Annotated in this window: 51 protein-coding genes, 3 tRNA genes and 2 pseudogenes (1 of these 56 only partly in view); 22 read left to right on the top strand and 34 right to left on the bottom strand. The window is 69.1% G+C overall.

Annotated elements, in window-relative coordinates:
• From LOZ83_RS26015 to LOZ83_RS40855, 3 genes and pseudogenes are all read left to right on the top strand, one after another.
• Positions 1-373: the 3' portion of a nitroreductase/quinone reductase family protein gene (locus LOZ83_RS26015; protein ID WP_236794281.1), read on the top strand. It extends 104 nt beyond the left edge of the window; the window shows 373 of its 477 coding nt (coding positions 105-477); the start codon falls outside the window, past its left edge; the stop codon is at positions 371-373.
• 16 nt (positions 374-389) lie between these two features.
• Positions 390-743: a transposase gene (locus LOZ83_RS40850; RefSeq protein WP_374202712.1), complete on the top strand. Its 354-nt coding sequence runs from the start codon at positions 390-392 to the stop codon at positions 741-743.
• A 72-nt stretch (positions 744-815) separates the two neighbouring features.
• Positions 816-1,004: pseudogene (locus LOZ83_RS40855) on the top strand (transposase); the annotation flags it as partial.
• Positions 1,005-1,030: 26 nt separating this feature from the next.
• On the opposite strand, the gene LOZ83_RS26025 reads toward LOZ83_RS40855, so the two are convergent.
• The gene (locus LOZ83_RS26025; protein WP_236794282.1) at positions 1,031-1,540 is read right to left on the bottom strand and encodes a DUF2231 domain-containing protein; all 510 of its coding nucleotides are present in this window, start codon (positions 1,538-1,540) and stop codon (positions 1,031-1,033) included.
• A 116-nt stretch (positions 1,541-1,656) separates the two neighbouring features.
• Here LOZ83_RS26025 and LOZ83_RS26030 point away from each other — a divergent pair, with 116 nt between their 5' ends.
• From LOZ83_RS26030 to LOZ83_RS26065, 8 genes are all read left to right on the top strand, one after another.
• Positions 1,657-2,979: a ferric reductase-like transmembrane domain-containing protein gene (locus LOZ83_RS26030; protein WP_236794283.1), complete on the top strand. Its 1,323-nt coding sequence runs from the start codon at positions 1,657-1,659 to the stop codon at positions 2,977-2,979.
• Between the two features lie 12 nt (positions 2,980-2,991).
• Positions 2,992-3,420 carry an FMN-binding protein gene (locus tag LOZ83_RS26035; protein ID WP_236794284.1) on the top strand — a complete coding sequence of 143 codons (429 nt, stop codon included), beginning with the start codon at positions 2,992-2,994 and terminating at the stop codon, positions 3,418-3,420.
• Positions 3,420-4,145: an FAD:protein FMN transferase gene (locus LOZ83_RS26040; protein ID WP_236794285.1), complete on the top strand. Its 726-nt coding sequence runs from the start codon at positions 3,420-3,422 to the stop codon at positions 4,143-4,145. Before LOZ83_RS26035 ends, LOZ83_RS26040 begins: the two co-directional genes overlap by 1 nt.
• Entirely contained in the window at positions 4,145-4,807 is a 663-nt protein-coding gene (locus LOZ83_RS26045; protein ID WP_236794286.1) for a response regulator transcription factor, read from the top strand. The genes LOZ83_RS26040 and LOZ83_RS26045 overlap by 1 nt, the downstream gene beginning before the upstream one ends.
• Positions 4,804-6,003: a sensor histidine kinase KdpD gene (locus LOZ83_RS26050; RefSeq protein WP_236794287.1), complete on the top strand. Its 1,200-nt coding sequence runs from the start codon at positions 4,804-4,806 to the stop codon at positions 6,001-6,003. The genes LOZ83_RS26045 and LOZ83_RS26050 overlap by 4 nt, the downstream gene beginning before the upstream one ends.
• Positions 6,004-7,018: 1,015 nt before the next feature.
• Positions 7,019-7,090, top strand: a tRNA-Pro gene (locus tag LOZ83_RS26055).
• Between the two features lie 22 nt (positions 7,091-7,112).
• Positions 7,113-9,449, top strand: a complete 2,337-nt coding sequence (locus tag LOZ83_RS26060; protein ID WP_236794288.1) for a hypothetical protein — start codon at positions 7,113-7,115, stop codon at positions 9,447-9,449.
• Between the two features lie 31 nt (positions 9,450-9,480).
• The gene (locus LOZ83_RS26065; protein ID WP_236794289.1) at positions 9,481-9,753 is read left to right on the top strand and encodes a hypothetical protein; all 273 of its coding nucleotides are present in this window, start codon (positions 9,481-9,483) and stop codon (positions 9,751-9,753) included.
• A 425-nt stretch (positions 9,754-10,178) separates the two neighbouring features.
• On the opposite strand, the gene LOZ83_RS26070 is transcribed toward LOZ83_RS26065, so the two are convergent.
• The 4 genes from LOZ83_RS26070 to gltX all read right to left on the bottom strand — a co-directional run bounded on the left by LOZ83_RS26070 (position 10,179) and on the right by gltX (position 12,806).
• A tRNA-Glu gene (locus LOZ83_RS26070) sits at positions 10,179-10,251 on the bottom strand.
• A 51-nt stretch (positions 10,252-10,302) separates the two neighbouring features.
• Positions 10,303-10,374 (bottom strand) — tRNA-Gln (locus tag LOZ83_RS26075).
• Positions 10,375-10,467: 93 nt separating this feature from the next.
• Positions 10,468-11,211: an HAD family hydrolase gene (locus LOZ83_RS26080; protein ID WP_236794366.1), complete on the bottom strand. Its 744-nt coding sequence runs from the start codon at positions 11,209-11,211 to the stop codon at positions 10,468-10,470.
• Positions 11,212-11,327: 116 nt separating this feature from the next.
• The gene (gene gltX / locus LOZ83_RS26085) at positions 11,328-12,806 is read right to left on the bottom strand and encodes a glutamate--tRNA ligase (protein WP_236794290.1); all 1,479 of its coding nucleotides are present in this window, start codon (positions 12,804-12,806) and stop codon (positions 11,328-11,330) included.
• Positions 12,807-12,894: 88 nt separating this feature from the next.
• Here gltX and LOZ83_RS26090 point away from each other — a divergent pair, with 88 nt between their 5' ends.
• Positions 12,895-14,118, top strand: coding sequence for an FAD-dependent oxidoreductase (locus tag LOZ83_RS26090; RefSeq protein ID WP_236794291.1), 1,224 nt, complete (start codon positions 12,895-12,897; stop codon positions 14,116-14,118).
• Between the two features lie 114 nt (positions 14,119-14,232).
• Here the strand turns inward: LOZ83_RS26090 and LOZ83_RS26095 are convergent, their stop codons facing one another.
• The 6 genes from LOZ83_RS26095 to serA all read right to left on the bottom strand — a co-directional run bounded on the left by LOZ83_RS26095 (position 14,233) and on the right by serA (position 23,849).
• A complete protein-coding gene (locus LOZ83_RS26095) occupies positions 14,233-14,967 on the bottom strand; it encodes a class I SAM-dependent methyltransferase (RefSeq protein WP_236794292.1) in 735 nt (244 codons plus the stop codon).
• 67 nt (positions 14,968-15,034) lie between these two features.
• Entirely contained in the window at positions 15,035-15,793 is a 759-nt protein-coding gene (locus LOZ83_RS26100) for a fumarylacetoacetate hydrolase family protein (RefSeq protein WP_236794293.1), read from the bottom strand.
• 22 nt (positions 15,794-15,815) lie between these two features.
• Positions 15,816-17,420: a citramalate synthase gene (gene cimA / locus LOZ83_RS26105; RefSeq protein ID WP_236794294.1), complete on the bottom strand. Its 1,605-nt coding sequence runs from the start codon at positions 17,418-17,420 to the stop codon at positions 15,816-15,818.
• 185 nt (positions 17,421-17,605) lie between these two features.
• On the bottom strand, positions 17,606-18,649 hold the full coding sequence (locus LOZ83_RS26110; protein ID WP_236794295.1) for a 3-isopropylmalate dehydrogenase: 1,044 nt from the start codon (positions 18,647-18,649) through the stop codon (positions 17,606-17,608).
• A gap of 200 nt (positions 18,650-18,849) precedes the next feature.
• Positions 18,850-22,149, bottom strand: coding sequence for a S8 family serine peptidase (locus LOZ83_RS26115; protein ID WP_236794296.1), 3,300 nt, complete (start codon positions 22,147-22,149; stop codon positions 18,850-18,852).
• 101 nt (positions 22,150-22,250) lie between these two features.
• A complete protein-coding gene (serA, locus tag LOZ83_RS26120; protein ID WP_236794297.1) occupies positions 22,251-23,849 on the bottom strand; it encodes a phosphoglycerate dehydrogenase in 1,599 nt (532 codons plus the stop codon).
• Positions 23,850-23,942: 93 nt separating this feature from the next.
• Between serA and LOZ83_RS26125 the strand changes: the two genes are divergently transcribed.
• Positions 23,943-25,082: an ankyrin repeat domain-containing protein gene (locus tag LOZ83_RS26125; protein WP_236794298.1), complete on the top strand. Its 1,140-nt coding sequence runs from the start codon at positions 23,943-23,945 to the stop codon at positions 25,080-25,082.
• On the opposite strand, the gene LOZ83_RS26130 is transcribed toward LOZ83_RS26125, so the two are convergent.
• Positions 25,063-25,662 carry a TetR/AcrR family transcriptional regulator gene (locus LOZ83_RS26130; protein ID WP_236794299.1) on the bottom strand — a complete coding sequence of 200 codons (600 nt, stop codon included), beginning with the start codon at positions 25,660-25,662 and terminating at the stop codon, positions 25,063-25,065. The genes LOZ83_RS26125 and LOZ83_RS26130 overlap by 20 nt on opposite strands.
• Before the next feature lie 83 nt (positions 25,663-25,745).
• Between LOZ83_RS26130 and LOZ83_RS26135 the strand changes: the two genes are divergently transcribed.
• Positions 25,746-26,441, top strand: a complete 696-nt coding sequence (locus LOZ83_RS26135; RefSeq protein WP_236794300.1) for an SDR family NAD(P)-dependent oxidoreductase — start codon at positions 25,746-25,748, stop codon at positions 26,439-26,441.
• A gap of 131 nt (positions 26,442-26,572) precedes the next feature.
• Positions 26,573-27,712 (top strand): NAD(P)/FAD-dependent oxidoreductase, encoded by a 1,140-nt coding sequence (locus LOZ83_RS26140; protein WP_236794301.1) that lies wholly within the window; start codon positions 26,573-26,575, stop codon positions 27,710-27,712.
• Positions 27,713-27,724: 12 nt separating this feature from the next.
• On the opposite strand, the gene LOZ83_RS26145 is transcribed toward LOZ83_RS26140, so the two are convergent.
• Positions 27,725-28,201 (bottom strand): nuclear transport factor 2 family protein, encoded by a 477-nt coding sequence (locus LOZ83_RS26145; protein ID WP_236794302.1) that lies wholly within the window; start codon positions 28,199-28,201, stop codon positions 27,725-27,727.
• Positions 28,202-28,306: 105 nt separating this feature from the next.
• On the opposite strand from LOZ83_RS26145, the gene LOZ83_RS26150 reads away from it, so the two are divergent.
• Entirely contained in the window at positions 28,307-28,903 is a 597-nt protein-coding gene (locus LOZ83_RS26150) for a TetR/AcrR family transcriptional regulator (RefSeq protein ID WP_236794303.1), read from the top strand.
• 19 nt (positions 28,904-28,922) lie between these two features.
• Here LOZ83_RS26150 and LOZ83_RS26155 read toward each other — a convergent pair whose 3' ends face one another.
• The 4 genes from LOZ83_RS26155 to LOZ83_RS26170 form a co-directional block, all read right to left on the bottom strand.
• Complete coding sequence (locus tag LOZ83_RS26155; protein WP_236794304.1) at positions 28,923-29,198, bottom strand: DUF397 domain-containing protein; 276 nt, start codon at positions 29,196-29,198, stop codon at positions 28,923-28,925.
• Positions 29,199-29,275: 77 nt separating this feature from the next.
• Complete coding sequence (ilvC, locus tag LOZ83_RS26160) at positions 29,276-30,289, bottom strand: ketol-acid reductoisomerase (RefSeq protein WP_236794305.1); 1,014 nt, start codon at positions 30,287-30,289, stop codon at positions 29,276-29,278.
• A 31-nt stretch (positions 30,290-30,320) separates the two neighbouring features.
• Positions 30,321-30,827, bottom strand: coding sequence for an acetolactate synthase small subunit (gene ilvN, locus LOZ83_RS26165; RefSeq protein WP_236794306.1), 507 nt, complete (start codon positions 30,825-30,827; stop codon positions 30,321-30,323).
• Positions 30,824-32,677 carry an acetolactate synthase large subunit gene (locus LOZ83_RS26170; protein WP_236794307.1) on the bottom strand — a complete coding sequence of 618 codons (1,854 nt, stop codon included), beginning with the start codon at positions 32,675-32,677 and terminating at the stop codon, positions 30,824-30,826. Before LOZ83_RS26170 ends, ilvN begins: the two co-directional genes overlap by 4 nt.
• 298 nt (positions 32,678-32,975) lie before the next feature.
• Here LOZ83_RS26170 and LOZ83_RS26175 point away from each other — a divergent pair, with 298 nt between their 5' ends.
• Positions 32,976-33,428 (top strand): PH domain-containing protein, encoded by a 453-nt coding sequence (locus tag LOZ83_RS26175; protein WP_236794308.1) that lies wholly within the window; start codon positions 32,976-32,978, stop codon positions 33,426-33,428.
• On the opposite strand, the gene LOZ83_RS26180 is transcribed toward LOZ83_RS26175, so the two are convergent.
• The 5 genes from LOZ83_RS26180 to LOZ83_RS26200 all read right to left on the bottom strand — a co-directional run bounded on the left by LOZ83_RS26180 (position 33,397) and on the right by LOZ83_RS26200 (position 38,326).
• Positions 33,397-33,603 carry a hypothetical protein gene (locus tag LOZ83_RS26180; protein WP_236794309.1) on the bottom strand — a complete coding sequence of 69 codons (207 nt, stop codon included), beginning with the start codon at positions 33,601-33,603 and terminating at the stop codon, positions 33,397-33,399. The genes LOZ83_RS26175 and LOZ83_RS26180 overlap by 32 nt on opposite strands.
• A 157-nt stretch (positions 33,604-33,760) precedes the next feature.
• Positions 33,761-35,173: an amidase gene (locus LOZ83_RS26185; protein ID WP_236794310.1), complete on the bottom strand. Its 1,413-nt coding sequence runs from the start codon at positions 35,171-35,173 to the stop codon at positions 33,761-33,763.
• Positions 35,170-35,910, bottom strand: a complete 741-nt coding sequence (locus LOZ83_RS26190; RefSeq protein ID WP_236794311.1) for a GntR family transcriptional regulator — start codon at positions 35,908-35,910, stop codon at positions 35,170-35,172. The genes LOZ83_RS26185 and LOZ83_RS26190 overlap by 4 nt, the downstream gene beginning before the upstream one ends.
• 176 nt (positions 35,911-36,086) lie before the next feature.
• On the bottom strand, positions 36,087-36,680 hold the full coding sequence (locus LOZ83_RS26195) for a cysteine hydrolase family protein (protein ID WP_236794312.1): 594 nt from the start codon (positions 36,678-36,680) through the stop codon (positions 36,087-36,089).
• The gene (locus LOZ83_RS26200; RefSeq protein WP_236794313.1) at positions 36,677-38,326 is read right to left on the bottom strand and encodes a cytosine permease; all 1,650 of its coding nucleotides are present in this window, start codon (positions 38,324-38,326) and stop codon (positions 36,677-36,679) included. Before LOZ83_RS26200 ends, LOZ83_RS26195 begins: the two co-directional genes overlap by 4 nt.
• Before the next feature lie 213 nt (positions 38,327-38,539).
• Between LOZ83_RS26200 and ilvD the strand changes: the two genes are divergently transcribed.
• A complete protein-coding gene (gene ilvD / locus LOZ83_RS26205) occupies positions 38,540-40,384 on the top strand; it encodes a dihydroxy-acid dehydratase (protein ID WP_236794314.1) in 1,845 nt (614 codons plus the stop codon).
• Between the two features lie 34 nt (positions 40,385-40,418).
• On the opposite strand, the gene LOZ83_RS26210 is transcribed toward ilvD, so the two are convergent.
• The gene (locus LOZ83_RS26210) at positions 40,419-41,069 is read right to left on the bottom strand and encodes a DoxX family protein (protein ID WP_236794315.1); all 651 of its coding nucleotides are present in this window, start codon (positions 41,067-41,069) and stop codon (positions 40,419-40,421) included.
• 49 nt (positions 41,070-41,118) lie between these two features.
• Positions 41,119-42,033, bottom strand: a complete 915-nt coding sequence (locus LOZ83_RS26215) for a 2-hydroxyacid dehydrogenase (RefSeq protein ID WP_236794316.1) — start codon at positions 42,031-42,033, stop codon at positions 41,119-41,121.
• 62 nt (positions 42,034-42,095) lie between these two features.
• On the opposite strand from LOZ83_RS26215, the gene LOZ83_RS26220 reads away from it, so the two are divergent.
• Complete coding sequence (locus tag LOZ83_RS26220) at positions 42,096-43,289, top strand: sorbosone dehydrogenase family protein (protein ID WP_236794317.1); 1,194 nt, start codon at positions 42,096-42,098, stop codon at positions 43,287-43,289.
• A 645-nt stretch (positions 43,290-43,934) separates the two neighbouring features.
• Here LOZ83_RS26220 and LOZ83_RS26225 read toward each other — a convergent pair.
• Genes LOZ83_RS26225 through gatC form a run of 4 tightly spaced genes read right to left on the bottom strand, consistent with a single transcriptional unit; the run spans position 43,935 to position 47,755 of the window.
• Positions 43,935-44,450, bottom strand: coding sequence for a hypothetical protein (locus tag LOZ83_RS26225; RefSeq protein ID WP_236794318.1), 516 nt, complete (start codon positions 44,448-44,450; stop codon positions 43,935-43,937).
• A gap of 1 nt (position 44,451) precedes the next feature.
• Positions 44,452-45,957 (bottom strand): Asp-tRNA(Asn)/Glu-tRNA(Gln) amidotransferase subunit GatB, encoded by a 1,506-nt coding sequence (gatB, locus tag LOZ83_RS26230; protein WP_236794319.1) that lies wholly within the window; start codon positions 45,955-45,957, stop codon positions 44,452-44,454.
• The gene (gatA, locus tag LOZ83_RS26235; protein ID WP_236794320.1) at positions 45,954-47,459 is read right to left on the bottom strand and encodes an Asp-tRNA(Asn)/Glu-tRNA(Gln) amidotransferase subunit GatA; all 1,506 of its coding nucleotides are present in this window, start codon (positions 47,457-47,459) and stop codon (positions 45,954-45,956) included. The genes gatB and gatA overlap by 4 nt, the downstream gene beginning before the upstream one ends.
• Positions 47,456-47,755 (bottom strand): Asp-tRNA(Asn)/Glu-tRNA(Gln) amidotransferase subunit GatC, encoded by a 300-nt coding sequence (gatC, locus tag LOZ83_RS26240; RefSeq protein ID WP_236794321.1) that lies wholly within the window; start codon positions 47,753-47,755, stop codon positions 47,456-47,458. The genes gatA and gatC overlap by 4 nt, the downstream gene beginning before the upstream one ends.
• A gap of 218 nt (positions 47,756-47,973) precedes the next feature.
• Between gatC and LOZ83_RS26245 the strand changes: the two genes are divergently transcribed.
• Complete coding sequence (locus LOZ83_RS26245; protein WP_236794322.1) at positions 47,974-48,627, top strand: amino acid-binding protein; 654 nt, start codon at positions 47,974-47,976, stop codon at positions 48,625-48,627.
• 88 nt (positions 48,628-48,715) lie between these two features.
• On the opposite strand, the pseudogene LOZ83_RS40860 reads toward LOZ83_RS26245, so the two are convergent.
• From LOZ83_RS40860 to LOZ83_RS26260, 4 genes and pseudogenes are all read right to left on the bottom strand, one after another.
• Positions 48,716-48,796, bottom strand: a pseudogene (locus LOZ83_RS40860) (nucleotidyltransferase domain-containing protein); the annotation flags it as partial.
• 57 nt (positions 48,797-48,853) lie between these two features.
• Positions 48,854-51,025 carry a xanthine dehydrogenase family protein molybdopterin-binding subunit gene (locus tag LOZ83_RS26250; RefSeq protein WP_236794323.1) on the bottom strand — a complete coding sequence of 724 codons (2,172 nt, stop codon included), beginning with the start codon at positions 51,023-51,025 and terminating at the stop codon, positions 48,854-48,856.
• The gene (locus tag LOZ83_RS26255; RefSeq protein WP_236794324.1) at positions 51,025-51,984 is read right to left on the bottom strand and encodes a xanthine dehydrogenase family protein subunit M; all 960 of its coding nucleotides are present in this window, start codon (positions 51,982-51,984) and stop codon (positions 51,025-51,027) included. The genes LOZ83_RS26250 and LOZ83_RS26255 overlap by 1 nt, the downstream gene beginning before the upstream one ends.
• The gene (locus LOZ83_RS26260) at positions 51,971-52,423 is read right to left on the bottom strand and encodes a (2Fe-2S)-binding protein (RefSeq protein ID WP_236794325.1); all 453 of its coding nucleotides are present in this window, start codon (positions 52,421-52,423) and stop codon (positions 51,971-51,973) included. Before LOZ83_RS26260 ends, LOZ83_RS26255 begins: the two co-directional genes overlap by 14 nt.
• Positions 52,424-52,621: 198 nt before the next feature.
• On the opposite strand from LOZ83_RS26260, the gene LOZ83_RS26265 reads away from it, so the two are divergent.
• Positions 52,622-53,209, top strand: coding sequence for a TetR/AcrR family transcriptional regulator (locus LOZ83_RS26265; RefSeq protein WP_236794326.1), 588 nt, complete (start codon positions 52,622-52,624; stop codon positions 53,207-53,209).
• 631 nt (positions 53,210-53,840) lie between these two features.
• Positions 53,841-54,194 (top strand): hypothetical protein, encoded by a 354-nt coding sequence (locus LOZ83_RS26270; protein WP_236794327.1) that lies wholly within the window; start codon positions 53,841-53,843, stop codon positions 54,192-54,194.
• Between the two features lie 55 nt (positions 54,195-54,249).
• Here LOZ83_RS26270 and LOZ83_RS26275 read toward each other — a convergent pair whose 3' ends face one another.
• Positions 54,250-54,744, bottom strand: a complete 495-nt coding sequence (locus LOZ83_RS26275; protein ID WP_236794328.1) for a GNAT family N-acetyltransferase — start codon at positions 54,742-54,744, stop codon at positions 54,250-54,252.
• The gene (gene ligA / locus LOZ83_RS26280) at positions 54,737-56,866 is read right to left on the bottom strand and encodes an NAD-dependent DNA ligase LigA (protein ID WP_236794329.1); all 2,130 of its coding nucleotides are present in this window, start codon (positions 56,864-56,866) and stop codon (positions 54,737-54,739) included. The genes LOZ83_RS26275 and ligA overlap by 8 nt, the downstream gene beginning before the upstream one ends.
• Position 56,867: the final 1 nt, after the last annotated feature.

Below are 56,867 nucleotides of genomic sequence, written 5' to 3' on the forward strand. Positions count from 1 at the left end.
GGGCACCAGCGAACGGATCATCGACATCACGACACTGGGGCGCCGCACCGGCCGGCCACGCCGCATCGAGATCTTCTTCTACCGAGCTGCGGGCACCACCTACCTGTGTAGCGGCGCCGGCGGTGCCGCGACCGACTGGCATGCGAACCTGCTCGCCAATCCCAACTTCACCTTCCACCTCAAGAACGGGATCCGCGCAGACCTGCCTGCACACGCCACGCCCGTCACCGACCCAGCTGAACGTCAGGCCGTGCTGGCGGAGATCGTCGCGGATCTCAACCAGCCCCACGACCCCGGCACCATCCGGCCGACCCGGCTCGAAGACTGGGCTGACAGCCGACTGATGCGCATCAGCTTCCGCCATCAGCCGTGACCGCGGATCCCACCACGTGCCCGACGCCACCGTCTGCGACCGCTCGCACACGTTCGCCCACCCCGATCTGACAACCTTCTGCTTGCCCCGGCGCCTGGCCCACGAGCCGCTCGGCTGGCGGCCCACGACGCTGCTGGTCACGATCCGCCGCCACAACTGCACCGGCTGCGGACATGTGTGGCGCCACATCAGCCGTGGTGACAAGTACGTCACCGTGATCACCGACCTCACACCGGTCCGCGACGGCACCGGACCTGCGCGCCTGCTGGACATGGTCGAGGGTCGCTCCAAGCAGGCCTTCAAGACTTGGCTCATCGAACGCCCTGGTCCCTGGCGCGACGCGGTCGAGGTGGTCGCGATGGACGGCTGATCGACGACCTCGAGACCGGCGTACCCAAGGCGTTGGCCGAGGTCGCCAAGCTCGGCAGAACGTTGCAGAAGCGGGGCCGCCGACGCGCTCGCCTACTTCGACCGACCCGGCACCAGCAACGGCCCCACGGAGGCGATCAACGGCAGGCTCGAACACCTCCGCGGCAGCGCACTCGGGTTCAGGAACCTCACCAACTACATCGCCCGCAGCCTGCTCGAGACCGGCAGCTTCAGGCCCCAACTCCTACACCCTCAACTGTGAAGAGCCTGTTACCCGCGCCAGGAGTGTCAGCCCTCGTCGCCGTGGTGCTGCGGTGCGGTGTACTGCACGCCGCTCCACGCGGCGCGGGCGCCCGAGTCACCGATGCGCACCACCTGCACCGCCGAGACCGCGGCGAACCCGACGGTGAGCACCATGAGCACCGGCACCACCACTCGCATCGGGCGCCGGGCCGCGCCGGGTGCCTCGCGCGGCGCGCGCCGGGCGAACCACACCAGCGCGGTGAGCACCACCAGCAGCGCGGCCACGAAGATCAGCAGCTGGTCGCCCAGTTCCGCGTGCTGGCGGATCAGCGGGTTGGACGCCAGCCGGTCACGCAGGTCCTCCCCACTGCTGGTCGCGACGGGGATACACACCGTCGCCACGGCGGTGAGACCCACCGCGATCCAGCCGTAGCGGCGGCGCGCCGCGGGCCACAGCGCGACGGTCAGCGCGGCCACCACTGACAACGGCACGAGCACGACCACCGCATGCACGACCAGCACGTGCAGCGGCAGACCAGAGATGAAGACAGGCAAGGCGAACTCCCCATTGACGATCTCGACGCGCCCAGCCTTCCGGGCAAATCTGGGAGCTTTCTTGGAGCCGGGGCGCTCCAAGGTTTCACCCAGAAAACGCGCCGAGACTGGGCTTCGTGAACGCGAGATGGTGGTTGTTCGCCCTGGTGGGCCTCAACGCGGCGTGGGTCACCGACCTGTTCGTCCTCGGTCACGAACTCGACGCGCCCGGCGGGATGCTGACCGCGGTGGGCCGGCTGACCGGGCTCTACGGCGCTCTCGCGCTCGTGCTCCAACTGGTGCTGATCTCGCGGCTGCCGTGGCTGGAAAGCCGGCTGGGCCTGGACCGGCTGACCCTGTGGCACCGCTGGACCGGGTTCTGGGTGGTATGGCTGGTCGTCGCGCACGTCGTGTTCATCACGCTCGGGTACGCGGCGCAAGACGGCTCGTCCGTGCTCGGCGAGGTGGGCACGCTGGTGTTCCACACCGACGACGTGCTACTGGCGGCAATCGCGTTCGTCCTGCTCCTCGTCGTCGGCGTGACCTCGGCCCGCGCGGCACGGCGGCGGCTGCGCTACGAGTCGTGGCATCTCGTGCACCTACTCGCCTACCTGGCGGTCGTGCTCGGGTTCCTGCACCAGGTGAGCATCGGCCAGGACTTCATTGGGGCGCCGGTCGGCCGCCTGTACTGGTGGTCGCTCTACGGTCTGGCGCTGGGCGTGGTCGCGGTCTCGCGGATCGGGCTGCCGCTAGTGCGCAACCTGCGGCACCGGCTGCGGGTGGAGTCGGTCGTGGCGGAAAGCCCCGATGTCGTGTCGGTGGTGATCACCGGCCGCGCATTGGGCATGCTGCCGGCGCGGGCCGGGCAGTTCTTCCTCTGGCGGTTCCTCACCCGCGGCCACTGGTGGGAGGCCCATCCCTATTCGCTGTCCGCCATGCCGGACGGGCGGCGGCTGCGGATCACCGTCAAGGCGCTCGGCGACGGCAGCGCCTGGCTGCGGCATGTCCGGCCCGGTACGCGGGTGCTCGCGGAGGGCCCGTACGGCGCGTTCACCGCGCGGCGCCGGACCCGGCGCAAGGTCCTGCTGATCGCCGGCGGTGTCGGGGTGACCCCGGTACGCGCGCTGCTGGAGGAGTTCGTGGCCGGGCGGCGGGACGACATCGCGCTGATCTACCGGGCAAGCACCAGCCGCGACGCCGTGCTCGCCGACGAGCTGCGGTGGCTGGCCGCCCAGTGCGGCGCGCGCATTTTCGTGGTGCTCGGGCCGTCTACGGCGATCGGCCGCTTCGGTCCGATGATGGGACCCCAGCATCTGGCCGCGATGGTGCCCGACATCCGGCACCGCGACGTCTACCTGTGCGGCCCGCCCGGGATGGCCGACGCCGTCCGGAGCACGCTCGCCGAACTGGGCGTCCCCGACAGGCAGTGCCACACCGAACGTTTCGCTTTCGCGGCCTGAAAGGAGCTCCCGATGCGCAAGGCGCTCGTCATCGCGTTGCTGGGTATCGCGGCCGTGCTGCCGTTGGTGCGCTACCGGCCGGCGCCCGCCGGCGCACACCCCGTCGCGGCCCCGGCACCCGCGGCGTCTTCGTCCATCGCCTCGGCACCGCCGAACCCGCCCGGCAACCAGTCCGTTGTGGACGGTCCGGAAGTCGACAGCGACTTTGGTCCATACCAAGTGCGGGTGACCTTCAGCGGCACCCGGATCACCGATATCGCACTGATCACCGAACCCGGCGACCGGCACAGCCAGCGCATCGCCAATGCCGCCGCGCCGACCCTGCGGCAGGAAGCCTTACAGGCGCAGAGCGCGCACATCGACACCGTCTCCGGCGCCACCGCGACCAGTGAGGCCTATGCGCAGTCGCTGCAAGGCGCACTGGATGCGAAGGGACACTGATGCGGCTGGTACGGCAGATCATGGGCCTGCCGATCTCCCTCGACCTGCCCGACGATGAACAAGACGCGGCCGAGCGGGCCTTCGCCTGGCTGCGCGAGGTGGACCGGAGATTCAGCCCGTTCCGCGACGACAGTGAGGTCACGCAGTTCGATCCGGACGGGCCGCACAGCGCGGAAATGCGCGAGATCGTGGGCTTGTGTGAGACCTATGAAGGGCTCAGCGGCGGCGCTTTTCGCGCCCGGTTGCCGGGCCGGGGTTTCGATCCGTCCGGCATCGTCAAGGGCTGGGCGGCGCAGCGCGCGGGCGAGTTGTTGCGTGCGGCCGGGGTGACGCGGTTCTGCCTCAATGCCGGCGGTGATGTCATCGCCGCGGGCCGCACGTGGTCGGTCGGGATCCGCCACCCCGACCAGCCGATGGCGGTGTGCGCGGTGCTCGCCGTCCGCGACCGCGCGGTCGCGACCTCCGGCAGCTACGAACGCGGCGAGCACATCTTCGACGGCCGCACCGGACGGCCCGCACGAGAACTGGTCAGCCTCACCGTGGTCGCCGCCGACCTCACGACCGCCGACGCGGTCTCCACAGCCGCCTTCGCTCTCGGCCGCGACGGGATCAGCTGGGCCGCCGCCCAGCCTGGTTGTCTCGTACACGCCGTCGATGCCGAACGCCGGGTGCACCGCTCCGCCGCGCTGCGCGATCTGCTCGTCTCACCAGGCACAATGGCGTGATGAACCCCCGGGTGCTGGTGGTGGAGGACGACCCGCGGCTGCTGGCCATGCTCACCCGGCTGCTCGCGGAGGAGGGCTACGACGTCGATGAAGCCGCCGACGGCCAGCGCGGTCTGCACCTGGGGCTCACCCGCGGCTACGACGTGCTGCTGCTGGACCGCGGGCTGCCCGCGGTCGACGGGCTCGACCTGCTCGCCCGCCTGCGCGGGCGCGGCGTGGTGACTCCCACGCTGATCCTGTCCGCGCTCGCGAATCCCGCCGACCGGGTGGTCGGTCTGGACGCCGGGGCCGAGGACTATCTCGCGAAACCGTTCGACATCGACGAACTGCTGGCGCGGCTGCGCGCCCTGCGCCGGCGGCACCTCGACACCGCGCGCACCCTGCCCCTGCCCGGCGCGCGGCTCGACCTCGACACCCGCCTGGTCACCCGGGACGGGACCGAGCCGGTCCGGCTGTCTGAACGCGAATGCGCCCTGCTCGCGCTGCTGGCCACCCGGCCAGGGCACGTGTTCTCCCGGACCAGGCTGCTTTCCCTGGTCTTCGACGACGCCGAAAACGAGGCCGTGGTCGACACCTACATCCATTACCTGCGGCGCAAGCTCGGTCGCCGGATCGTCGACACCGTCCGCGGACGCGGCTACCAGCTCGGCCGGGCCGCGTGAGCCACGGCAACTCCGCACCCGAGGCCGGGATGATCCGCCGCACCGCGCTGGCCGCCGGCCTGCAGGCGGCGCTCGCGGTCGCGGTCACCGTCGGGGTGTTGTGCGGGGTCACGATCCTGGTGCTGCTGCGCAGCCAGCAAGCTGACCAGAACACGCTGCTGACCACCACCGTGCAGCGGACCGACGACGTCACCGACCCGCCGGCCGGGGTCTGGCTGGCCATCGAACGTGGTGGGCACCTCGACGTCGGCCCCGGTATGCCGCCCGAGGCCCTCGACCGTGGCGCGCTCGCCGCCACCCGGGCCGACGGCGCCACCCGCACGTCCGACATTTCCGTGCGGCACGGCCAGTACCGGACGCTCACCGAGCGGCGCGGTGACGAGGTCGTGCAGGCTGTGCTCGACCTGCACCCGGCTCATGTCGAGCGCGGGCGGCTGTTGAAGGCACTGCTGGTCACCGGCGCGGCGGGTCTCGTCCTGGCCGCCGCCGCGGGAACCTGGTCCGGCCGGCGCGCCATCGTGCCCCTCGCCCGCGCGCTGTCCCTGCAACGCCGGTTCGTCGCCGATGCCGGGCATGAGCTGCGCACCCCGCTCACCCTGATCAGCACGCGCGCCCAGTTGCTGCAACGCCATGCCGCGAAGACCCCGCTCAAGTCCGAAGTGGACGACCTCGTTACCGACGCCCGCCAGCTGACCGAAATCCTCGAAGATCTCTTGCTGGCTGCCGATCCCGGCCAGGACTCCCCGCGCAAGCGGATCGACCTGACGAGCGTCGTGCGTGATGCCGTGTCCGCCGCACAGCCCGCCGCCGACGAGGCAGGCGTCCGGCTCGACCTCGCTCTCGGCGATTCGGTTGTCGTCAACGGCACCGAAGTAGCCCTACGCCGCGCGGTGGCTGCCTTGCTCGACAACGGAATCCGCCACGCCGCCCACGCCCTGACAGTCGCCGTAGTCACCTCGGCCAAGCACGTCACAGTCACCGTGTCCGACGACGGTCCGGGCATCGACCCCGCGGTGATGCCCACCATGTTCGCCCGCTTCGCCTCAGGCCCACCCTCCCCCGGCGACCGCCGCCGCTACGGCCTGGGCCTAGCCCTGGTCAGTGAAATCGCCGCCCGCCACAACGGCACGGTCTCCGCCCACAACTCCCCCACCAGCGGCGCGATCCTGCGCCTCACCCTCCCCCGCGCGGCGTGACCCCTCGGCCGAATGTCCACTGAGGACGATCAGGGTTCTCGGCAGTCTGATGGCCCCACACAGTTCGTGCCATCGGAAAGGATTCCCGGATTGAATTCTTCGACCCCGGCGACTGGTCCGCAGTTGTGGACGAGGATGGGTGTGGAGCCTGCGAGCAGGTGTAGGTGTAGAGCTGGCTTGACGGTGAGGTCGCGCATCAGGTTCGCGGCAATGTGGTTGGCGATGTTCTCGACGGTGGCGGTAGTCCCGTCGGGGTTGGCGAGTGTGTACCGCGGTCGCGGGCCCTGGTTCGGTTCGACCGGTTTGGGGTCGGAGGACAGGACGACGTCACCGACGTGGATGTCGCCGACGGCTTTAGTGAGACCGCTGGCGAGCAGTGCGGGGGTGGCTGGGTCGAAGCGGTGGCAGCCCAGTGCGCGGACCGGGTCTTGCAGTGTTGGCGGCCGTCACCTCGACCGCGTCCGCGGTGACTGTGGTGCCGGCGCGAGCCGTGGTCCTGCGGCGGTGGAGACTTCTCGGTTGGCGACCGCGCCGATGGCCTCGACGGTGCTGCCGCGCTCCAGCCCCGAGCGAGGGCACCGAGGATTTTGCCGCCTGCCCAGCTGAGGGCCTTGCCGGTCGGGGCGTCGAGTGGGCCGGTTGATAGCGCCGATAAGGGTGCCTTTACGTAGTTCAGCCCAGGAGAATTCGCCGGATTGGGCCGCGCCGGCAACGGCACCGACACCCATGGTGGGAATGCCGATGACGGCTTCGCAGCCCGACGAACACCGCAGCGGACACAGCGAATCCGGTGATGGCCGATGCATGGTGTTCGACCCATTGGGTCCCAGCCGGGACGGTGTCGTGAGCCCGGGCGCGTTGTTCCCTCCAGCAGGCCAGCACGCAGCCGCACAGCGCGGCGGGGGCCCGTCCACCACGGCAGAGGGCAACAGCGTCAGCAGTGACCCCATCCGGGGTGTTGCACCGTAAATTCCCGAGCGTCGGATCTGTGGCTGTGGTTAGGATCGGCGCACCTCATGGAGTAGATCAGCGGTAGATCGCCCGGCTCGGGACCGGGAGGGCGCGGGTTCGAGTCCCGCCTCCATGTCTGCCCACGTGGGGAGTCCGCTGTGTCCGATGAGTTCCGCATCGCTTCGCCCGATTACGCGACCAATCGGCTCGCGCAGGCGTTGGCCGCGGCGAGCGCCGCTGGTCGCGGCGCGGATCGTGAGCGAGCCCTGCGCAAGGTGCGGCGCTGGGACGATGTCGTTCGGGGCATGGCTGACGGGACGCTGACGGTGGGTTCGCGTACCCCGGTCGCGGATACCCCGGCGTGGGTGACGCTGGAGGTCGCGCAGGGCGGTTTCGCGACCGGCCGCTATCTGGCTGAGGTGCCGCTGACGGAGGACGAGAACACGCGGGCGGCCGCACTCCCAGCGGAGGTGCCCGGGGTGAACGACCGGGAACGGCTGAATCTGTGGTACCTCAGCGATGCGGGACAGGCTGAACTGGTGGACGCTGTCCGTGCTGGGCGCTTTCGGGTTGAGGTGCCCGAGGACGCGGCTCTTCCGGTGGTGGCTTTGTTGCTTGATCGGGGTTTCGCCGAGCAGGCGCTGGATCTGGTTGCGGAGTTGCGGCCGCTGATGCACCGGCTGCGGCTCACACCGCGGTTCGAATCGGCCGCCCGGCCGGCGCCGTCGACTGTGCGGGTCATCTCGGTGCGGGATGCCGCTGGGTCGCTGCGGGCGATATGTGTACCGCCGCAGGTTGCGACGATGCGCGCCGCGCTGACCGTGTGGGATCCGCTATACGAGCGGCTGGTCGCGATGTGGTGTCGCACCGTTGAAGGCGAGTTGCCGAGTCTGGATGACAACGCGCAAGTCCGCGGTGGATGGCCTTGCCGACGCTGGCCCGCTGACTGGGTCCAGACCAGGGCCGACTGGCTCTTCGACTTCGCCGAAGCATGCCGCCAGCACAGGCCGGCGGGGAGGCAGAACAACCCGAGGAACAACTTCGCGAGGCTGCGTTTCGCGCTGGAAGCCTGCCCTGATGGCAGCGGCCTGCTTTCCGCACGGGAGGTCGGCTGGATTCGCCGCACAATTGCCAATACGGTCAGCCACCGCGGAGCTCCGAAGACACCGCAACGCGACTCATGGCGCGCGGCGCAAGCGGCGACGATCGCGGCACCTACCAACGCGGCGATCGCTGGTGTGCTGGCGGGTCGGTTGGATCGCTATCCGCCGGACGGAGGTCTGCCGTCGCCGGACATCGCGGCCGCGCAGGTGTCTGAAACAGAGGCCAACGCCGAGGTTCCTGACGGCACCAGGATCCCGGCGCCATTGGTGCGCAAGGCGATGCGTTCGCTGGAGGCACCGGCGGACGAGCTCATCCGCTTGGGTGTGATCACCTCGGGCGACACGCTGGCCACAGTGCTGCCGCAACTCACCGCCCGGCTCCTGAGCTCGGCGATCGATGACCCGATTGTTTCCGGCCTCTACGAGCAGGCTTACACGGCGTTCCGCCGCCGCCGCAGCCTGCTGCTGCTCAACCTCGAACACCAGGTTCAGTTCACCGAACTGCCCTGGGTGACCGCGCTCACACCTTTCCGCTCACAGCGGCCCAGCATCGCCTCGGCCGCGCTGCACACGCTGCGGCAGACCACAATGCTGGCGCTCACCTCGTTCCCGCACGCCCTGCTGCCGAACCCCCTGGTATCCGAGTTCAAGGCGCTCGCCAAGCAAGCTGAGCTGAACCTTCCTCTCGTAGAGGAAGTCGCCGCGGACATCTTCATGGGCACTTTCACGCCCAAATGGCGCGAAGCCGCGGTGGTCGCGAGCCGGCTGCTTGCCGGCACGGTCTACGCCCGCTACTACGACTTGCCCGCGAACTGGCCCGACAAGCAGCGCACCGTGCTGCGCTGGGGCAAGAAAACCACAGCAGACTTCGCAGAGCTGTGTCACCAGCGGGCGGCAACCTCGGGTTGGTCGGTCGCGGCCAACGGGATGGTGCTGGAGCAGAGCCAGATCCTCACCACCCACAACCTGGCCGTGCTGGTCGACGGCCTGGGCCTCACCGATGCCCTGCGCGATGTCGCACCGGAGCTGTCATGGTGCGCGTTCGACTGGGCGATCCGCAGGATGATCCAGCCCAACACACACCCGCACGCCGCGCTCATCCAGGTGAAACAGGCGGCCTACGCCTGGCGGCAGGCCGTGTTCCTGCTCAGTTTCTGCGAACCCGCAACACAATCCGCACACACGGAACGGCTTGCGCAGCAGACCCACGGCACCACCCTCGAGTCCGCTGCGGACGGGCTCGCACACGTCCTCCACGGCGGGCGCTTCACCACAACCGGAACGGCCTCGCACGGTGACGGCAAGCGCTTCGTCGGCTGGGCCCAGAACCAACACCCATTCCTGCGACTCCACGAGGATCGTTTGCCGCTGATCGGCGGTCTCGGGGACTGAGCCACCAATCGCCACGATCACTTTCCACCCAGTGGAGTCAATAGCATGGCGTGTCCGCAAGGAAAAGTACGAACGGTTCGACATCCCCATCGCCCAGGACGGCGGGATCGCAGACCTGCTGTCTGACGCCGCCCAGCGCGGGCGCGGCTCCACCGCACGGCTACAAGGCAAATATAATCCGCACCCCAACCAGGTTTTCAACCGCGGGGCGATGCGCTCGAAGCGAGGCAACGTCAACGACCCGGTCAAGTGGGTCTGGTCACCCAACCCCATCCACGAACCGCCGATTCCAAAGTGGATGTAAGCCCGCCGCGCAGCACGCCGACGCTTATCGCACGTACCTGTTGCGCGGCATGGTTTCCTGCGGACGCAGGATGGCCGGCAACGTGCAGCACCCCGAGACAGTGGCCCCGACGAGGCCGTCATCCAAGGCCTACGCGCCACCTACGACGAGCTGGAAGCCCAAAGGAGAATAGCCCTCGCCACCGGAGCAGAGCTCAACGCCTCCGCCGAGGCCAACCCCGGCAAGCCCAACGACGACTCTTCGAGATGCCCCAGCCCACCGCGCACCTGACAGGCGCCACCGATGGGACCAGGATCGAGATCCGGCTTCCAGCGGCCGACCTATCGACTATCGCCACCCAGCCAGAAAGGACCGGCCACATGACCGCCCGCAAAGCAAACGGCGCCTACCCGTAGAGTAGGCGCCGTTCGTGTGCATGCTGTACGTACCCCCGATGGGATTCGAACCCACGCTACCGGCGTGAGAGGCCGGCGTCCTAGGCCGCTAGACGACGGGGGCTAGGTTTTCTTGCGGAGAAGAACTTACCAGAGTAACTTCGCCTCTTCGCAGCTGGGGTACCAGGACTCGAACCTAGACTAACTGAACCAGAATCAGTCGTGCTGCCGATTACACCATACCCCAACGGTTTCGCTGTTCCGGTCGCGATCCGGACCAGCACCGCCGAGAAAAAATAGTAGCTCACACCCCTGCACAGCCCCGCACCGGGGCCGGGGATCACCGCTGCGCCGGTACGCCGATCCGGGCGAACTCGCTGACCAGCAGCTGCGGCAGCTCGTCCAGGCCGCTGATGACGTGCACCCCCTCGGGCGCGTCGGTGCCCGATTCGTGCCGGTCCAGCCAGACACCCTCCAGGCCGGCATCCCGCGCCCCGACGGCGTCCGTCCCCAGCTTGTCCCCCACGTGCGCCGCCTCACCGGGGTCGCAGCCGAGGCGCGCGCACACCGAGTGGAACATCACGGGATCAGGCTTGGCGACCCCGATCTCACCGGCGATGGCGACATAATCGAAGAACCGGGCGAGCCCCAGGTCGGCCAGCTTCACCCGCTGATGCGCGCCTGAGGCGTTGGTCACGGCCGCCAGCAGCACACCTGCGGCTCTCAGCCAGTCCAGGCAGGGCAGCACATCGTCGAACAACCGCCACGACCGGCGCACCAGGTCCTTGCGCCGCACCTCGAACCGTCTGACATCCTCCGCGTCCACCACCACACCCAGTTCCCCCAGAAAGCACTGGGTGCGTCTGAAGTGCATCGAGGCGTAGTCGAGCTCCCCCGCCACCACCAGCGCGACATGCCGGTCGGTGATGCTCTCCCACAGCGGCCACATATCGGAACGCCCGATCAGCACGGCGAGCGCGCGCCGGCAGGCCGCGCTGAAGTCGATCAGGGTGTCATCGATGTCAAGGCAGACGAGCCGCAGGCTCGGCGGACTCCAGGGGTCAGCCGGGGTGCCGAGAGTGATGAACGGGGCAGCGGAACGGGGGCGCGCGAAATCCACCCAGCGAGGCTAGGGGACAGAGCGTTTTCGCGATTCGACCGACAAGGTGATTGGGCCGGTCGATTCGCGATCGTAACCCTCTACGCTCGGTTGTCCGGCAGTGCGCGCATCAGCCGACCGAGTGATGTCGACCGGCCAAGCAGTTCCATCGACTCGTACAGCGGCGGCGATACGGTGCGCCCGGTGACAGCCACCCGGATCGGGGCAAAAGCCTTGCGGGGCTTGAGACCCAGCCCTTCGACGAGGGCGTTCTTGAGCGCCTGCTCGATCGCGGGCGCCTCCCACGACGACAGCCCTTCGAGTGCCTCGATGGAGGCGCGCAGCACCGGCTCCGAGTCGGGTCCGAGCGCCTTCGTGGCCGCGTCCTCTTCGGGCGCGAACTTTTCCTCATCGGCGAACAGGAAGCGCACCAGCCCGGCCGCGTCGCCGAGCACGGTCACGCGCTCCTGCACGAGCGGCGCGATCGTCCGCAGCGTGGCCAGTTGCTCGTCACTCGGCCGCGCCGGGAGCACACCGGCGCTGGTCAGGTAGGGAATCACCCGCTGCACGAAGTCCTCGGCCGGCAGCGCCCGCACGTGCGTGCCGTTGATCGCCTCGGCCTTCTTCACGTCGAACCGAGCCGGGTTGGCGCTGACCTTGCCGATGTCAAAGGCCTGGACCAGTTCGTCGACGCTGAAGACGTCCCGGTCGTCGGCGATGGACCAGCCGAGCAGCGCGAGGTAGTTGAGCAGGCCTTCGCGGATGAACCCACGGTCCCGGTAGTTGAAGAGATTCGACTGCGGGTCGCGTTTGGACAGTTTCTTGTTGCCCTCCCCCAGCACGTACGGCAGATGGCCGAACTCGGGGGTGAAGTCGGTGACACCGATCCGCCGCAACGCCTCGTACAGCGCGATCTGCCGCGGCGTCGAGGGCAGCAGGTCCTCGCCGCGCAGCACATGCGTGATCTTCATCAGCGCGTCGTCGACCGGATTGGTCAGCGTGTACAGCGGATCTCCGTTGGCACGCACCAGAACCGGGTCGGGCACGCTGCCGGCCGGGAAGCTGATCGGGCCGCGCACGAGGTCCGTCCAGCCCAGGTCCTTGTCCGGCATGCGTAGCCGCAGTACGGGCGCGCGGCCTTCTGCACGGAACGCGTCGCGCTGCTCGTCGGTGAGCTCGCGGTCGAAGTTGTCGTAGCCCAGCTTGGGGTCCTGGCCCGCGGCCTTGCGGCGCGCCTCGACCTCGTCGTTGGTCGAGTACGCCTCGTACAGCTCACCGGCCTCGAGCAGCCGGCGCGCGATGTCGGCGTAGGTCTCACGGCGCTCGCTCTGCCGGTACGGGCCGTACGGGCCGCCGGCGTCGGGGCCTTCGTCCCAGTCGATGCCGAGCCAGCGCAACGCGTCCAGCAGCTGCTCGTAGGACTCCTCACTGTCCCGCGCGGCGTCGGTGTCCTCGATCCGGAACACCAGCGTGCCGCCGTGGTGGCGGGCGAAGGCCCAGTTGAACAGCGCCGTGCGGATCAGCCCGACATGCGGGGTGCCGGTCGGCGAGGGCGAGAAGCGTGCGCGTACGTCAGTCATAGCCCATCCAGACTATCCGGCTTGACGACGGCATTTCCCTGGGCCATCCTGGAGTTATTCAACGGATGATGAAAATGGGGTGGGGGCGATGACGGAACGCACGACCTGCCTGATCGCCGGCGGCGGGCCGGCCGGGATGGTGCTGGGGCTGCTCCTGGCGAGGGCCGGGGTCGACGTGACGGTGCTGGAGAAGCACGGCGATTTCCTGCGGGACTTCCGCGGCGACACCGTGCACCCCTCAACCCTGACGCTGATGGACGAACTGGGGCTGGGCGAGAAGTTCGCGGCGCTGCCGCAGAGCCGGTTGAACGAGGTCTCGCTCCCCACCGAGGGCGGCGCCACGCTCACGGTGGCCGATTTCCGCCTGCTGGACGTGCCGCATCCGTACGTCGCGATGGTCCCGCAGTGGGATCTGCTCGACCTGCTCGCGGACGCCGGGCGCGACGAGCCGAACTTCCACCTGCGGATGAACACCGAGGTCATCGGCCTGCGGTACGACAAGCGCCGGGTCGCCGGGGTGCGCTACCGGACGGCGGGCGGCGAGCTCGGGGAGATCGCCGCGGAGCTGACAGTCGGCTGCGACGGGCGCTGGTCGATCGTGCGCACGCTCGCGGGCCTGCGGCCGCACGAGTTCCCGGTGCCGATGGACACCTGGTGGTTCCGGCTGCCACGCGAAGGAGACGAGCGCGCGGCGCTCGTGCCGGGCATGCGGCGCGGCCATTTCGCGATCGTCATCCCGCGCGAGGGCTACTTCCAAATCGCCTACCTCGCCCGCAAGGGCCTGGACGCGCAGTTGCGGGCCGAGGGGCTGGACGCATTCCGCGCCCGGGTCGCCGAGGTGCTGCCGGATCTGGCCCACCAGGTCGGCAAGCTCGAGTCGATGGACGACGTCCACGTGCTCGACGTGCGGCTCAACCTGCTGCGCCGCTGGCACGCCGACGGGCTGCTCTGCATGGGCGACGCCGCGCACGCGATGTCGCCGATCGGCGGGGTCGGCATCAACCTCGCGGTACAGGACGCGGTCGCCACGGCCCGGCTGCTCGCCGGCCCGCTGCGGGACGGCCGGGTGACCCGGCGCGACCTGGCGCGCGTGCACCGGCGCCGCTGGCTGCCGACGAAGCTGGTGCAGGCGATCCAGCGCCTCATGCACCGCGTCATCGTGCGGCCGGCGATCGAAGGCCGCCGCAGCGGTCCGCCGAAGATGCTCGCCCGAGTGCTGGGCCTCATCCCCGGTGCGAAGCGGATCCCGGCCTACCTGATCGGGGTCGGGCTCCTGCCGGAACACGCCCCCGAATTCGCGCGCCGACCGTAGAACTCGCCGTCCTGGGCGTCGAACTCAGGATCGCGAACGTCGGACTCGCCGTCGCGAGTGTCGGACTCGCCGTCCTGGGCGTCGGACTCGGGGTCGTGGGGGTCGGACTCGCGGTTACCAGGTGGAGGCGATCTTGCGGCGCAGGCGCGTCGGGAGCAGCGGCGGCGGGGTGCGGACCTTCTCCTCGCCCACCACCTGGAACAGGCCGCGGCGGTCGGTCATGTCACCGCGACCGCTGGGGTGGCGGCCGAACAGGCCGATCAGCGCGAGCCGGGTGCCGGTCTCGTCCGCCCATTCGGTCAGCGCGCGCATTTCGGCCGGGTCCTCGCCGAGCAGCTCGTCGAACAGCAGCAGGCTGCCCGGGCGCAGCAGCGGGGTCAGCCACTTCAGCGCGGTGACGGTGGAGCTGTACAGGTCGGCGTCGAGGTGCGCGAGGCTGACCGTGCCGACCTCCTTCGCCAGCTCCGGTGTGAGGGTGTCGTCGAAGTAGCCCTTGACGATCCGCACGCCGGTCAGCCGCGGCACGGCGGTCTTGAACGTGCCGGCCTTGAGGTGCTCGTAGTCCTCGGCGAGCCCTTCGAACGAGTCGCAGGCGAAGATCCGCTTGCGCCGTCCCGGATTCCACACCCGGGCGTTCCACAGCTCGTCACGGATGACCCGCGTCGAATGGCCCTGCCAGGTGCCGAACTCGACGATGTTCCCGGGAACATCGCGGGAGATCGCCACGGACATCTCGAGGACCTGGGCCCGGGTGGGATATGCGATGTGTCCCTTTCCGGTCGCCCAGTCACCGGGCTCGCCCACGACCAGGGAATTCAGGAAGTCCGACGTACGCTCGGGAATCGTCACGGGCGCGAGCTTAGAGGACAAGCCGATCGGGCGGGCGCCGGGTGCGTGTTCGGAATCCGACGATGCGTTATGCCTTCTGGGCCGGGTTCGTCAGCGTGCCGATGCCCTCGATCGTGATCGACACGGACTGGCCGTCGGTCATCGGGCCGACGCCCTCGGGGGTGCCGGTGAGGATCACGTCACCGGGCAGCAGCGTCATCACGCCGGACACGAACTCGACCAGCTCGGGGATCTTGTGGATCAGCAGCGAGGTGCGCGAGTTCTGCTTGACCTCACCGTTCAGCTCGGTCCGCAGCGCGAGGTCCGAGGCGTCGATCGAGGTCTCGATCCACGGGCCGAGCGGGCAGAACGTGTCGTAACCCTTGGCCCGGCCCCACTGCCCGTCGGCCTTCTGCAGATCGCGGGCGCTGACGTCGTTGGCGATCGTGTAACCGAGGATGACGCTCGCGGCACGCGCGGCCGGCACGTTCTTCACCGGCTGGCCGATCACGATCGCGAGCTCGCCCTCGAAGTCGACCCGCTCGGACTCGGCGGGCAGCTTGATGGCCGCGTTCGGGCCGATCACACTCGTCGACGGCTTGAGGAAGGTCATCGGCGAGGCGGGCACCTCGTTGCCGAACTCCGCCGCGTGCGCCGCGTAGTTCCGCCCGACCGCGATCACCTTCGACGGCAGGATCGGGGCGAGCAGCCGGACGTCGGCCAGTGGCCAGCGCTTACCGGTGAAGTTGGGGTTGCCGAAGGGATGTTCCGCGATCTCGAGGACCTCGTCCCCTTCGATCGACGCGAACGCGACACCACCGGCATGAGCAATCCGAGCTAACCGCACGAACCCACCCTAGCAACAAAGCTCAGCCGCGCAGGTTCTTGTGCACCAGGGCGTCGCACATCGCGAGCCAGCTGGCCTCCACGATGTTGGGGTGCACGCCGACCGTCGTCCACTCGCGATCGCCGTCGCTGGACTGCAGCAGCACGCGCGTGGTCGCGTCCGTGCCGGGGTGCCCGGCGAGAATGCGCACCTTGTAGTCGGCCAGCTCCACAGTGTCCAACCAGGACAGATACGGCAGCAAAGCCTTGCGCAGCGCGGCATCCAGCGCGTGCACCGGGCCGTTGCCCTCCGCGGTCTGGATCACCCGCTCGCCCTTGACGTGCACCTTGACGGTCGCCTCGGAGATCACCTCGCCGTCGCCGCGGTGGTCCAGGACCACCCGGTAGGACTCCAAAGTGAACGGTGTGTCGTCGAGGCTCTCCCCGGCTTCCTTGCGCAGCAACAACTCCAGCGAAGCGTCGGCGGCCTCGAAGGACCAGCCCTCGGCCTCCAGCCGCTTCACCTTGGCCACGGCGCTGGTGAGCGCCTCAGGCCGGCCGGCAAGGTCCACCCCGAGCTCACGTCCCTTGAGCTCCAGGCTGGCCCTGCCGGCCATCTCGGTGACCAGGACCCGCATGTCGTTGCCGACGGTCGATGGATCGATGTGGTTGTACAACAACGGATCCACCTTGATCGCGCTCGCGTGCAGCCCCGCCTTGTGGGCGAAGGCCGATGCCCCGACGTAGGCCTGGTGGGTGTCGGGGGCGATGTTCGCGATTTCGGCAAGGGCATGGGAGACGCGGGTCAGCTCGGCGGGTCCACCGGTCGGGAGGACCGCCATCCCGAGCTTGGCCACGAGGTTTCCCGTCACGGCGAACAGATCGGCGTTGCCGGCCCGCTCCCCGTAACCGTTCGCGGTGCACTGCACATGTGTCGCGCCGGCCTGTACCGCCGCGATGCTGTTGGCCACCGCGCAGGACGTGTCGTCCTGGCAGTGGATACCGAGCCGGAAACCGGTGCGCGCCTTGACTTCGCGCACCGTCTCGGCGAGATCGAGCGGCAGCTGGCCGCCGTTGGTGTCGCACAGCACGACCACGTCGGCACCGGCGTTCGCACCGGCGTCGAGGACGCGCAGCGCGGTGTCCGGGTCGTAGCCGTAACCGTCGAAGAAGTGTTCCGCGTCAAGGAAAACCCGCCGTCCCTCGCGGACGAGGAACGAGACGGTGTCGGAGACCATCGCACACGCCTCGTCGACGTCGACCCGGAGCGCGCGCTCGATGTGGCGGCGGTCGGACTTCGCGACAAGCGTCACGACCGGAGTCCGCGCGTCGAGCAGGGCCCGCACCTGTGCGTCGTTTTCCGCTGTGTTGCCGGCTTTCCGGGTGGCGCCGAACGCGACGAGTACCGCGTGCCGCAAGGAAAGTTCGCCGGCGGCGGCCCGCGCGAAGAATTCGGTGTCCTTGGGCAATGCGCCCGGCCAGCCACCTTCGATGAAGCCCACGCCCAATTCGTCGAGGAGCCGGGCGACCGCGAGCTTGTCGGTCACCGAGTACGAGATCCCCTCGCGCTGCGCGCCGTCGCGCAGGGTCGTGTCGTAGAGGTGGAACTCGTCGCCGAGTGGGGTACCGGCGGGCTCGGTGCGGATCACGATCGTCTCCTCGAACTGCTTGAAGGCAAAGAAAAAACCTCCCGCAGGGTGCGAGAGGTTTGCGCGCCGGTGTCCGATGCGGACACTACCCGGCGCGCCTGCCGATAATGATCACGGCGTACGAAGTCATGAATCCACTATGCCACACACACGCCGGGCGCGGAACCCGGCGGGTGCGCGGAAACTCAGGCGGCGGGGCGGGTGTTGGAAGAGACGAGCGCGGCGAGCCGGTCGCCGATCGCGTGCGTCGAACCGGGATTCGCCTGGTCACGGGTGGCCAGGTCGAAGGCGACCGACGCCTCGATCCGGCGGGCCGCCTCACGCTGGCCGACGTGGTCCAGCAGCAGCGAGACCGACAGCACAGCGGCGGTCGGGTCGGCCAGGCCCTGGCCCGCGATGTCCGGCGCGCTGCCGTGCACCGGCTCGAACATGCTCGGGTTGCGGCGGGTGATGTCGAGGTTTCCGCTGGCCGCGAGCCCGATGCCGCCGGTGACCGCGGCGGCCAGGTCGGTGATGATGTCGCCGAAGAGGTTGTCGGTGACGATCACGTCGAACCGTGACGGGTCGGTCACCAGGTGAATCGTCGCGGCGTCGATATGCGAGTACGCGACGGTGACGTCGGGGTGCTCGAGCGAGACCTCTTCGACGATCCGCGACCACAGCGAACCGGCGTGCAGCAGCACGTTCGTCTTGTGCACCAGCGTCAGGTGCTTGCGCGGGCGCTCCTCCGCGCGGTTGAACGCGTCGGCGACGACCCGGCGGATCCCGAACGCGGTGTTGACGCTGACCTCGGTCGCGATCTCGTGCTCGGTGTCCTTGCGCAGCAGGCCGCCGTTGCCCGCGTACAGCCCTTCGGTGCCTTCGCGGACGACGAGCATGTCGATCTCGGTGGAGCTGTCGGCGAGCGGGCCGCGCACCCCCGGGTACAGCCGCGCCGGCCGCAGGTTGACGTGGTGGTCGAGCTCGAACCGCAGGCGCAGCAGCAGGCCGCGCTCCAGGATGCCGCTCGGCACGCTCGGATCGCCGACTGCGCCGAGCAGGATCGCGTCCTGCTGGCGCAGCTCGCCGAGCACGGACTCGGGCAGCAGTTCCCCGGTCGAGTGCCAGCGGGCGGCACCCAGGTCGTAGGTAGTGGTTTCCACACCAGGCGCGACTTCGGCCAGTACCTTGAGCGCCTCGGAGATCACTTCAGGTCCGATCCCATCTCCTGGGATCACCGCGAGTCGCATCCAGACACCTCCGTCGACCAGTGCGGTGAGGTCCGTCGAGCCCCATTCGCACGAAAACTGCTGCGACGGGGAGGTTACCGGGCGTTGCCAATCAGTCGAAGCGGCACCACCCTTATGCCGTAACTTCCCACGGCACGAGACACTCGAACGGGTGGGTGAAGGGACGCCCCAACGGGCGTGCGGCGCCCCTCCACACCGACTCAGCGCAAATTGATCACCTGTGCGCGCGACCCCGTCCCGTTGTGGTGCTCGATCGCGAGCAGGCCGTCGCCGGTGTCCGCCGCCGCGGCCGCCGGGTTGCGGGTGACCAGCAGCTGGCCGCCCGGTTTCGCGGTGTACACCAGCGCCGGGCCGCCCGAGCCCTGGATGGTGTAACCGGGCGCGAGCGGATCGAACGACAACGGCGTGCTCACCGCGTCGATGATCGAGTTCGGGCTGCCCGGCGCCGGGTAGTAACCGGCCACGCCGACGGTGTAGCTGATCCGGTGGCTCGCGGCCGCCGGGTCGATACCGAGCGCGGTGAGGCTGACCGGCAGCACCACCACGTTCGTGTCGAACACGTTCGTGTCCACATCACCGAGCTGGCCGTTCACCGCCGCCAGGCCCACCGACGGTTCACCGGCGACGTTCAGGTTCACCGTGTTGACCAGCAGCACGTCCGTGCCGGTCGCCTTCGTGACGTAGCTTTCGAAGTCCGGCCGGCCGTCCCCCGTGGTGTCGATGTCGACGAACGGGATCGTGTTGCTGCCCAGGTTCGCCCAGTCGCTCCAGGTCGCGATGCCGAACGCGAGCAGCGCGTCCTGCGGCGAGCCCGCCTGCTTCGCCGCCGGAGCCGTCGAAGCGACGCCGACGTAGTGCAGGTCGCCACCCTTGGCGGTGCCGTTGATCGTGCAGCCCTCGGTGAGATCGCCGCGGCACGGCGGCAGCTTGGGCGAGGTCGCCTGCAGCTCCAGCACGCTGATCAGCGACTGGTACCGCTGGCTGCCGCTGCCCTGGTCCAGACCACGACCGGACAGCCCGAGCACGGCCTGGTCACCGCTGAAGCCCAGCGAGTTCGGCACGGTGATCGCGGAAACCGGCTTCGGCGCCGCGTAGACCGGCACCCGCAGCGGGACGGCCCCGGCGAGCGGGGTGAACACGACGCGGCCCGAGGCGTCGGCGAGGAACTGCCGGGCAAGGTCCGCCTGCGCGGTCTGCATCGTCGGGTCGATGATCTTGCGCAGCGCGGCCGGGTCGGTGATCTTCAGCGTGACCCGGACGAGCCCGGTCGCGTGCGGCACCAGCCGCACCGAGCTGGTGGACAGCGTGTACTGCACGCCGGGCAGCTGGTCGATCACCTGGTAGGCCACGTGGAAGTTGACCGCACGGTTGCCCTTGTTGACGACCTTGATCGTCTTGGTCAGCGACAGCGGCTTGCCCGCCTCGACCGTGCCGAAGCCGACGCTCACGGTGCCCGGGTCGTCGCTGACATAGGCCAGCACGGACGTGTCGAGCGCGGCCTTCGCGTCCAGCCGGCCGACGCCGACCCGTTGCGGCGCATACGTTTTCCCGCCCGCGGTGACGTCGTGGCCCGCCGTGTTCATCAGCGCGGCCTTGACCTCTTCCACCGTCCAGTCCCGATGCGCCTGGCGCACCAGGGCCGCGATGCCGGAGGTGTGCGGCGCGGCCATCGACGTGCCCGAGAGCACGGTCCGGTCGTTGCCGCTGCCGCGGAACGCCGACGAGATCGTGTCACCCGGCGCCGCCAGGTCCGGCTTCACCGCCGGGCCGCGCACACCGCGCGAGGTGAAGGAACTCGGCGAGTCCACAATGGACTGGTCGAAGGTCTGCAGGCTCGCCCGGCCGGCACCGTAGAGGCGGAGGGTCAGCGTGCCCGCGTCGAGCGCGGGCCGCACGGCCGTGGTCGCGGAGGCGGTGAACTGGAACATCGGGATGGCCGCGTTGCCCGCGATCCCGGCCGCGAAATGCTCCACACCGGACGAAAGCAGCACAGCCTTCGCCCCGGCCGCCTGCGCGTTGTTCGCCCGCGCGGCCGAACCGCAGGCGCGGGTCGCGTCGTTGTCGTCCCATTCGAGCCAGGCGTACTTGCCCGCCACGGCGGCCTTGTCGGCGGCGCTGTAGGCAGCACAGCCGTCGGCGTTCGCCGTGGACAGCTTCACCACGGAATTCGTCGCGTCGAGCGTGTCGTACCCGGTGTAGCTCTGGCTGTACTGACCGCCCTTGCGGCCCGCGAGGTTCGCGGGCGCCGTGACGTCGGCGGCGTCGCGCAGCACGGAGGCGTCGCGGGTGCTCGCCACGGTGAGCGCCTCGGGCGTGTTGCCCGGCGAACCGCCCACGTCGAACAGATCGCCACCGTTGCCGGCGGAGATCACCGACAGCACGCCATTTTTCGCGAGCTTGCGCACGAACAGCGAGTCCGGGTCGTCGGGCGCGCCGAAGTCACTGCCCAGCGACAGGTTCACGATGTCGAGGTGATCGGAGAAATCGCCGTCACCATTGGGATCCAGCGCCCAGTCCAGCGCCTGCGAGGTGACGTTCGTCGACCCCTCGCAGCCGAACACCTTGATCGCGTACAGCAGCGACTTCGGCGCCGTGCCGGGGCCGACCCGCATGGCGCCCAGCGAGTCGGCGGTCAGCTTCGCGTAGTCGCCGGTGAAGGTCTTCCCGTCCGCGCCGACGCCGAAGCCGCCGATGGTGCCGGCGACGTGCGTGCCGTGCTCGCCACAGGCCAGCGGGTTGGGGTCGGGCACCGGGTCGGGGGAACCCGACGTGCCCGCTGAGTCGTAGTCGTCGCCGACGAGGTCGGTGCCACCGGCGACCTTGGCCGACGGGAACAACGGGGTCGGCTTCGTCCGATCGACCGACTGGTACGCCTCTTTCGTGCCGGGGCCACCGAAGTCGGCGTGCGTGTAGTCGATGCCGTCGTCGATCACGCCGACCTTGACGCCGTCACCGAACCGGCCCGTCTGCTGCCACGCGGTGAGCGTGTTGGTCAGCTGCGCGGCGCTGGTGTTCTCGCGCTTCTTCGGCACGACCGTCCGGACGGCCACGACGTCCGGACGCTGCGCGATCTCCCGGATCTTCGCCGCGTCCGCCGTGACGACCACACCGGAAATCGCGTTCGAAGTCTGGAAAAGCTTCTTGGTGCCCGCGTCGAGCGAGCGCAATTGGCCGAGCACCGCGTTCACCGCTCCGGTGACGCCGGCCTTGGCGGAATTGGCCGCCTGCTTGGCTTTCTCGGTGCCACTCCCCTTCGCCTGCTCGGCGTTGAAGGCGTCGACCGCCGGCTGTGGTGCCAGTTCGATGAACGCCGTCGTCGTGCCGTGCGCGGCCGTGATGCGCTGGGACAGCTTGCCCACGAGGCCGGTCGCGTCCACCTTCGCGGTGGGAAGACCGGGCGCGAGCGCGTCCTCGGGTGCCGCACTGGCCGTGCCGACGACCGCGGCCGTCAAGGCGATGGCGAAAACGGCCGCGGAAGACCGCCGGGCCCAGGTTCTCATCCGAGTCCTCTCCTGATCATGGCGAGGCAGCGAACTTAACCCGGAACCCGGCGGCCTTCTAGGGCGAAATGGAGGAATCCGACTTTTGTTGGGGAACCGTGTTATTCGAAAGTAACCGCGCGAATGGTCCGGGCGCCCACGGTCGCGGCGATCGGCTCCAGCAGGTGCGCGTCGACCTCGCGGTCCACCCGCAGCAGCATCACGGCGTCGGTGCCGTCGGTGGTCTGGCTGATCTGCGCGGCCTCGATGTTGATCGAGGCCTCACCGAGCAGCGTGCCGACGCGGCCCATGATGCCCGGCCGGTCCGGGTACTCGAGCAGCAGCATGTTGCCCTCGGCGCGGATGTCGAAATGCCGGCCGTTGACCTCGACCAGCTTCTCGACCTCGCTCTTGCCGCTGACCGAGCCCGAGACCGACACCGAGCTGCCGTCGCTGTGCACCGCGCGCACGGTCACCAGGCTCCGCCAGTTCGGGCTCTCCGTTTCGGTGACCAGCTCGACGCCCACACCCAGCTCCTCGGCCAGCCGCGGCGCGTTCACGAACGTCACCTGGTCCTCGACCACGCCGGAGAACACCCCGCGCAGCGCGGCGAGCTGCAGCACCGACACGTCCTCACTGGACAGTTCGCCGCTCACCTTCACGGTGACCGACGAGGGCGCCTGCTGGCTCAGCGCCGACACCACAGTGCCGAGCTTCTGGGTCAGCGACAGGTACGGGCGCACCTCTTCGCCGACCGCGCCGCCGCCCGACACGTTCACCGCGTCCGGCACGAAGTCCCCGCGCAGCGCGAGGCGCACCGAGTGCGCGACGTCCGTGCCCGCGCGGTCCTGCGCCTCGGCCGTGGAGGCGCCCAGGTGCGGGGTGACCACGACGTTGGGCAGCTCGAACAGCGGGCTGGCCGTGGTGGGCTCGGTGACGAACACGTCGATCCCGGCGCCGCCGACATGGCCGCTGCGGATGGCGTCGGCCAGGGCCTCCTCGTCGATCAGCCCACCGCGCGCGGCGTTCACGATGATCACGCCCTGCTTGGTCTTCTTCAGCGCCTCGGCGTCGATGAGGCCCTTGGTCTCGGGCGTCTTCGGCAGGTGGATCGAGATCGCGTCGGCGCGGCTGAGCAGCTCGTCCAGGCTCAGCAGTTCGATACCCAGCTGCGCGGCGCGCGCGGCGGAGACGTACGGGTCGTAGGCGACGATCGTGGTGCCGAACGCGGCGAGGCGCTGCGAGACCAGCTGACCGATCTTGCCGAGGCCGATGACGCCGACGGTCTTGCCGTTGAGCTCGACCCCGGTGAAAGAGCTGCGCTTCCACTCGCCGCCGCGCAGGCTCTGGTCGGCGGCCGGCACGCGGCGGGCGACGGCGAGCAGCAGCGCGACGGCGTGCTCGGCGGCGGAGACGATGTTGGAAGTGGGCGCGTTGACGACGAGCACGCCGCGCGCGGTGGCCGCGGGCACATCGACGTTGTCCAGCCCGACACCGGCCCTGGCGACGACCTTGAGCTTGCTGGTCGCGCCGAACACCTCGGCGTTGACCTGGGTGGCGGATCGGACGAGCAGCGCGTCGGCGCTCTTCACCGCTTCCAGGAGCGCGGGGCGGTCGGTGCCGTCCACATGCCGGACCTCCACCTCATCGCCGAACACACTCAGCACGGAGGGCGCGAGCTTTTCGGCGAGCAGGACGACGGGCTTACTGGGGTTGGTCACAGTCAGACTCCCAAAGAAGACGCAGCTCGGCGGATACCCCGGAGTCTAGTCACGTTGTTCACAGGATCGTTACCGGGCGCTAAATTCAGCAGCGTGCAGCACGCCTTCAGGAGCGAAATCGATTACTACGCGGAGCGGGCCGCGGGTCTGCTCGCGTCCGCGCGGGACGGCAATCCGGCCGCGGTGGGGGCTTTCGACCGGTATGGGGCGGAACTGTCCGACGTGGACGCCCGGACGGTCGTCGCGCGCGAACACGGTTTCACAGTCTGGGACGAGCTGGCGGCACATGTCGCGAATCTCGACGACGAGCCGTTCGCGCGCGCCTACCGGACCATCGAAGCCCACGATCTCGACGGCCTCGCCGCGCTGCTCACCGAATTTCCCGCTCTGGTGGGGCAAACCGGTACGAACGGCAACGATCTCCTCGGGCTCGCCGCCGGCACCTGTGACGAGCGGCTGTGCCGGGTGCTGCTCGACCACGGCGCGGACCCGGCGCGCGGCAACGTGCACGGCTGGACGCCGCTGCACCAGGCCGCCTACAGCGGGCTCCCGTGGCTCGCCCGGATGCTGCTCGAAGCCGGTGCGCCACTGGACGTGTCCGGGCGCGGTGCGGGTGGCACCCCGCTGGTCGTCGCGTTGTTCTGGGGAAACCGCGAACTCGCGGAGCTGCTCGCCGGGCACAGCCTCGCGCCGGGCAACCTGCGGGTGGCCGCCGGGCTCGGCCGCGTCGACCTGCTCGACAGCCCGGGCGCGCCGCGCGCGTTCTACCGGCCGCACAGCGGTTTCCCGTTCTGGCGCCCCAGCGACGACCCGGCCGAGGTCCGGGACGAGGCGCTCAGCTGGGCCGCCCGCAACGGCCGGGTCGACACGGTGCGAGCGCTGGCCGACCGCGGCGCCGATCTCGACGCGGACGTCTATCGCGGCACCGCGCTGACTTGGGCCGCGTCGTGCGGGCAGGAGTCCACGGTCCGGGCGCTGCTGGAACTGGGCGCGGACGTCAACCGGCGCGGCACGTTCGGCGGGCCCGGTCACGGCCAGGGCATCACGGCACTGCACCTGGCCGCGCAGAACAACCGGCTCGACGTGATCACCGCGCTCCTGGAGGCGGGCGCGGACCCGTCGATCGAGGATGAGCTGTTCAGCAGCACCCCACTGGGCTGGGCGACGCATTTCGACCGGCACGAGGCGAAGGCACTGCTGGCGAGCGCGACAGTCAGCCGGCGCGAGGCTTGAGCAGGTCCGCGACGAGGGTGTCGACCAGACCGCGCGGGATGCTCGAGCCCGTCAGGGCGCAGTAGACGATCGGGCCGACTAGAGCGTCGAGCGTGGCGTCGGGGCCGAGTTCGGGTGAGATCTCGCCGGCGTCGATCGCGCCCGCGAGCAGTTGGCGTTCCTGGGCCCGGCGTGGACCGAGATAGCGCGTGTGCAGGCTTTTGGCCGTGCTGGGATCGTGCTGTGCCTCGGCGAGGAGCGCCAGCAGCACCTTGCCGGCCGGGTCGCGGGTGAGGAAGCGCGCGAAGCCACGCAAATAACCGCGGATGCTTTCCGCCGTGGGCGTTTCCGCCGGGACGGGAAGCTGTTTGTCGCTGTCTTCGATGAGCGTGTCGAGGAGGATTTCGACCTTCGAGGGCCACCAGCGGTAGATCGTCTGCTTGGCAACACCGGCGCGACGCGCGATGGCCTCGACGGTGAGCGCGCCGAAGCCGTTCTCCACGAGCAGATCGTCCGCGGCGTGCAGCACGGCCAGCCGCGCGGTCTCGTCGCGCCGGTTGCCGGAGCGCGGCCTGGGGGACTCGGTGTTCGCGGTGGGCATGCGAGAGACGATACCCGGGACGGTTTGTCTAGACGCGACGTCTAGTCTAGTCTGGAAATCACCGTTACCACGAAGGAGTAACCGTGTCCGCGACATCCGATCGCCACGCCCTGATCATCGGCGCCTCCCGAGGACTGGGGCTCGTCCTCGCCAACGAACTCGCCCGGCGTGGCTGGCAGGTCATCGCCACAACGCGCCAGGGCGGCGGCGAACTGCAGGCGAATGCCGATTCCTCGAATGGCCGGCTGAGGGTCGAATCACTGGAGATGACGAGCCCCGACGAGCTGGCCGCGCTGCGCGAGCGCCTGGCAGGCTCCCGGCTCGATCTGCTCTTCGTCAATGCCGCGATCGACCGCGGCAATCTGCCTGTCGACGAGGTCCCGACCGACATGTTCACCGAGGTGATGATCACCAACGCGCTGAGCCCGCTGCGCGCCATCGAGGCCCTGCGCGGACTCGTCACGCCCGGCGGAACCGTCGCGATCATGTCCTCGGACCAGGGCAGCATCTCGCTGAACACCGAGGACGGCTACGAGCTCTACAAGGCCAGCAAGGCCGCGCTCAACCAGCTGATGCGCAGTTACGCCACCCGCCATGCCGGCGACGGGCAGACCAAGCTGCTCATCGATCCCGGCCACAACCAGACCCGGCTCGGCGGGCCCGGCGCGCCCTTCCTCCCCGAGGAGAGCATCCCGGCCGTCGTCGATGTCCTCGAAGCGCAGGCGGGCGCCCCGGGCCTGCAGTTCCTGGATCGCCACGGCAAGACCGTCCCGTGGTAGGAATCCCGTTCCTGGCCCGCTGAGTATCAGGCGCGTGCCAGCGACGCGTCAGTGACGTGTGCGCTCCGTGCCAGCAGCGCGCGCCAACCTTCGGGTGCCGCAAGGAACACCTGAACCCGAAGGAGCACCCGTTGCACACCCCGGTCACGATCATCGGCGCCGGACTCGGCGGCCTCACCCTGGCCCGCGTCCTGCACGTCCACGGCATCCCGGCCACGGTCTACGAGGCGGAGTCCTCGCCGGCCGAGCGCGCCCAGGGCGGGATGCTCGACATCCACGACTACAACGGCCAGCTCGCCGTCAAAGCGGCCCGCCTGATGGACGAGTTCCGCGACCTCATCCTCGAAGGACGCCAGCAGATGCGGATCCTCGGCCGCGACGGCACCGTCCTGTTCGACAAGGCCGACGACGGCACGGGCGGGCGTCCCGAGGTGCAGCGCGGTGACCTGCGGCGGATCCTGCTCGAGTCACTCCCGGCCGGCACCGTCCGGTGGGGGCACAAGGTCAGCGACGTCCGTGCGCTCGGCGAGGGCCGGCACGAGGTGACGTTCGCCGACGGCAGCACCGTCGGCACGAACCTGCTGGTCGGCGCGGACGGTGCGTGGTCGAAGGTCCGGCCTCTGCTGTCCGGCGCGGTGCCCGAGTACGCCGGCGCGTCGTTCGTCGAGACCTACCTGCTCGACGCCGACACCCGGCACGCCGCCAGCGCGAAAGCGGTCGGCGGCGGATCGATGGGCGCGCCCGCGGCGGGCCGGGCGATCATGGCGCATCGGGAAAGCGGCGACACCCTGCACACCTACGTGCTGATCGACCGGCCGCTGGACTGGTTCACTGCGATCGATTTCACCGATCCCGCCGCGGCCGCCGCACGCGTCGCGCGGGAGTTCGACGGCTGGGCACCGGAACTCACCGCGCTGATCACCGACGGCGACACCGCGCCGGTGCTGCGCCCGCATTACACGCTGCCGTTCGAGCACCGGTGGGCCCGGGTGCCGGGCGTGACCCTGGTCGGCGACGCCGCGCACCTCACGGCCCCCAACGGCGAAGGCGCCAACCTGGCGATGCTCGACGCCGCCGAACTCGGCGAGGCGCTCACCGCGCACCCCGGCGACGCCGAGGCCGCGCTCACCGAGTACGAGCAAGCGATGTTCCCGCGCAGCGCCGAGATCGCCGCTCAGGGCGAAGCGTTCGACAAACGGCTCGCGGCCGGAAACGGCGAGAACATCGCCCAGATCCTGATCGAGGTGTTCGGCGAGGACGGGCAGAGGTAGCATCCCACCGCGTTACCTGTTGAGATCGTGTCCCATCGCGGTCGCGGCGGCCAGAATGTTGACGTAGTCGCGGAGATGGGCGATCCGCCCGTGGCGCACCGTGAGTACAACGATGTTGGGAAGCGCGAACTCGCCGGTGGAGGCGCTGGTCCCGAGAGCTTCCTGCTCGACGACGATCGTTTCCGGATCACCGGTGTCGTGGATGGCAAGAGTGCGGTAACGCTCGTACTTCAGCGGATTGGCCTGCCACCCCGCGGTTATCCAGTTTACGATTTCGTCCCGGCCCTCGAGCCGGGACGGCACGCCCGGGTAGGCGAACGGGAACTCATGGACCGCGTCGAGGGCGTAAACGCGCCTCATGTCGTCGGCGGACTGGTTGATCGCGGCTCGGCGGTAACGCTCCAGAACCTCACGAGGACCGAGTTCGTGGTTGCCGGGTGCCGCTCGCCGGGCAGTGCTGTCGATCCGGTCTTGTTCGGTCATCGCCATGGGGCGGCCCTCCAGGCTCCGGGTGAGCCACACCCGTAAAGTGAGACATGGTCCGGTTAGGTGGCAAGGTAGCGGACTGTGTCCCCGGTTAGCAAGGGTGTGGTGATGGTTCCGGCAGGCCACGATCCGCGGTCGCGCGCCGGGCGTCCGAGGCGCGCGGATGCCCGGCGCAACTACGAGCAGTTGGTCGAGCAGGCGCGAATCGCGTTCGCCGAGTTCGGCGTGGACGCGTCCTTGGACGAGATCGCTCGCCGTGCCGGGGTGGCCAGCGGGACGTTGTATCGGCATTTCCCCACTCGGCTCGATCTCATCGAGGCGGTGCTCGCCGAACAGATAGCCGAGCTGGTCGAACTCGGCCGCCGGCTGTTGACTGCCGAGGACGAATTCGACGCGTTGTCCACCTGGTTGCGTGCCGTGCTCGGGCACGGCCTGACCTATCGAGGCCTGTCGGCCGCCGTGATGAACTCGGCACTCGACCGCGAGAAGGGGCTGGTTTCGCGGTGGCATGCGGAAATGTTCGACGCGGGAGCCGCATTGCTGGCGAGGGCGCGACAATCAGGCGTGGTCGTCGCCGATGCGAACGACGCGGATGTGCTGAAGATGATCGGCGCTGTCGCCTGGGCCGCCCAGGACAGCCCGGACGGCTCCGCTCAAGCCGACCGCCTGCTCGCTCTTTTCATGAACGGCCTACTGGCACGGTAGCGTTTGCGGAAATCCGCGATCAGTTCGCCGGGAGGTCGAACTCCCCGTCCTTGGCGCCGGCGACGAAAGCGTCCCATTCGGACGGTGTGAACACGAGGACCGTCCCATCCGGTTCGGCCGAGGAACGCAGGGCGGTGTAGGTCTTACCGTCGGTGTGCGGGACGAACGCGAACTCGATCGCGTCCGGAATGGTCTGTCCGGCCGGCTCGGCGCGTTGCCACCGCGCACCGTCCAGATCGAGCACATCTCGCACGCCGGACTTGTCGTCGGCGGGAGTGTTGTGGTGATCGCTCATGGCGACACGGTAGCTCCTGCGCCGAAAACGCCACCTCAGCGGGGGTGACCCCGCCGAGGTGGCGAACGAGATGCCGGTCAGGCGGTTTCGGTGATGGGACGGTCCACCCAGGACATCAGGCCACGCAGCTTGCGGCCGGTCTCCTCGATGGGGTGCTCTTCACCGGCCTGCTGCAGCTTGGTGAAGTTCGGCCGGCCGGCCTCGTCCTCGCCGACCCATTCCCGGGCGAACCTGCCGTCCTGGATCTCGGCGAGGATCCGGCGCATGCTCTCCTTGACCTCGGGCGTGATGACGCGCGGGCCGCGGGTGAGGTCGCCGTACTCGGCGGTGTCCGAGATGGAGTAGCGCATCCGCGCGATGCCACCCTCGTACATGAGGTCGACGATGAGCTTCAGCTCGTGCAGCACCTCGAAGTAGGCGATCTCCGGGGCGTAGCCGGCTTCGGTCAGCACCTCGAAACCGGTCTGGACCAATGCGGTCGTCCCACCACAGAGGACGGACTGCTCACCGAACAGGTCGGTCTCGGTCTCCTCCTTGAAGGTGGTCTTGATGACGCCCGCGCGCGCCCCGCCGATCGCCGCCGCGTACGCCAGCGCCAGCGCCTGCGCGTTGCCCGACGGGTCCTGCTCGACCGCGATCAGGCACGGCACACCCTTGCCGTCCACGAACTGGCGGCGCACCAGGTGGCCGGGGCCCTTCGGGGCGACCATCGCGACGTCCACGTTGGCCGGCGGCTTGATCAGCTCGTAGCGGATGTTGAAACCGTGGCCGAAGAAGATCGCGTCGCCGTCCTTGAGGTTCGGCTCGATGTCCTCGGTGTAGATGAAGCGCTGCTTGGTGTCCGGCGCCAGGATCATGATCAGGTCGGCCTCCTTGGAGGCCTCCGCCGGGGTGAGCACCCGCAGGCCCTCCTCCTCGGCCTTCGCGCGCGACTTCGACCCCTCCGGCAGACCGATGCGCACATCGACCCCGGAGTCGCGCAGGCTCAGCGCGTGCGCGTGGCCCTGGCTGCCGTACCCGATCACGGCGACCTTGCGACCCTGGATGACGCTGAGATCGGCGTCGTCGTCGTAGAAGATTTCGACTGACATGAGGGGAACTTGTTCCTTCCGGTTCTGCTTTTTAACGAGGCGAGGTGGCGGTGATCGAGCGCGCGCCGCGGCCCACTGCGACCATGCCCGACTGCACGATCTCACGGACCCCGTACGGCTCGAGCATGCGCAAAAGGGCTGACAGCTTGTCCCCCGTGCCCGTCGCTTCGATGGTCAGCGCCTCGGGCGAGACGTCGACCACCTTGGCACGGAAGAGCTGCACGGTCTCCAGCACCTGGCTGCGCACGGTGGCGTCGGCGCGGACCTTGACCAACAGCAGTTCACGCTGCACGGACACGGCCTGCTCGAGCTCCACGATCTTGATGACGTTCACCAGCTTGTTGAGCTGCTTGGTCACCTGTTCGAGCGGTAGCTCCTCAACGGCGACCACGATCGTCATCCGGGACACCTCGGGGTTCTCCGTGGGCCCGACGGCGAGGGACTCGATGTTGAAACCACGGCGGGAGAACAGCCCGGCCACCCTGGCGAGCACCCCGGGCACATTCTCCACCAGCACACTGAGCGTATGAGTGGTCATGCCGGTGTCACCTCGTCGTCGTCGAACAGCGGGCGGATGCCGCGCGCCGCCATGATTTCATCGTTGCCCATACCCGCCGCGACCATGGGCCACACCTGGGCATCCTTGCCGACCACGAAGTCGATCACGACCGGCCGGTCGTTGATCTCCATCGCCCGGCGGATCACCTGGTCGACCTCTTCCCTGGTCTCGCAGCGCAGGCCCGCGCAGCCGAGCGCCTCGGCCAGCAGCGTGAAGTCCGGGATGCGGTGCTTGTGCGTGCCGAGGTCGCTCTGCGAGTACCGCTCCGAGTAGAACAGGTTCTGCCACTGCCGGATCATGCCGAGGTTGCCGTTGTTGATCACGGCGACCTTGATCGGCGCACCCTCGATCGCGCAGGTGGCCAGCTCCTGGTTGGTCATCTGGAAGCAGCCGTCACCGTCGATCGCCCAGACCTGCTTGTCCGGGGCGCCGAACTTCGCGCCCATCGCGGCAGGCACGGCGAAGCCCATCGTGCCGAGCCCGCCGGAGTTGATCCAGGTGCGCGGGTTCTCGTAACCGATGAACTGCGCGGCCCACATCTGGTGCTGGCCGACGCCGGCGGTGTAGATCGCGTCCGGGCCGACGAGCGCGCCGATCCGCTCGATCACGTACTGCGGCGCCAGCGTGCCGTCGGCCGGCCACTCGTAACCGACCGGGAACGTCCCGCGCCACGATTCGATCTGGGTCCACCACGCGGTCAGGTCCGGCTCACCGGCCCGCTCCGCCTCGGCCTTCACCGCGTCGATCAGCTCGGTGATGATCTCCGCGCAGTCCCCCACGATCGGCACGTCCGCCTTGCGGTTCTTGGAGATCTCAGCCGGGTCGATGTCCGCGTGCACGACCTTCGCCTCGGGCGCGAACGAGTCCAGCCGGCCGGTCACCCGGTCGTCGAACCGGGCGCCCAGCGCGATCAGCAGGTCCGCGCGCTGCATCGCGGCGACCGCGGCGACCGAACCGTGCATCCCCGGCATGCCCAGGTGCTGCTGGTGCGAGTCCGGGAACGCGCCGCGCGCCATCAGCGTGGTCACCACCGGGATCCCGGTCAGCTCCGCCAGTTCCTTGAGCTGCTCCGAGGCCTGCGCCTTGAGCACACCGCCACCGACGTACAGCACCGGACGGCGGGCCTGCGCGATCAGCCGCGCCGCCTCGCGCACCTGCTTGCCGTGCGGGCGCAGCGTCGGCCGATAACCCGGCAGCCGCATCTCCGGTGGCCAGGTGAACGACGTCTGCTCCTGCAGCACGTCCTTCGGGATGTCCACCAGCACCGGGCCGGGCCGGCCGGTGGAGGCCAGGTGGAACGCCTCGGCGATGATCCGCGGGATGTCCGCCGCGTCCTTGACGAGGAAGTTGTGCTTCGTGATCGGCATCGTGATGCCGCAGATGTCCGCTTCCTGGAAGGCGTCCGTGCCGATCAGCGACCGGGTCTGCTGCCCGGTGATCGCGACCACCGGCACCGAGTCCATGTTCGCGTCGGCCAGCGGGGTGACCAGGTTCGTCGCACCCGGACCCGAGGTCGCCATGCACACGCCGACCCGGCCGGTCGCCTGCGCGTAACCCGTCGCCGCGTGCCCGGCCCCCTGCTCGTGCCGGACCAGCACGTGCCGCACCTTCGTCGAGTCCAGGAGCGGGTCGTAGGCGGGAAGGATCGTGCCACCCGGAATCCCGAACACCACCTCGGTACCGACCGCTTCCAGTGCGCGGACGAGAGACTGCGCGCCGGTGACCCGTACCGGCGTGCCGGCGGGCGGGGTGGGCTTGGGTCGGCCGAGCGACGCCGGGGTCGGCGTCGGTCCTGCCTTCGCTTCCGATCGCGAGGTGGCGCTTGTCATCAGTTCTGCCTCGGGGGTCTCGTGTTCACTTGATCGGGTGACGGTCGGGGCTGGGCAACAAAAAACCCCCGCCGACCACGAGTGGTCGCACGAGGGTCGCGCGTCGACGCAGCAGTGAATCCCTAAGCGTCGACGCGCTCGGGAAGTACGATGCCGGTCTGCGGTTTCACGGCCACGACGTTAACGGGTCGTTGCGAGCAGTGTCAACTATCCGGGATCGTGATCCCGGATACTGGGCTTTCCTATGGTTGGAGGCCCTGGCTTCTCCAGGCGTGCCAACGGGGTGCACCATTTGAAGGTGTCCGAAACAACCGACCCCGAACTGCCCGTCAAGCGCAGGAAGGCGACGTTCCGCGTACCGCTGATCGGCCTGCTCGCCATCTTCGGCCTGATGATCTGCCTCGCGCCGACGGCGTTCGCCGACGTGCCCGGGCTGTGGGCGCTGTACGTGATCCCGCTGGGGCTCATCCTCTTCGTGGTACGGACGCGCACGGTCGCGACGCCGCACGGGCTCGCGGTGCGGACCATGTTCGGCCATCGCGAACTCCCGTGGGAGGCGCTCAAAGGCCTGTCGCTCACCAAGCGCGCCAAGGTGCGCGCGGTGCTGACCGACGACAGCACGATCCCGCTGCCGTCGGTCCGCACGCGTCACCTGCCGGTGCTCGCCCTGGTGTCGGGCGGGCGGCTGGAGGACCCGACGGGCCTGGTGGACGACCTGATCACCGCGCCGGAGCGGAAGCCCACGGAATGATCCGGGCGCCGGCGCGGAAGCGCAGCGCCGGGTCCACATACCGGGCGGCCTCGACGTCGTAGAGCGCGTCGACGGCCGCCCGCTGCGATTCGTAGCCCTTCACGTAAGCCGCGATCTCCGCTTCGGAGGCCGGCAACTGGGCGGCGGCGAGCAGGGTCTTGACTACCTCGGTCATGACAGATCCGCCTCCCCGGAATTCACTGTGTTGGTCACGTCGTGGAACGACGGTTCTGTTTGGTCACGTACTTGTGGCTGGTTTGCGTCACGTTCCCCTGAGGTGCGGTTGAGAACGGCTCGGCCTGATTTCAACCCTGAGGTCGACACAAGGGGTGTCATGCCACTCCTTCTGCAACCGGTTGAGGGACGCGCAGGTGCCAGTCGGTGCTCTGCTGCAGGGCGTCACCGGCCCGCAGGATCGCGGCCTCGCCGAAGGCGGGCCCGGCCAGCGACAACGACAGCGGCAGGCCGTCGCCGGTGAAGCCCATCGGGACGGCGAGTACCGGATTGCCGACGCTGTCCCAATACGGCGTGTGGACCAGCGAGAACAGCGCACCTACGTCGGGCTGGCCGTCGGGCCCGGCGAGGTCCTCGACCTTCGGCGCCCCGGCCGACGCCGTCGGGCACGCGATCACGTCGACGGTCTCGAACAGGCCCGCGAGCGCGTCCTGTGCGACGCGCCGGACCCGTTGCGCCTGCACGTAATCCGCGCCGGAGTACAGCGCGCCGGTGGCCATCATGGCGCGGGTCGCGACGAAGTAGTCCGGCCACCGGGACAGCAGATCCGTGCGGTGATAGGCGAGCGCCTCGCAGCCCATCGTGATCATGTCCGCGGTGATCATCTCGTGCCAGTACGGCAGTTCGGTCTCGACCAGCGTCGCGCCCTGCTCGGCGAGCACGGCCAGCGCGGCGTCGAAGCTCGGCGCCAGCGCGGGGTCGCTGCCGTCGGGGAAGTGGTGCTCCCGCACGACACCGATCCGCATCCCGGACAGGTCGCCGGTGAACTCCGGCGCGGTGAACGGCGCGTCCACGCAGTCCGGGTCGCTTTCGTGCAGCCCGGCGAGGATCTCGAGCACCGCCGCGCAGTCCCGTGCGCTGCGCGCGAGCGGCCCGATGTGGTCGAGGCTGTAGCCCAGCGGCACGCAGCCGGACTTCGGCACCCGGCCGAACGTCGGCATCAGCCCGCTGACCCCGCAGAACGCCGCCGGGATGCGGATGCTGCCGCCGGTGTCGGTGCCGAGGCCCGCGAGGAACATGCCCGCGGCGACCCCGCTACCGGTGCCGGAACTCGATCCGCCGGGCCATGTTTCGGGGTTCCACGGGTTGCGCGGGACGGGGAACGGTTTGCTCGCGTCGGGCATCCCGCACGCGAACTCCATCGTGGTGGTCTTGCCGGTGATGACCGCACCCGCCGCTTTCATCCGTGACACCACGGGCGCGTCCTTCCCGGCGCCCCAGGTGCGGTCCAGGATCAGGCTCTGCGCCGTCGTAGGCCCCTCGGCCATCGCGAGGATGTCCTTGACACCAAAGGGAATTCCGTGCAACGGGCCGCGGTCCTCGCCGCGCGCCAGCTCGGCGTCGGCCTGTGCGGCACGCTCCAGCGCGTACTCGTCGAAGCGGGCGAGGTAGGTGCCGATCTCCGGGTCCCGCGCGTCTGCGGCGCCGATCGCGGCTTCGGTCAGTGCCACCGAGGTGGTCGTGCCTTCGCGCAGCGCCTTGGCCGCGTCCGTGACTGTCAGCGGTGTCATGACAACTCCCTGCTGCTGCCCCGCGAAACGAATCGGAACCGTTCGCCGCGGGTGTGGATGAAGGCCAGGTCGAACGGGCGCCCGGCGAGGTCGTAGATGAGCTGTTCCATCGCGATCAGCGGGGCACCTTCGCGGATACCGAGCGCCGCGGCGAGCGAGGCGTCGGCCAGCTCGCAGTTGAAGATGAATTCGGAGTCCGAGAGCCGTACGCCGGCGTCGTCGAGCAGCCGGTACCAGTCGGAGACGAAGGGCGTGTCGCGCAGTTGCCCGCCTTCGGGGAACAGGACGTAGTTCGTGGCGACCGCGATCGGTTCCTCGTCGTGCAGCGACACGTAGTCCAGCCGCAGGCACGGCGTCCCGTCGGGCACACCGAGGCGCGCGGCGACGGTCGGCGGGGCCGGCACCACCGAGCGGTCCAGTTCGCGGGGCCGCATCCGCTGGTTGAACATGCTCTCCCTGGACGGCTTGATGACCCCGTGTGCCTCGGGCAACGAGGTCTTCACCGGACTGATCACGACGTGCGTGCCGACGCCCTGGGTGCGTTCGATCAGTCCTTCGGCCCGCAGCAGCGCCAGCGCCGCCCGCACGGTGGCCCGCGACGCGCCGTGGGACGCCATCAGCTCGCCCTCGCCGGGCAGCTGCCCGCCGGGAAAATGACCGCCCTGGACGGCGCCGCGCAGCATGTCCCGCAACCGGCGCACCTCGTGCACCCGCTGCTGCGGGGAAACAGGCCTCACACGTCGAGACGGTAAGTACCGGCCGTTGCCCGCCGGTCTCGGGCCGATGACCTCGCCGTTACCAATCCGACCGAAAGTAGGCGGACACGGTCCGCACCCGACCTGCTCGTCGATACCCGTCTCCGCCGTGGCTGCCGTCGGATTGGTAACCGTCGGCGCGGGCCTAGCCAGCCCGATCATGCCGGCACCGCTGCCCCGGCGAACTCCGCGACCGTCGTGACGGTGGCGAACCCGCAGTCGCGCATCACTTCGATGCCGATGTCGTGCAGCCGCGAAGTCTGTGCGGCACAACAGTCTTCGAGCAGCGTGACCTCGAAGTCACGCATGATCGCCGACCGCACGGTGGTCTCGACGCAGAAGTTCGTGACCACGCCGCACACCACGAGCTCGGCGGCGCCGAGGCCGCGCAGGAGCGGTTCGAGCGAGGTCCACTGGAACGCGTCGAGCCGGCACTTGTCGACGACCAGGTCGTCGTCACCGCGTTTGAGGTCATCCACGACGTCGCCGTCCCAGCTGCCCGCGAGCAGCCCGCCCACGGACGCGAGGTCGGCGGTGCGACCGGCCAGCCACGGGCCTTCGTCGTAGAAGCCGGGCCGGTAGACGTGCCGGGTGAAGATCACCGGAATCCCTTGCGCACGAGCACTTTCCACGGCTCGCGCGGAATTGGCCACAGCGGCTTCGGCGCCTTCGAGCGGCAGGCCGAGCTTCGGCAGCGAGCCGTCCGGGTGGCAGAAGCCGTTCTGCACATCGACGACGATCATGGCCTTCATCGCGTGACCTCCAGTTCCTTCGGTGGGCTGAAACGGGGCATCCCGAGCGGCGTGGCACCCTTCGGCGGCCGCCAGGCGTTGGGCTTGCAGGCGTCGTGGCAGGCGCCCTCGGTCGAGCAGCACAGCGAGCAGATGGTGCCGCCGTGGTGCGGGCAGGTCGCCATGTCGACCACGTCGTAGCTGCCCTCGCAGACCGAACACGGCAGGACGCCGTCATTGGCCGGAAGTTCCGAAAGGCGCGCGATGTACCACCGGCCACGGGTCGCGAGCGCGACGACGGGCGGCAGCAGGAGCGCGACGGCGAGCGCGATGAACGGGGACAGCGCGGCGGCGGTCGTGCCGAACGCGCCGTAGTAGGCGACCATCGAGATCGCCCCGGCGACGATCATCGAGCCGAAGCCGACCGGGTTGACGTGGTAGAGATGCGCGCGGTGGAACACCAGGTCCGGCGGCGCGAGCTTGAGCCAGCGCTTGTTGATCACCAGGTCCGAGACCATCGCGGCGATCCACGCGATGCCGACGTTCGAGTACCAGGCGAGCACGTCGACGATATGCGTGAAGATGTCGACCTCCATCAGCACCAGGGAAAGCCCGACCTGGAGGAACACCCACGCGGCCCGGCCGGGATGGCGGTGCAGCAACCGGGAGAAGAAGTTCGACCAGGACAGCGAACCCGAGTAGGTGTTCATGATGTTGATCTTGATCTGGGACAGCAGCACGAGCAGCCCGGCGAGGATCAGGGCGACCGTGTGGTTCCCGGTCAGCCGCTCGTAGACCGCGGTGAACAGGTCCACCGGCACCCCGACGTGCCCGGCGTCGAGCTTCGTCGAGGCGTAGCCGACCAGCAGCGTCGAGGCGAAGAAGATGCCGACGGCGAACAGCGCGAACCCCGGCCCGCCCATGATCACCGCGAGCCGCCACTTGCCGCGGTTCTTGCTCGTCGGGTCGGGCATCAGGCGCAGGTAGTCGCCCTGCTCCCCCACCTGCGCGGCGAGCGACAGGTTCGCGGCGGCGATGGTGAACACCGCGATCACCGTCAGCCCGGCCAGCCCCGCCGGGGACACCGTCGCCGGGTGGACCATGTTGTGCCCGGCGTCCGGCGCGGTCGCCGCGGTGCCGAGCGCGATACCGATCAGCGCGATCCAGATCGGCCACGTCCAGGCCTGGAACTTCGAGGAGAACGACATCCCGTACAGCGTCAGCGGGATCATCACCGCGGACACCACGACGTAGGACAGGTGGATGTCCAGATGGGTCAGCGCGGTCACCGCCTGCGCCATGATCGCGCCCTCGTAGGCGAGGAAGATCAGCGTGTAGGTCGCGTAGACCAGCGAGGTCAGCGTGGAGCCGAGATACCCGAAGCCGGAACCGCGGGTGAGCAGGTCGATGTCGACGTGTTTGCGGGCGATCGCGAACGCGATCACCAGGGTCAGCGGCAGCGTCACCACGGCCGCGACGAGGAAACCGGTCAGCGCGTTGGCGAACCCGAAGGCGTCCACGAACGCCGCGTCGAGTGCGTAGCCCGCCATCGCGGAAATGCCCACGAGGCAGGACAGGAAGACCATCCACGGCGACCACTTCCGGAATGCCGCCGGGGTGTAGCGCAGTGAGTAGTCCTCCATCTGCGGATTGTCAGCGAGGCCCATTCTTGATCCCTTCGCTCGAGGTGGCCGAACGCTGTCAGCGGCGTATTGCGGGCGCGTATCCGCTTTCGGTGCGCCCGGTTACGCCGATTCCACACCGCACCGGAAACGGATTGACCTGCGGTTTCCCACATTCCGGTCGCAATTCCGCCGAAATTCCGGGGCACCGCGCCGCCCCGGGAAAGCGGTGATCGGCGCGGGCGTAACCTCGAACCCATGCCAGCTCTGCGCTCCCGAACCACCACCCACGGCCGCAACGCCGCGGGCGCCCGTTCCCTCTGGCGGGCCACCGGCATGACCGACAGCGACTTCGGCAAGCCGATCGTGGCGATCGCCAACTCCTACACCCAGTTCGTGCCGGGCCACGTACACCTCAAGGATCTCGGCGAGATCGTCGCCGAGGCCGTGGCCGAGGCCGGCGGGGTCGCCCGCGAGTTCCACACGATCGCCGTGGACGACGGGATCGCCATGGGGCACAGCGGCATGCTCTACTCGCTGCCCTCGCGCGAGATCATCGCCGACTCCGTCGAGTACATGGTCAACGCGCACCAGGCCGACGCGCTCGTGTGCATCTCGAACTGCGACAAGATCACCCCGGGCATGCTCAACGCCGCGATGCGGCTCAACATCCCGACGGTGTTCGTCTCCGGCGGCCCGATGGAGGCCGGCAAGGCCGTGGTGGTGGGCGGGGTGGCCCAGGCCCCGACCGACCTGATCACCGCGATCTCCGCCTCAGCCAGCCCGGAGGTCGACGAGGACGGATTGTCCATTGTGGAGCGGTCGGCCTGCCCGACCTGTGGCTCCTGCTCGGGCATGTTCACCGCGAACTCGATGAACTGCCTCACCGAGGCGCTCGGGCTTTCCTTGCCGGGCAACGGTTCCACCCTCGCGACGCACGCCGCCCGGCGCGCGCTGTTCGCCGGCGCCGGCCGCACGGTGATCGACCTGTGCAAGCGCTGGTACGAAAACGACGACGAGAGCGTGCTGCCGCGGTCGATCGCCACCAAGGCCGCGTTCGAGAACGCGATGGCGCTCGACATGGCGATGGGCGGTTCGACGAACACCGTGCTGCACATCCTCGCCGCGGCGCAGGAGGGCGAGGTCGACTTCACGATCGCCGACATCGACGCGATCGGCCGCCGCGTGCCGTGCGTGTCGAAGGTTGCGCCGAACTCCGATTACCACATGGAGGACGTGCACCGCGCCGGCGGCATCCCGGCGATCCTCGGTGAGCTGTACCGGGGTGGGCTGCTCAACACCGAGGTGCATTCGGTGCACTCGCCCACGCTCGACCAGTGGCTGTCCACGTGGGACATTCGCGCGGAGGCGCCGTCGGCGGAGGCGGTCGAGCTGTTCCACGCCGCGCCGGGCGGAGTCCGCACCACGCAAGCGTTCTCGACCGAGAACCGGTGGTCCTCTTTGGACACCGACGCCGCGGGCGGGTGCATTCGCGATCTGGAGCACGCGTACACCAAGGATGGCGGGCTGGCGATCCTGCGCGGAAACCTCGCCGAAAACGGCGCGGTGATCAAGGCCGCGGGAATCGACGAGGCGCTCTGGCGGTTCGAAGGCCCGGCGCGAGTCGTGGAAAGCCAGGAGGAAGCGGTTTCGGTCATCCTGGGCAAGGAGATCCAGCCCGGCGAGGTGCTCGTGGTGCGCTACGAGGGTCCCGCCGGCGGGCCGGGCATGCAGGAGATGCTGCACCCGACCGCGTTCCTCAAGGGCGCGGGCCTGGGCAAGAAGTGCGCGCTGATCACCGACGGGCGGTTCTCCGGCGGCTCGTCCGGGATCTCGGTCGGGCACATCTCACCGGAGGCGGCCTCGGGTGGGGTGATCGGCCTGGTGGAGAACGGCGACCGGATCCTCATCGACGTGCACGAGCGCACGCTGGAACTGCTGGTGGAGGACGAGGTGCTCGCCGAGCGCCGCGCGAAGATGGACGCCAGCGAGCGCCCGTGGCAGCCGGCGTCCCGGCAGCGCCCGGTCACCGCCGCGCTGCGCGCCTACGCCCGGATGGCCACCTCGGCCGACACCGGCGCGGTCCGCGACGTCACCCGCTGAGCGGGGCTTCCGCCGCTGACCGCGCCGGACGTGGTCAGCGGCGGAAGAAGTACGTGAGGGCGACGACGACGGCCGCCGCGAGCACCAGGCCGACGACGCCGAACCACACGGGCCGGCGGCGCCACGGCGTGTTGGTGTCGATCGAGACCCCGCCGGGGCCGGTGAACAACAGCGCCAGTGCGATCCCGCCGAGCACCACGTGGAACTCGTACCCGTCGCCGTTGCCGAGGAAGTACCCCGAACCCGCCTGGTACTTGAGGTAAACGGCGTTCGCGACGACCGCGAGCAGCGCGGCCGCGGCGACCGGGGTGAACAGCCCGAAGATCAGCAACACGCCGCCGGCGATCTCGGTGACACCGCCGAGCCACGACAGCACGGTGAGCTGGCTGGTGTAGCCCTGGTCGCCGAGGATCCGCGAGAACTCGCCGATTCCCGGGCCGCCCCAGATGCCGAACACCTTCTGCACCCCGTGGACACCCAGCGTGCCACCGAGCACCAGTCTCAGCACGAGCAGACCGAAACTCAGGCCGCCGTGCCACTGCGGTAACCGGTCTTCCTCGTATCCACCGAGACGATCTTCGGGTTCGGACAGCGTGGTGTCGGAACCGGCGGCGGTGAAATAGCCGGAATCGCCGGAATCCTTGTACGTGGTGCGCCGACCGTAGTCTTCACTTTCGCTTGTCACGCCGCGCAGAGTAGAGCACAACACCCGTTCGAGTGAACCGTTTCCGCGCTCAATATTCGCCGTGCACCAGATTTCGGGGCAGTTCGCCACCCGCGTACCGCGCGATTTCCGCCGCCGCGACGGCGTACGAACGGCTCTGCGCGTCACGGACCGTGCCCGCGATATGTGGCGTCAGCACCAGGTTGGGTGCTGTCCACAATGGATGACCGGCGGGTAGCGGCTCGGGCTCGGTCACGTCTAGTGCCGCGCGGAGGCGACCAGCGTTCAATTCGGCCAGCAACGCCTTGGTGTGCACAATCGCACCACGCGCGGCATTGACGAGTACGGCACCGTCCGCCATGCGGGCCAGGAAATCGGTGTCGACCATGCCGCGGGTGCGGGATGTCAGCGGCACCATCAGCACCACGACCTCGTGGTCGGCGAGCAGTTCGGGCAGCTCGTCGACGGAGTGGATGTCGTCGCGGGCGCGCATGCCGACCATCGTCACGATCGCGTCGAACGGTTCCAGCCTGCGGCGCAGCTGGTTGCCGAGGTCGCCCGCCCCGACGATCAGCACTCGCTTGCCCTGCAACGTGTCGGTGCCACGGCGGGTCCACCGTCCGGCGGTTTGCTCCGCGGCGAACGAGTCCAGCTCGCGATGCATCGAAAGGAGCACCGCGACCACCCATTCGGCCGTACTGCCGCCGTGCGCGCCGCGGCAGGTGGACAGCAGGACGCCGTCGGGCAGCACGCCCGTCCAGTCCTCGGCTCCGGCGGACAGCAGCTGGATGAGCTTCAGGTTGGGCAGCCGCGCCAGCAGCCGTGCGCGGCTCTCGGCCGGGGTCGGGCCGGGGATGAGGACCTCGGCCTTGTCGGCCTCGGATGGCAGCGGTTCGCCGGGCGTGTACCGCACCGTTTCGACTTCGGGGATCCCGGCGAGCGCCCGCACTCCGTCGTCGCCTGGGACCAGCACCGTGACGGTCATGATTGGACCGTATCCCGGGGACTCACGGGTGGCTCACGGACGCCCACCTAGGCTGGAGGTCTATGCGCATTCGGTGGGGACGGTCTCCGTGGCTGGTCGCGGCTTGCGGCGTCGTGCTGGCAGGCTGCGCGAGCTTCGATGATCGGGCCGCGGGGCAGACGTTCGAGCCTGCGCCCGAGTTGAGCGCGCCGGCCGGTCCGCAGCCGCAGTTGCCGGAGATCGACGGCAATTCGGGTTCCGACACGCCGCGACCCAACGCGGCACCGACGCCGATCCCACCGCCGCAGGGGTGCACGGACTTCGACAAGGCGGTCATCGCCACCTGTCTCGACACCGTTTCCGCCGTCGCGGCCCTGCCCAGCACCGACTCGGGGCCGGCCGCGCTGGCGGGCGAGCGCAAGAGCGGCCGGGTCGTGCAGGTCGAAAGTGGTTCGCCGGCGGCGGACCTGATCAAGCTGAACGTCGACGCCACCGGTGATGGTGGTCTGACCGGGCTCGCGCTGTCGCCGACTTACAGTGAAGATCAGCTGGTCTTCGCCTACATCACGACGCCGACGGACAACCGGGTGGTGCGTTTCACGAAGGGCCAGCAGGCGAAGCCGATCCTGACAGGCATTCCGAAGGGCGCCGCGGGTAATCGCGGTGCACTGTTGACGGATGGCAAGGGTGCGCTGCTCGTGGCCACGGGTGATGCGGGTAACCCTTCGGCCGGTGCGGATCCGAACTCGCTGGCGGGGAAGGTCCTGCGGATCGACACCGCGGGCAACGCCGCCGCCGGCAACCCGACGCCCGGTTCGCGTGTCTTCGCCACCGGCCTGCGTTCGCCGGGCGGCCTGTGCAAGTCCGCGGATGGCGGTCGGATTTGGGTGACTGACCATGGGGACACGGCAGACTTGGTGTACCGGGTGGCCGGGGGCACTTCGCTGGTGGCGCCGGCGTGGACGTGGCCGGACAAGCCGGGTCTCGCGGGCTGCGCCGACAGTGGTGAGTCGTTGATGATCGGCACCTCGGTGGCGGGGAACGTGCAGCAGGTCCCGATCACCCTGGATGGTTCGGTCGGCGGCCAGCCGAAGGCGATCATGGATGGTAAAAACGGGACGGGCTATGGGCGGTACGGTGGGATGGACCCGCTGGACACCCAATACGCGTTCGTCGGCACCGTGAACAAGGACGGCGGCCAACCAGTTTCGAGCGATGACCGGGTCGTCATCATCCAACTACACCCCAGCTCCGGCGGCGGCAACGGCAAGGACTGACCACTCTCCAGCCGCCCCACCCCGCGCGAACGGCCAACTCACTGACGTAGCGAGCAAACTCAGCCGCGCGGACGGCCAACTCACCGACACCACGGGCAAACACGCCCGCATAGCCAGCAAACACGAGCGCACCACGGGCAAACACGCCGGGGCCAGGAACCTGGCACCGAAACGCGACCACCAACCCAGCCCACCCACACCTCCCCCAACCCCGATAGAAAGCCGCCCTAGCGGTTGGTGCGTCGTGTCAAGGGTGACCGCGCCAGCGGTCATCGCGAAGCGACGCCGAAGGCGCCCTTGATACGACGTGCCAACCGTTAGACACTCGGCGATCAGGGTGGGCCGCTACCTCCAACCCGGCGCGAAGCGCCGGGCGACCCTCGCGCGGAGCGCGAGGGAAAAGAAAAAGATGTCCTCGCCGGACGGGCAGGCTCCAGGATGACTGACCCCAAGGGATCTCACCTTGAGTGGGTGGTTGAGTTGGGTGGTCATCCCGTCGCCTGCGGTTTTCGAATATCACTTTTCCTCAGAGCCGCAAGCTTTGTGTTCTCGGCCGCAAGCCGGGCAGGAAGGTTGCGGCCCTGACGAAAAGTGATCGTGCCCTTTTCAGGCGACGGGATGACCACCCAACTCGGCCCCTGGGCTTTACGCCCGCCGCCGCGCCGCCCGTACGTCCACTATCGCCGCCACAAGGGAAACCACCCCGCACAGCAGCGCCAGATATCGGCCTACGCCGCCATAAAACGCGACGCCTGCTTCCTGGCTGAGGAAATCTCGCACGTCCGCCGAAAACTGCCAGCTGATCCCGAGCCACGCCAGCAGCATCAGCACCAAAGCTACCGCGACGGCCATCAGCCACAGGTGCGGCAAACCGCTGCGGCGCAGGGCGGGACGCTGCCCGAGGAGGACAACCGCGACCCCGGCAAGCAACAACACCACTGGTCCAGACCATGCCAAGAATCCGGTGGTGAAGGCATCCCGGGCGACCTCACTCGACGGTAGCGAGTTCAGCGCGTCTTCGACATCTTGCCTGGTCGCCGTGAGATTGGTCCACGGCAGGAAAAGGGCGCCCACGGCAACAATACCCGCACCGAGGGCAACCCACTCCTGCCACGAAACCCGGGTCAGCGAGTAACCCGCCGCCGGAGCCTCGCGCGGCAACTCAGGCGCCCACCCGCTCGATGATCAGCTCCCGCACCCGCTTCGCATCGGCCTGGCCCTTGGTCGCCTTCATCACCGCGCCGACGATCGCACCCGCGGCCTGGACCTTCCCGCCCCGGATCTTGTCGGCGATGTCCGGCTGCGCGGCCAATGCCTCGTCCACCGCGGCCAGCAGAGCCGAATCGTCCGAGACGACCTTCAGGCCCCGCTTCTCCACGACCTCGTCCGGCTCGCCTTCCCCGGCCAGCACGCCCTTCACGACCTCGCGCGCGAGCTTGTTGGTCAGCTCGCCGGACGCCACCAGCACCGTCACCCGCGCGACCTGCGCCGGGGTGATCGGCAGCTCGGCCAGCTCGACTTCACGCGAATTCGCTTCCTGCGCAAGGAAGTTGACCCACCAGCCGCGCGCCTCGTCCGGCTTCGCACCGGCTTCGACGGTCGCCTCGACCAGCTCGACCGCGCCCGCGTTGAACAGGTCCCGCAGCTCTTCGGCGGTCAGGTCCCACTCGGTCTGAATGCGCTTTCTGCGGTCCGCGGGCTTCTCGGGCAACGTCGTCCGCAACTGCTCGACCCACTCCCGCGAGGGCGCGATCGGCACCAGGTCGGGCTCCGGGAAGTACCGGTAGTCCTCCGCGGTTTCCTTGATACGCCCCGAAGAAGTCGTACCGTCGGCCTCCTGGAAGTGCCGCGTCTCCTGGATGACCGTGCCACCGCCGGCGAGCACCGCCGCCTGCCGCGTCATCTCGTACCGCACGGCCCGCTCGACGCTGCGCAGCGAGTTGACGTTCTTCGTCTCCGTACGAGTCCCGAACTGCGCCGCGCCCTTCTCCATCAGCGACACGTTCGCGTCGCAGCGCAGCGAGCCCTGGTCCATCCGGACGTCGGAAACATCCAGCGCCCGCAACAGATCCCGCAGCGTGTTGACATACGCGCGCGCGACCATGGGAGCTCTGTCGCCCGTTCCGACTATCGGTTTCGTGACGATCTCGATCAGCGGCACGCCGGCCCGGTTGTAGTCCAGCAGCGAGTAATCCGCCCCGTGGATACGACCGGTCGCGCCGCCCACGTGCAGCGACTTGCCGGTGTCCTCTTCCATGTGCGCGCGCTCGATCTCGACCCGCACGACCTCGCCGTCGTCCAGCGTCACGTCGAGGTAACCGTTGAACGCGATCGGCTCGTCGTACTGCGAGGTCTGGAAGTTCTTCGGCATGTCCGGGTAGAAGTAGTTCTTCCGCGCGAACCGGCACCATTCCGCGATCTCGCAATTGAGCGCGAGCCCGATCCGGATCGCGGACTCCACGGCCTTGCCGTTGAGCACCGGCAGCGCGCCCGGCAGGCCGAGACACGTCGGGCAGACGTGCGTGTTCGGCTCGCCGCCGAATACGTTCGGCGTGCTGCAGAACATCTTCGTCTTCGTGTTGAGCTCGGTGTGCACCTCGAGCCCCAGCACCGGGTCGAACCGCTCGATGACCTCGGCGTAGTCCATCAGGTCGGCGACCGCAGTCACGCCGACACCCCCTTCAGCTCCGGAAGACGGTCCAGGATTTCTCCGCGCGCCAGCTCGTAGGCCGCGCCGACCCGGTAGAGCCGGTCGTCGGCCAGCGCCGGCGCCATGATCTGCAGGCCCACCGGCAGACCGTCCTCATCGGACAGTCCACTCGGGACGCTCATGGCCGCGTTGCCGGCCAGGTTCGACGGGATCGAGCAGATGTCCGAGAGGTACATCGCCATCGGGTCGTCGACACGCTCGCCGATCTTGAACGCCGTGGTCGGCGTCGTCGGCGAGACCAGCACGTCGACCTTCTCGAAGGCGGCGTCGAAGTCGCGCGTGATGAGCGTGCGCACCTTCTGCGCCGAGCCGTAGTAGGCGTCGTAGTAGCCGGACGACAGCGCGTACGTGCCGAGCATGATGCGGCGCTTGACCTCCGGGCCGAAACCCGCCTCGCGGGTCAGCGCCATGACCTCGTCGGCGCTGTGCGCACCATCGTCGGCCACGCGCAGGCCGTAGCGCATCGCGTCGAACCGGGCGAGGTTCGACGACGCCTCGCTCGGCGCGATCAGGTAGTAAGCGGGCAGCGCGTAGACGAAGTGCGGGCAGGACACCTCGACGACCTCGGCGCCCAGCTCACGCAGCTGCGCGACCGCGCCCTCGAACGAGCGCAGCACGCCGCCCTGGTAGCCGTCGCCGGAGAGCTCGGTGACCACGCCGACCTTGACGCCCTTGAGGTCCCCGCGCCGGCCCTCGCGGGCGGCCGCGACGACCGGCGGCACCGGTGCGTCGATCGAGGTCGAGTCCATCGGGTCGTGCCCGGCGATCACTTCGTGCAGCAGCGCGGCGTCGAGCACCGTGCGCGCGCACGGGCCGGCCTGGTCGAGCGACGACGAGAACGCGACGAGCCCGTACCGCGAAACCCCGCCGTACGTGGGCTTCACGCCGACGGTGCCGGTGACCGCGCCCGGCTGGCGGATCGAGCCCCCGGTGTCGGTGCCGATCGCGAGCGGCGCCTCGAACGCGGTGATCGAAGCGGACGAGCCGCCACCTGAACCGCCGGGGATGCGCGCGTGGTCCCACGGGTTGTGGGTCGGGCCGTACGCCGAGTTCTCGGTGGACGAGCCCATCGCGAACTCGTCCATGTTGGTCTTGCCGAGGATCGGCAGGCCGGCCTCGCGCAGCCGCCGGGTGACGGTCGCGTCGTACGGCGGGATCCAGCCCTCTAGCGTCTTCGACCCGCAGGTGGTCGGGCTGTCCTTGGTGGTCAGCACGTCCTTGAGCGCGAGCGGCACACCGGCGAGCGGGGACGCCGGCGCGGCGCCTTCGCCGATCGCGTCGTCGACCGCCTTCGCCGCGGCGAGCGCACCGTCGGCGTCCACGTGCAGGAACGCGTGCACGAAGTCGTCGACCTGCCCGATGCGGTCCAGGTGCGCCTGCGTGACCTCGACCGAGGACACCTCGCGGCCGTGGATCTTTTCGGCCAGCTCGGCGGCCGTGAATCGTGTTAACTCGCTCACTGTTCCTCCCCCAGGATCCGCGGCACCCGGAACCGGCCCTCTTCCGCGGCCGGCGCGCCCGACAGCGCCTGCTGCTGTGTCAGCCCCGGCTGCGTGACGTCCTCACGGAAGACGTTGGTCAGCGGCACGGCGTGCGAGGTGGGCGGGATGTCCTCGCCCGCGACCTCGCCGACCTTGGCCACCGAGTCCAGGATCTGGTCCAGCTGACCTGCGAAGACGTCGAGTTCTTCGTCGGTCACCGCCAGGTGTGCGAGCTTGGCGAGATGCGCGACCTCGGCACGGGAAATGTTGGGCACGCGGGCTTCTCCCGGGTTGTGCTGATCAATGAGCTTTCGTTTCCGCAAGTCTATGGCGAGCGGCCCGACCGGCTCGACTGGGTTATGCACAGGTTGCCACCGGATCGGTCTCGGAACGCGGACAGCGACTCCCGGTGGGACGCTGGGTCTGTCACAATCAGCGGCCGGCATGCGCTTCCGGGCAAGGCGGAAGCGCACACTCGCGAGAGGGGTTCGCGTTGTCCTTCCTGATCCGGGTTCAGCTCCCGGACTCGCCAGGGACCCTCGGGGCGGTCGCCACGGCGCTGGGCACCATCGGGGCGGACATCCTCAGCGTCGACGTGGTCGAGCGCACCGGCGGCGTCGCGATCGACGACCTGGTGATCGAGCTGCCGTCCGGTCGGCTGCCGGATGCGCTGATCACCGCGGCGGAAAGCATTCCCGGCGTCGAGGTCGACGCGGTCCGGCCGTACGCGGGCGTGCTCGACACGCATCGCGAGCTGGAACTCGTGGAGGAGATCGCGGGTCAGCCGGCGTCGGGGCTGGAGATCCTGGTCGAAGGTGTGCCACGGATCATCCGGGCGGGCTGGTCGATCGTGGTGGCCGCCACGGAAGACGGCCTCCAGCGGCTGGCTTCGTCGAGCGCCGCGCCGGAGGTGCCGATCACGCACCTGCCGTGGCTGCCGCTCGAACGCGCCACGGTGCTGGACGGCGAGGACGACTGGGTGCCGGAGACGTGGCAGGAGCTGGGCACGGAACTGGCCGCGACGCCGCTCGGGAAACCGGGGAAGGCGCTGCTGGTGGGGCGCCCCGGTGGCCCGATGTTCCGCGCCGCGGAAGTGGCCCGGCTGGCGCATTTCGCCGGCATCGTGGCCGTCGTCCTGGACGGCTGACTACCCGCCCGCGGCTCGCAGGTGGTCGCGGATCGCGCCGGCGAGTGGCCACGATGCTGATGAGTGGATTGCCACCCTCGGGCTCGAGGTCGACCAGGATGTCGATATCGCTCGCAGGGTCGGCGTCACCCCGCGCCACCGACCCGAACAGGCGTGAAGCGCAGACCATCGGAGAAATCCGGGGGCCCGCAAGCACTGCTGGTGGCAGTACCTGCGGGCCCCGCCGCTAGTCGAGGAGGTCTTCGATGACGATGGGGATGTGGCGGACCCGGATGCCGGTGGCGTTGTAGACCGCGTTCGCGACCGCCGCGGCCAGGCCGACGGTGCCGATCTCCCCCAGGCCGCGCGCGCCGATGGCGTTGTGCAGCGTGTCCGGGTATTCGACGAAGTGGACGTCGATATCGGGGATGTCCGCGTTGACCGGGACCAGATAGCCCGCGAAATCGGCGTTCGCCGGGCGGCCGTTCGGCTCGATCTCCAGCGCCTCGTGCAGCGCCGCCGACACACCCCAGATCATCCCGCCGCTGATCTGGCTGCGCGCCGTCTTGTCGTTGATGATCCGGCCCGCGTCGAACACCCCGAGCAGGCGCGACACGCGCGTCTCCCGCGTCCACTTGTGCACCCGGACCTCGCAGAACTGCGCGCCCCACGAGGCGAACGAGTGCTTGGTCATTTCTTCGCCGGGCGCCGAAGAACCCTGCGCGGACAACGATTCACGACCCAGCGCGCGGAGCACCTCGCCGAAGCGCATCGACCGGCCGCCGCCCAGCACCTGACCGTCCGCGTACGTGACGTCCTCGCCTTCGAACGGCGCGCCCGGGGCCGAAGCCGCCGCGAGCAGGTCGTCGATCACCGTGGCCGCCGCGATCATGATGGCCGTGCTGGCGCTCGCGGTCGCCGTGGAGCCCCCGGACATGCCACCCGGCGGCAGCGCCGAATCCCCCAGCCGCGGTGTGATCGCGTCCGGCGAGATGTCCAGCGATTCGGCGCCCACCAGGGAAAGCACCGTCAGCAGGCCGGTGCCCGGGTCCGCACCACTGGTCGCGACCACGGCCGTCTCGTCCGCCCGCAGCGTCACCTCGACGGTCGCCGGGAACCGCAGCGCGGGGAACACCGCGGTCGCGACGCCGTGGCCCACCAGCCAATCGCCGTCGGTGTGGCCCTGCGGCGAGCGGTTCGCCCAGCCGAAGCGGGTCGCGCCGATGCGGAAGCACTCGTCGAGATGCTTGCTCGACCACTGCAGGTCCCTGCCGGGCGGCGCGGTCGAGTTGTTGCGCAGGCGCAGTTCGATCGGGTCCATGTTCAGCGCGACCGCCAGCTCGTCCATCGCGCTCTCCAGCGCGAACGAGCCCGGCGCCTCGCCCGGCGCCCGCATGAACGTGGTCGGCGGGACGTTCAACGGCACGATCTTCTGGCTGATCGCCAGGTTCTGCGTGGCGTACCACTCACGCGACGTGCCGTGTGAGGTCGGCTCGACGAACGAGCGGTCCACGTCGGTGCTGCACCACGAGTCGTGGCGCAGCGCGATCAGTGAACCGTCGGGCTCGGCGCCGAGTGAGATCTTCTGCACCGTGGCCGCGCGGCCCGCGGTCGCGGTGAAGACCTGTTCGCGGGTGAGCGCCGCCTTGACCGGACGGCCGAGCGCCCGTGCCGTTGCCGCCGCGAGGAACGCCGGGACGGACGTGCGACCCTTGCCGCCGAACGCGCCGCCGACGAACGGGTTGATCGCGCGCACCGACGACGGGTCGAGGTCCAGCGCACCGGCCAGTTCCGCGGCCTGCAGGAAGGCACCCTGGTTTCCACTGTAGACAGTCAGGACGCCTGATTCCCATACCGCGACGGCGGAATGCGGTTCCATCGCGGCGTGGTTCTGACCCGCGGTACGGTAGGTCGCCTGGACGACGACCGGGCTCGCCGCGAGTGCGTCCTCAATGGACTCGACACCGTCCGCCAGTACCTCGATGAACGGCGGTTCGTGGCCGGTGATCGGCGCCGCTTCGATGGCGTCGTCGAGCCCGTCCTCCAGCGACGTCCGCGCCGGCCGCTCGTGGTAGGTGACCTCGATGAGCGCGGCCGCGTCCCGGGCCTGCTCGAAGGTCTCCGCCACCACGAAGCCGATCGGCTGGCCGTAGTACGTGACTTCCTTGTCCTGTAAGGGAACCCAGGTGTCGCCGAGCATCGGCGAGCTCGGCGTGCGCAGCTCCAGCGGGTCGAACGGCGAGTACACGCCGAGCACGCCCGGAGCGCTCACGGCCGCCGCGACGTTCATGGCCGCGATCTCGCCGTGCGCGATCGTGCTGACCACGACATATCCGTAGGCCATGCCGGGAAAGTTGTGGTCCAGCCCGTACTGGGCCCGGCCGGTGACCTTCAGCGGCCCGTCCAACCGGCTCGTCATCAGCGGCTCCCCTCGGTCAGTTCGAGCAGTGCGCGGACGATGGTCCGCTTCAGCAACGAGACTTTGTAACCGTTGGCGGCCAACGGCCGGGCGCCTTCGCCCGCCACGGAAGCGGCGGCTTCGAAGGACTCGAGGGTCGCGGGCGCGCCACGCAGGGCCTCCTCGACCGCGGGTAGCCGCCACGGCATCGTCGCGACGCCGCCGACCGCGATCCGGGTGTCGACGACGTGCGAGTCCTGGATGTCCAGCGCGACCGCGGCGGAACACAGCGCGAACTCGTAGGACTGCCGGTCCCGCACCTTGACATAGGTGGAACGCGACGCCCAGTCCAGCCGCGGCACCACGACCTCGGTGATCAGTTCGCCCGGCCGCAGGTCGTTCTCCACCTCGGGCGTTTCGCCCGGCACGCGGTAGAAATCGGCCAGCCGGACGGTACGGCTTCCGGTGCTGCCGGCCAGCCGGACCTCCGCGTCGAGCGCGACCAGTGCGACAGCCAGGTCACTGGCGTGCGTCGCCACGCACTTGTCGCTCGTGCCCAGCACGGCGTGCATCCTGTTGGCCCCGGAGATCGCGGCGCAGCCACTGCCCGGCTGCCGCTTGTTGCACGGCATGGCGACATCGCGGAAATAGGTGCATCGGGTGCGCTGCAACAGGTTCCCGCCGATGCTGGCCATGTTGCGCAGCTGCTGGGAGGCGCTGAGCAGCAGCGCGCGGGAGATCGCCGGGTACACGCCGGGGTGCGCGGCGACGGCGCTCATCCGCTCCAGCGCGCCGATCCGGAGGCCGTCGCTGGTGTCGACGCCGCGCAACGGCAGCTCGTTGATGTCCACAACCTGGTGCGGCGTCAGGACATTGAGCTTCATCAGGTCGACGACGGTGGTCCCGCCGGCCAGGAACGTGCCGGGCGAGGCGAGCGCGTCTTCGACGGTCGCGGGTGCCGTGAGCTCAAACGGACGCATCGGCCTGCCTCGCCTGCTCGACCGCCGCGATGATGTTCGGATACGCCGAGCAGCGGCAGATGTTGCCCGACATGAATTCGCGGACGTCCTCGACGCCGTCGCGAACCGCGGCCACCGCGGACATGATCTGCCCGGGCGTGCAGAACCCGCACTGCAGGGCGTCGGCTTCGACGAACGCCCGCTGGACCGGGGCCAGACCGTCGTCGGTGGACAGTCCTTCCACCGTGGTGACCTGCTGTTTCACGGTGGCGGCCAGGGTCAGGCAGGAAAGCACCGGCTTGCCGTCGACATGGACGGTGCAGGCGCCGCACTGGCCGCGGTCGCAGCCCTTCTTCGGGCCGGTGATGTCGAGGCGTTCCCGCAACGCGTCCAGGAGCGTCACACCGGGATCGACACTCAGGTGTGCCGTCTTCCCGTTCACTTCGAGTGAGATGTCCAACTGGATCTCTTCCGCCAGATTTTTTGTGGTGGTGAAGGCATAGGCTGTACTGAAGCGAAGCAGGGCCCGCCGCCGAGGCGAACCGGATGTTCATCCGCTCCATCGCACGGTCCACGCTAGCGGATTACAATCCGCTTCGCACCCTGGAGCGACTCCAGGGGCAAGCAGGGGTCAACGATCGGGCAACCGGGAGGAATGATGACGACGGGATCGGTGAGTCCTCGGCGTGCCGACACCCGGCGTAATCACGAGCGCATCCTCGCGGTGGCCACGGAGGCACTGACCTCGTCGGGCGAGGTCTCGTTCAACGCCATCGCGAAGAAGGCGGGGGTGGGGGTCGGCACGGTGTACCGGCATTTCCCCACCGCCGAAGCGCTCATTCTGGCCGTGTACGAACGGGAAGTGCGGCATCTCGTCGAGGTGGTGCCGAAGCTGCTGGCTAAGCACGCTCCGGCGGAGGCCTTCCGGCGGTGGACGACCGATCACCTGGCGCATCACATGATGACGAAGCGCGGCCTGGCCAAGGCCCTGGGCGCGGCGACGGCGTCACGCGTGGAAATGCCGCGGAGCGCCCTCGATGCCGTGCTCAGCGCGGTCGCCATGCTGGTGAAGGCCAACGTCGAGGCGGGCACGGTTCGCGCCGATCTGGCCCCGGAAACAGTCATGCGCGGCCTGGGCGGCCTGTTCTACCTCGACGCGGACGACTGGCGGGACCAGACCTCGAGCCTCATCGACCTGCTGTGGCGAGGCATGTGCGCGGACGGCTGCACCTCTACTCACAGTTGAGCCAACTCGCCCACCCGAGGGGCGGTACGGCGGGACATATCACCTGCTGGGGTATGTCGTCACGACGAATGGTCACGGATATTCGACGAACGGCGTGAGCGCCCCTTGCACGATCGGAGGCACGTGCAGGTGCAGGTGCAATGCCGTCCGGGGGGCGTCGCTTCGTAGCGGTCCTGCGTGCCGCCGTCGACCATTGGTCACCCGTTGGAGTGGATTCGGCCGCGTGCAGGCTGCCGAAACGGGGTTTTCAACAGTCGATTTCGAGAATTCGACCGCACTTGTCACTCGTTCGAATGATGATCGCCGAATTCCCTTGGAGACACGAGGCGAACACCGTTCAACGGTGATCGACTACCGGTCACAGACAAGAAAAAGCTACTGATCCGTAAGGGCGCTTCGAGCGCCGGCGGTTTGCCAAGATGTGGATGCGGACGCGGCGTGGCGCTCTGCGCCGCACCAAAAGGCGGCCCCCTGCTGTGCACAGGGAGCCGCCGGAGTCCGTATATCCAACCCCTGCAAGGAAAGGACAGCTACGAACTTGAGAAGACTACAGCGGGAGCCTGCTCGTGGGCCAGGGAAACCATCGCCTGACCGGGTTACGACACGTGGGAAGGCCGGTAAGCCCAGCCCCGTGGAGGTGGGCCTGGACGAGCTGCTCGACGCCGGTGCCGACCCGGCACCGGACATGCGACTGTCGCCATCGGTGCTGGTCATCGTGCAGCCACCGGCCTGCCGCCAGCCACCGGCGCCCGATCGTCACAGGCTGCCGGACACGCCGTTCTGGCGTTTTGCCAAGTGGGTCACCGGTGATTCGTCGCAGCTCTGGCGGACCGCGATCCTGCTGCTGGTGGTAGCGGTGACGGTGATCGGCATTTTGCTCACCGTGTCAGTGGTGCTGCGAGTCGCCGGATTCACCCTGACCGCCGCCGCCCTGGCCGGCTATTTCCGCATGGCGAGTCAGCGCCGGGCAATGGATACCAGGTAATCGCGGTAACACGGATTCGCTTGCCGCGGTGAATATCCACGGCAAGCGAATCCGCTCATACCTCGATTTCGTAGGCGCGAAGCCACAAGCCGGGCACAGGCTGCCAGTCCCGCTCCGGTAACCGGACGAAGCCCAGTCGCTCGTACAGGCGGTGCGCGGTCTTCATGGCGTCGAGGCTGGACAGCACCACGCGCCGCAAACCCAGTTGCCGGGCGCGGTCGAGTACCGCGTGGGTCAGGATTCCGCCGATACCCCGGCCGCGTGCGGACGGGGCGGTCGAGAGCATCCGGAACTCCAGCTCGTCCGCACGCGAGATCTCCGCGAACGCCGTGCCGGCACGGACAACCGTGACCGAGCCGAGCAGTTCGCCGGCCGGGTTCGACGCCACCAGCAGTTCGGCGTGCTCGGCGCGACGGGCCGCGTCGGACAGTTTGTGCACGTACTCGGGGTCTCCGGCCAGCAGGCCGTCCGCCTGATACGCCGCCACCGTCAGCGCCCCGATCGCCGGGAACTCCTCCGGCAGCGCGGGGCGCACGACGATCTCACTCACCGGGCTCCTCCTCTTCCGTCGGCAGGGCCACCTCCGCCGCCGCCTCGGAGCCCTGGTCCAGCAGGACCTGGAAGCCACTTTCGTCGAGCACGGGGACCTTCAGCTGCACCGCTTTGTCGTACTTCGTGCCTGGGGCGTCGCCGACCACCACGAACGCGGTCTTCTTCGACACCGAGCCCGCGGCCTTGCCGCCCCGCGACATGATGGCCTCTTTGGCCTCGTCACGCGAGAACGCGGTCAGCGAGCCCGTCACAACGATCGACAGGCCTTCGAGGTTGCGCGGGATCGACTCGTCCCGCTCCTCCTCCATCCGCACCCCGGCCCGGCGCCATTTGTCCACGACCTCGCGATGCCAGTCCACCGCGAACCACTCGATGACCGCCGCCGCGATGGTCGGCCCGACACCGTCCACATCGGCCAGTTCCTCCTCGGTCGCGGCCTCGATCGTGTCCAGCGAACCGAACTCCCGCGCGAGCGCCTGCGCCGCCGTCGGCCCCACGTGCCGGATCGACAGGCCCACCAGGACCTTCCACAGTGGACGGTCCTTGGCGGTGTCCAGGTTCGCCAGCAGCTTGCGCGCGTTGGCGGACAGCTCCCCCGCCTTGGTGCGGAACAGCTCCACCTGCTCGAGCTTTTCCTCGTCCAGATCGAAGATGTCGCCCTCGTCGACGACCACTCCTGACTCCAGCAGCGCGGTGGCCGCCTCGTAGCCGAGCACCTCGATGTCGAACCCGCCGCGCCCCGCGAGGTGGAACAACCGCTCCCGAAGCTGCGCGGGACACGACCGCGCGTTCGGGCAGCGGATGTCGACGTCGCCCTCCTTCTGGTGCGCCAGCAGGGTATTGCACTCGGGACAGCGGGTCGGCATCACGAACTCGCGCTCGTCACCCGTGCGGGCGTCCACGACCGGGCCCAGCACCTCGGGGATCACGTCGCCGGCCTTGCGGATCACCACCCGGTCGCCGATCAGCACCCCCTTGCGCTTGACCTCTTCGGCGTTGTGCAGCGTGGCCATGGCGACCGTGGATCCGGCCACCTTCACGGGCTCCATCACCGCGAACGGCGTGACGCGTCCGGTGCGCCCGACGTTCACCTGGATGTCGAGCAGCTTCGTGATCGCCTCTTCCGGCGCGTACTTGTACGCGATCGCCCAGCGCGGCGCGCGCGACGTGGTGCCGAGCCTGCGCTGCAGCGACACCTGGTCGACCTTGATCACGATGCCGTCGATCTCGTGCTCGGCGTCGTGCCGGTGCTCGCCCCAGTACGCGATGTGCCCGAACACCTCGTCGGCGGTGTGGAACACCAAGGTGTGCGTGGAAACCGGCAGCCCCCACGCCTTCAGCGCCTCGTAGGCATGCGACTGGCGGTCGGGCTCGAAGCCCTCGCGCTTGCCGAGGCCGTGGCAGATCAGCCGCAGCCGGCGGCTGCGGGTGACCCGCGGATCCTTCTGCCGCAACGATCCCGCCGCGGTGTTGCGCGGGTTGGCGAACGGCGGCTTGCCCGCCTCGACGAGTTTCGCGTTGAGGTCCAGGAAGTCCTCGACCCGGAAGAACACCTCACCGCGCACCTCGACGAGCGCGGGCACCGGGAACTCGCTGGTGCCGGTGAGCTGTTCCGGGACCTGGTCGAGCGTCCGGACGTTCAGCGTGACGTCCTCGCCCGTGCGCCCGTCCCCGCGGGTGAGCGCGCGGGTGAGCCGGCCCTGTTCGTAGAGCAGGTTGATGGCAAGGCCGTCGATCTTCAGCTCTGCCAGGTACTGGGTGGACCCGACCTCCCGCTCGACGCGTTCGAACCAGGCCCGCAGCTCCTCGGTGTCGAACACGTTGTCCAGGCTGAGCATGCGCTCGAGATGGTCGTACGCGGCGAACTCCGTGGAGAACGTGCCGCCCACGTTCTGTGTCGGGGAGTCGGGCGTGAGCAGCGACGGGTAGTCGGCCTCCATCGCCTCGAGCCGGTGCAGCAGGTCGTCGAACTGGCCGTCGGAGATCGTCGGCGAGTCCAGCACGTAGTAGCGGAACTGGTGGCCGCGGACCTCCTCCGCGAGCTCGCCGTACCGCTCCCGCACGTCGGCGGGCACGTCCGGGACTTCGGCGACTTCCTCGACCGCTGGCACTTCACTCACA

The sequence above is a fragment of the Amycolatopsis sp. GM8 genome (genome assembly GCF_021653975.1).
GTDB lineage: Bacteria > Actinomycetota > Actinomycetes > Mycobacteriales > Pseudonocardiaceae > Amycolatopsis_E.

Excerpts from the sequence above, each read along its gene's own strand:
- LOZ83_RS26155 (WP_236794304.1), bottom strand. The coding sequence starts at position 29,198 with ATGAGCGATCACCACAACACTCCCGCCGACGACAAGTCCGGCGTGCGA.
- LOZ83_RS26195 (WP_236794312.1), bottom strand. The coding sequence starts at position 36,680 with ATGAAGGCCATGATCGTCGTCGATGTGCAGAACGGCTTCTGCCACCCG.
- ilvC (WP_236794305.1), bottom strand. The coding sequence starts at position 30,289 with ATGTCAGTCGAAATCTTCTACGACGACGACGCCGATCTCAGCGTCATC.
- LOZ83_RS26180 (WP_236794309.1), bottom strand. The coding sequence starts at position 33,603 with ATGACCGAGGTAGTCAAGACCCTGCTCGCCGCCGCCCAGTTGCCGGCC.
- LOZ83_RS26035 (WP_236794284.1), top strand. The coding sequence starts at position 2,992 with ATGCGCAAGGCGCTCGTCATCGCGTTGCTGGGTATCGCGGCCGTGCTG.
- LOZ83_RS26045 (WP_236794286.1), top strand. The coding sequence starts at position 4,145 with ATGAACCCCCGGGTGCTGGTGGTGGAGGACGACCCGCGGCTGCTGGCC.
- ilvN (WP_236794306.1), bottom strand. The coding sequence starts at position 30,827 with ATGACCACTCATACGCTCAGTGTGCTGGTGGAGAATGTGCCCGGGGTG.
- LOZ83_RS26170 (WP_236794307.1), bottom strand. The coding sequence starts at position 32,677 with ATGACAAGCGCCACCTCGCGATCGGAAGCGAAGGCAGGACCGACGCCG.
- LOZ83_RS26220 (WP_236794317.1), top strand. The coding sequence starts at position 42,096 with ATGCGCATTCGGTGGGGACGGTCTCCGTGGCTGGTCGCGGCTTGCGGC.
- LOZ83_RS26255 (WP_236794324.1), bottom strand. The coding sequence starts at position 51,984 with ATGCGTCCGTTTGAGCTCACGGCACCCGCGACCGTCGAAGACGCGCTC.
- gltX (WP_236794290.1), bottom strand. The coding sequence starts at position 12,806 with ATGACTGACGTACGCGCACGCTTCTCGCCCTCGCCGACCGGCACCCCG.
- LOZ83_RS26110 (WP_236794295.1), bottom strand. The coding sequence starts at position 18,649 with ATGCGACTCGCGGTGATCCCAGGAGATGGGATCGGACCTGAAGTGATC.
- LOZ83_RS26115 (WP_236794296.1), bottom strand. The coding sequence starts at position 22,149 with ATGAGAACCTGGGCCCGGCGGTCTTCCGCGGCCGTTTTCGCCATCGCC.
- LOZ83_RS26185 (WP_236794310.1), bottom strand. The coding sequence starts at position 35,173 with ATGACACCGCTGACAGTCACGGACGCGGCCAAGGCGCTGCGCGAAGGC.
- LOZ83_RS26250 (WP_236794323.1), bottom strand. The coding sequence starts at position 51,025 with ATGACGAGCCGGTTGGACGGGCCGCTGAAGGTCACCGGCCGGGCCCAG.
- LOZ83_RS26090 (WP_236794291.1), top strand. The coding sequence starts at position 12,895 with ATGACGGAACGCACGACCTGCCTGATCGCCGGCGGCGGGCCGGCCGGG.
- LOZ83_RS26040 (WP_236794285.1), top strand. The coding sequence starts at position 3,420 with ATGCGGCTGGTACGGCAGATCATGGGCCTGCCGATCTCCCTCGACCTG.
- LOZ83_RS26130 (WP_236794299.1), bottom strand. The coding sequence starts at position 25,662 with ATGCCCACCGCGAACACCGAGTCCCCCAGGCCGCGCTCCGGCAACCGG.
- LOZ83_RS26265 (WP_236794326.1), top strand. The coding sequence starts at position 52,622 with ATGACGACGGGATCGGTGAGTCCTCGGCGTGCCGACACCCGGCGTAAT.
- LOZ83_RS26215 (WP_236794316.1), bottom strand. The coding sequence starts at position 42,033 with ATGACCGTCACGGTGCTGGTCCCAGGCGACGACGGAGTGCGGGCGCTC.
- LOZ83_RS26200 (WP_236794313.1), bottom strand. The coding sequence starts at position 38,326 with ATGGGCCTCGCTGACAATCCGCAGATGGAGGACTACTCACTGCGCTAC.
- LOZ83_RS26150 (WP_236794303.1), top strand. The coding sequence starts at position 28,307 with ATGGTTCCGGCAGGCCACGATCCGCGGTCGCGCGCCGGGCGTCCGAGG.
- LOZ83_RS26145 (WP_236794302.1), bottom strand. The coding sequence starts at position 28,201 with ATGGCGATGACCGAACAAGACCGGATCGACAGCACTGCCCGGCGAGCG.
- ilvD (WP_236794314.1), top strand. The coding sequence starts at position 38,540 with ATGCCAGCTCTGCGCTCCCGAACCACCACCCACGGCCGCAACGCCGCG.